This window comes from Flammeovirga sp. SJP92 (assembly GCF_001583495.1).
GTDB lineage: Bacteria > Bacteroidota > Bacteroidia > Cytophagales > Flammeovirgaceae > Flammeovirga.
Genome location: NZ_LQAQ01000090.1, coordinates 1 through 57,671 on the forward strand (window position 1 = coordinate 1; position 57,671 = coordinate 57,671).

The 57,671-nt window shown below is 33.5% G+C and carries 42 protein-coding genes (1 of these 42 running past the window's edge); 16 read left to right on the forward strand and 26 right to left on the reverse strand.

What is annotated here, in order from left to right:
• Positions 1-119: 119 nt before the first annotated feature.
• From AVL50_RS18920 to AVL50_RS18945, 6 genes are all read right to left on the reverse strand, one after another.
• Complete coding sequence (locus tag AVL50_RS18920) at positions 120-359, reverse strand: hypothetical protein (protein WP_062618053.1); 240 nt, start codon at positions 357-359, stop codon at positions 120-122.
• Positions 331-1,116, reverse strand: coding sequence for a hypothetical protein (locus AVL50_RS18925; protein WP_062618054.1), 786 nt, complete (start codon positions 1,114-1,116; stop codon positions 331-333). Before AVL50_RS18925 ends, AVL50_RS18920 begins: the two co-directional genes overlap by 29 nt.
• 11 nt (positions 1,117-1,127) lie before the next feature.
• Positions 1,128-1,655 carry an RNA polymerase sigma factor gene (locus AVL50_RS18930; protein WP_062618055.1) on the reverse strand — a complete coding sequence of 176 codons (528 nt, stop codon included), beginning with the start codon at positions 1,653-1,655 and terminating at the stop codon, positions 1,128-1,130.
• Between the two features lie 73 nt (positions 1,656-1,728).
• On the reverse strand, positions 1,729-2,148 hold the full coding sequence (locus AVL50_RS18935; RefSeq protein WP_062618056.1) for a Fur family transcriptional regulator: 420 nt from the start codon (positions 2,146-2,148) through the stop codon (positions 1,729-1,731).
• Positions 2,149-2,306: 158 nt separating this feature from the next.
• A complete protein-coding gene (locus AVL50_RS18940) occupies positions 2,307-2,936 on the reverse strand; it encodes a hypothetical protein (RefSeq protein ID WP_062618057.1) in 630 nt (209 codons plus the stop codon).
• A 185-nt stretch (positions 2,937-3,121) separates the two neighbouring features.
• Positions 3,122-4,066: an MlaD family protein gene (locus AVL50_RS18945; RefSeq protein ID WP_062618058.1), complete on the reverse strand. Its 945-nt coding sequence runs from the start codon at positions 4,064-4,066 to the stop codon at positions 3,122-3,124.
• Positions 4,067-4,286: 220 nt separating this feature from the next.
• Here AVL50_RS18945 and AVL50_RS18950 point away from each other — a divergent pair, with 220 nt between their 5' ends.
• The gene (locus tag AVL50_RS18950; protein WP_157491444.1) at positions 4,287-7,331 is read left to right on the forward strand and encodes a putative LPS assembly protein LptD; all 3,045 of its coding nucleotides are present in this window, start codon (positions 4,287-4,289) and stop codon (positions 7,329-7,331) included.
• Positions 7,332-7,390: 59 nt separating this feature from the next.
• Positions 7,391-7,909, forward strand: coding sequence for a thioesterase family protein (locus tag AVL50_RS18955; RefSeq protein ID WP_062618060.1), 519 nt, complete (start codon positions 7,391-7,393; stop codon positions 7,907-7,909).
• Positions 7,910-7,912: 3 nt separating this feature from the next.
• On the opposite strand, the gene AVL50_RS18960 is transcribed toward AVL50_RS18955, so the two are convergent.
• The 3 genes from AVL50_RS18960 to AVL50_RS18970 all read right to left on the reverse strand — a co-directional run bounded on the left by AVL50_RS18960 (position 7,913) and on the right by AVL50_RS18970 (position 12,341).
• Positions 7,913-8,632, reverse strand: a complete 720-nt coding sequence (locus AVL50_RS18960; protein WP_062618061.1) for a response regulator transcription factor — start codon at positions 8,630-8,632, stop codon at positions 7,913-7,915.
• Between the two features lie 72 nt (positions 8,633-8,704).
• The gene (locus AVL50_RS18965) at positions 8,705-11,392 is read right to left on the reverse strand and encodes a CHAT domain-containing tetratricopeptide repeat protein (protein ID WP_062618062.1); all 2,688 of its coding nucleotides are present in this window, start codon (positions 11,390-11,392) and stop codon (positions 8,705-8,707) included.
• A 4-nt stretch (positions 11,393-11,396) separates the two neighbouring features.
• Complete coding sequence (locus AVL50_RS18970; protein WP_062618063.1) at positions 11,397-12,341, reverse strand: hypothetical protein; 945 nt, start codon at positions 12,339-12,341, stop codon at positions 11,397-11,399.
• Positions 12,342-12,446: 105 nt separating this feature from the next.
• Here AVL50_RS18970 and AVL50_RS18975 point away from each other — a divergent pair, with 105 nt between their 5' ends.
• Together AVL50_RS18975 and AVL50_RS18980 are read left to right on the forward strand one after the other, a co-directional pair.
• Positions 12,447-14,222, forward strand: a complete 1,776-nt coding sequence (locus tag AVL50_RS18975; protein WP_172826883.1) for a glycoside hydrolase family 3 protein — start codon at positions 12,447-12,449, stop codon at positions 14,220-14,222.
• The gene (locus AVL50_RS18980) at positions 14,203-15,468 is read left to right on the forward strand and encodes an exo-beta-N-acetylmuramidase NamZ domain-containing protein (protein ID WP_253764306.1); all 1,266 of its coding nucleotides are present in this window, start codon (positions 14,203-14,205) and stop codon (positions 15,466-15,468) included. Before AVL50_RS18975 ends, AVL50_RS18980 begins: the two co-directional genes overlap by 20 nt.
• A 136-nt stretch (positions 15,469-15,604) precedes the next feature.
• Here AVL50_RS18980 and AVL50_RS18985 read toward each other — a convergent pair whose 3' ends face one another.
• Positions 15,605-15,841 carry a VF530 family DNA-binding protein gene (locus tag AVL50_RS18985; protein ID WP_062618065.1) on the reverse strand — a complete coding sequence of 79 codons (237 nt, stop codon included), beginning with the start codon at positions 15,839-15,841 and terminating at the stop codon, positions 15,605-15,607.
• 104 nt (positions 15,842-15,945) lie between these two features.
• On the opposite strand from AVL50_RS18985, the gene AVL50_RS18990 reads away from it, so the two are divergent.
• On the forward strand, positions 15,946-16,320 hold the full coding sequence (locus tag AVL50_RS18990) for a VOC family protein (RefSeq protein WP_062618066.1): 375 nt from the start codon (positions 15,946-15,948) through the stop codon (positions 16,318-16,320).
• 189 nt (positions 16,321-16,509) lie between these two features.
• Here AVL50_RS18990 and AVL50_RS18995 read toward each other — a convergent pair whose 3' ends face one another.
• From AVL50_RS18995 to AVL50_RS19010, 4 genes are all read right to left on the reverse strand, one after another.
• Positions 16,510-17,376, reverse strand: a complete 867-nt coding sequence (locus AVL50_RS18995) for a hypothetical protein (RefSeq protein WP_062618067.1) — start codon at positions 17,374-17,376, stop codon at positions 16,510-16,512.
• Positions 17,377-17,644: 268 nt separating this feature from the next.
• The gene (locus AVL50_RS19000) at positions 17,645-19,015 is read right to left on the reverse strand and encodes a histidine-type phosphatase (protein ID WP_062618068.1); all 1,371 of its coding nucleotides are present in this window, start codon (positions 19,013-19,015) and stop codon (positions 17,645-17,647) included.
• Between the two features lie 601 nt (positions 19,016-19,616).
• Positions 19,617-20,168 (reverse strand): outer membrane beta-barrel protein, encoded by a 552-nt coding sequence (locus tag AVL50_RS19005; RefSeq protein ID WP_062618069.1) that lies wholly within the window; start codon positions 20,166-20,168, stop codon positions 19,617-19,619.
• Between the two features lie 154 nt (positions 20,169-20,322).
• Positions 20,323-20,922: a hypothetical protein gene (locus tag AVL50_RS19010; protein ID WP_062618070.1), complete on the reverse strand. Its 600-nt coding sequence runs from the start codon at positions 20,920-20,922 to the stop codon at positions 20,323-20,325.
• 289 nt (positions 20,923-21,211) lie between these two features.
• Between AVL50_RS19010 and AVL50_RS19015 the strand changes: the two genes are divergently transcribed.
• Positions 21,212-21,640, forward strand: coding sequence for a very short patch repair endonuclease (locus AVL50_RS19015; RefSeq protein ID WP_062618071.1), 429 nt, complete (start codon positions 21,212-21,214; stop codon positions 21,638-21,640).
• A gap of 180 nt (positions 21,641-21,820) precedes the next feature.
• A complete protein-coding gene (locus tag AVL50_RS19020) occupies positions 21,821-22,174 on the forward strand; it encodes a hypothetical protein (RefSeq protein WP_062618072.1) in 354 nt (117 codons plus the stop codon).
• Positions 22,175-22,177: 3 nt separating this feature from the next.
• Here the strand turns inward: AVL50_RS19020 and AVL50_RS19025 are convergent, their stop codons facing one another.
• Positions 22,178-23,323 (reverse strand): cysteine desulfurase family protein, encoded by a 1,146-nt coding sequence (locus AVL50_RS19025; RefSeq protein WP_062618073.1) that lies wholly within the window; start codon positions 23,321-23,323, stop codon positions 22,178-22,180.
• A gap of 101 nt (positions 23,324-23,424) precedes the next feature.
• Here AVL50_RS19025 and AVL50_RS19030 point away from each other — a divergent pair, with 101 nt between their 5' ends.
• From AVL50_RS19030 to AVL50_RS19040, 3 genes are read left to right on the forward strand one after another with little or no spacing between them, the layout of a single operon-like run.
• Positions 23,425-24,285, forward strand: coding sequence for a DUF4007 family protein (locus tag AVL50_RS19030; RefSeq protein ID WP_062618074.1), 861 nt, complete (start codon positions 23,425-23,427; stop codon positions 24,283-24,285).
• Entirely contained in the window at positions 24,275-27,526 is a 3,252-nt protein-coding gene (locus tag AVL50_RS19035; protein ID WP_062618075.1) for a hypothetical protein, read from the forward strand. Before AVL50_RS19030 ends, AVL50_RS19035 begins: the two co-directional genes overlap by 11 nt.
• Positions 27,519-28,694 (forward strand): phosphoadenosine phosphosulfate reductase family protein, encoded by a 1,176-nt coding sequence (locus AVL50_RS19040; protein WP_062618076.1) that lies wholly within the window; start codon positions 27,519-27,521, stop codon positions 28,692-28,694. Before AVL50_RS19035 ends, AVL50_RS19040 begins: the two co-directional genes overlap by 8 nt.
• Before the next feature lie 32 nt (positions 28,695-28,726).
• Here the strand turns inward: AVL50_RS19040 and AVL50_RS19045 are convergent, their stop codons facing one another.
• The 6 genes from AVL50_RS19045 to AVL50_RS19070 all read right to left on the reverse strand — a co-directional run bounded on the left by AVL50_RS19045 (position 28,727) and on the right by AVL50_RS19070 (position 43,031).
• Positions 28,727-31,282: a DUF262 domain-containing protein gene (locus AVL50_RS19045; RefSeq protein ID WP_062618077.1), complete on the reverse strand. Its 2,556-nt coding sequence runs from the start codon at positions 31,280-31,282 to the stop codon at positions 28,727-28,729.
• Between the two features lie 4 nt (positions 31,283-31,286).
• Positions 31,287-36,518 carry a type IV secretion system DNA-binding domain-containing protein gene (locus tag AVL50_RS19050; protein WP_062618078.1) on the reverse strand — a complete coding sequence of 1,744 codons (5,232 nt, stop codon included), beginning with the start codon at positions 36,516-36,518 and terminating at the stop codon, positions 31,287-31,289.
• An 8-nt stretch (positions 36,519-36,526) separates the two neighbouring features.
• Positions 36,527-38,032: a DNA phosphorothioation-dependent restriction protein DptG gene (dptG, locus tag AVL50_RS19055; RefSeq protein ID WP_062618079.1), complete on the reverse strand. Its 1,506-nt coding sequence runs from the start codon at positions 38,030-38,032 to the stop codon at positions 36,527-36,529.
• 2 nt (positions 38,033-38,034) lie between these two features.
• Positions 38,035-39,807 carry a DNA phosphorothioation-dependent restriction protein DptF gene (gene dptF / locus AVL50_RS19060; protein WP_062618080.1) on the reverse strand — a complete coding sequence of 591 codons (1,773 nt, stop codon included), beginning with the start codon at positions 39,805-39,807 and terminating at the stop codon, positions 38,035-38,037.
• A gap of 210 nt (positions 39,808-40,017) precedes the next feature.
• On the reverse strand, positions 40,018-41,178 hold the full coding sequence (locus AVL50_RS19065) for a hypothetical protein (protein ID WP_062618081.1): 1,161 nt from the start codon (positions 41,176-41,178) through the stop codon (positions 40,018-40,020).
• Positions 41,179-41,477: 299 nt separating this feature from the next.
• A complete protein-coding gene (locus tag AVL50_RS19070) occupies positions 41,478-43,031 on the reverse strand; it encodes a BCCT family transporter (protein ID WP_062618082.1) in 1,554 nt (517 codons plus the stop codon).
• Positions 43,032-43,656: 625 nt separating this feature from the next.
• On the opposite strand from AVL50_RS19070, the gene AVL50_RS19075 reads away from it, so the two are divergent.
• The 6 genes from AVL50_RS19075 to AVL50_RS19100 all read left to right on the forward strand — a co-directional run bounded on the left by AVL50_RS19075 (position 43,657) and on the right by AVL50_RS19100 (position 49,416).
• Positions 43,657-44,826, forward strand: a complete 1,170-nt coding sequence (locus AVL50_RS19075) for a glycosyltransferase family 4 protein (RefSeq protein ID WP_062618083.1) — start codon at positions 43,657-43,659, stop codon at positions 44,824-44,826.
• Positions 44,820-45,740: a hypothetical protein gene (locus AVL50_RS19080; RefSeq protein ID WP_062618084.1), complete on the forward strand. Its 921-nt coding sequence runs from the start codon at positions 44,820-44,822 to the stop codon at positions 45,738-45,740. The genes AVL50_RS19075 and AVL50_RS19080 overlap by 7 nt, the downstream gene beginning before the upstream one ends.
• A gap of 2 nt (positions 45,741-45,742) precedes the next feature.
• Positions 45,743-46,099 carry a hypothetical protein gene (locus AVL50_RS19085; protein ID WP_062618085.1) on the forward strand — a complete coding sequence of 119 codons (357 nt, stop codon included), beginning with the start codon at positions 45,743-45,745 and terminating at the stop codon, positions 46,097-46,099.
• Positions 46,100-46,102: 3 nt separating this feature from the next.
• Positions 46,103-47,209 carry a glycosyltransferase family 4 protein gene (locus AVL50_RS19090; RefSeq protein WP_062618086.1) on the forward strand — a complete coding sequence of 369 codons (1,107 nt, stop codon included), beginning with the start codon at positions 46,103-46,105 and terminating at the stop codon, positions 47,207-47,209.
• Positions 47,206-48,042, forward strand: coding sequence for a hypothetical protein (locus AVL50_RS19095; protein ID WP_062618087.1), 837 nt, complete (start codon positions 47,206-47,208; stop codon positions 48,040-48,042). Before AVL50_RS19090 ends, AVL50_RS19095 begins: the two co-directional genes overlap by 4 nt.
• Positions 48,043-48,207: 165 nt before the next feature.
• Positions 48,208-49,416 (forward strand): hypothetical protein, encoded by a 1,209-nt coding sequence (locus AVL50_RS19100; RefSeq protein WP_157491445.1) that lies wholly within the window; start codon positions 48,208-48,210, stop codon positions 49,414-49,416.
• A gap of 112 nt (positions 49,417-49,528) precedes the next feature.
• Here AVL50_RS19100 and AVL50_RS19105 read toward each other — a convergent pair whose 3' ends face one another.
• The 5 genes from AVL50_RS19105 to AVL50_RS19125 all read right to left on the reverse strand — a co-directional run.
• A complete protein-coding gene (locus AVL50_RS19105) occupies positions 49,529-51,001 on the reverse strand; it encodes a membrane dipeptidase (RefSeq protein ID WP_062618089.1) in 1,473 nt (490 codons plus the stop codon).
• Positions 51,002-51,297: 296 nt separating this feature from the next.
• The gene (locus tag AVL50_RS19110; protein ID WP_063850799.1) at positions 51,298-52,785 is read right to left on the reverse strand and encodes a membrane dipeptidase; all 1,488 of its coding nucleotides are present in this window, start codon (positions 52,783-52,785) and stop codon (positions 51,298-51,300) included.
• A 386-nt stretch (positions 52,786-53,171) separates the two neighbouring features.
• Positions 53,172-54,071: an alkaline phosphatase D family protein gene (locus tag AVL50_RS19115; RefSeq protein ID WP_062618091.1), complete on the reverse strand. Its 900-nt coding sequence runs from the start codon at positions 54,069-54,071 to the stop codon at positions 53,172-53,174.
• 254 nt (positions 54,072-54,325) lie between these two features.
• The gene (locus AVL50_RS19120) at positions 54,326-56,650 is read right to left on the reverse strand and encodes a caspase family protein (RefSeq protein ID WP_062618092.1); all 2,325 of its coding nucleotides are present in this window, start codon (positions 56,648-56,650) and stop codon (positions 54,326-54,328) included.
• A protein-coding gene (locus AVL50_RS19125; protein ID WP_062618093.1) for a hypothetical protein crosses the window boundary here: on the reverse strand, positions 56,650-57,671 show its end. 1,312 nt of this gene lie beyond the right edge of the window; 1,022 of the gene's 2,334 nt are visible here — the last part of the coding sequence; its start codon lies beyond the right edge, outside the window — the gene reads right to left on this strand; its stop codon occupies positions 56,650-56,652. Before AVL50_RS19125 ends, AVL50_RS19120 begins: the two co-directional genes overlap by 1 nt.

Below are 57,671 nucleotides of genomic sequence, written 5' to 3' on the forward strand. Positions count from 1 at the left end.
TACTGTCACCTGTTACATCATCTTGACCTGTGGAAGTTTCCAATATCACATCCCCAAACTTATTTTCTATGGTGATAAGAGATGTCTTGTCAATTTTACTAAAAGTTTCTTTAGTTACTTTACTTTCTGTGCCATGCTTGTACTGTCACCTTTACTGTTACATCATCTTGACCTGTGGAAGTTTCCAATATCACATCCCCAAACTTATTTTCTATGGTGATAAGAGATGTCTTGTCAATTTTACTAAAAGTTTCTTTAGTTACTTTCTCTTGCAGATTAGGATGCTGTGCAAACCCAATTGAAGTGAAAATAAAGAATAAGAAAATTGTGTTATATATTATATTGTTTTTTGTCTTCATGATTCCTCTCTGGTTTTGTAGAGTTGATAATAATTTCCATTTGTTTGTTAAGTAGCTCGATTTGAAGCTCAAGGTTGATCACCATTTGTTTTCTTACAATTTCTGGTTCAGCACTTTCCGAAGCTTCTCTTTTCAATGCTTTGTAATTCTTTTGTAAGTGTTTTAACTGTACATTAAAATCGTCGAGCAGTTTGATGTCTTCAAAGTTCAAAGCATTGATCTGCATTTTCTTATTAGAAATAAGAGACATGTAGTAATCTTCTGCTTGTTCCCATTCTTCATTTTGAGGTTGAGTCGGAATAGTATTCTTTCCGGTATTGAAATTACTATTGCCAAACCATCCGATGCCTACACCAATGATCAATATCGCAGCAACTGACAGCCATTGTCTGCTAAATAATAGTTTTACTTCTTTTGTGTTTGTTGGTGTTTCTTTCTTTTGGTCCTCTTCATCCAATGCATTTTCGATTTTATCCCAAAGGCCTTTGGGAGCATCAAATTTATCAAAAGATGAATTTTCAATCACATCATCAATGCTGTGCTCATGAATAGGCTCGTCTTGCAGTTCTTTTTCAATCCTCGACCAAACTTGGTCAGAGGGTTGGTGATGTTCTTTTATATCGGATCTTAAACGCACTACTTCTCTTTCAAGGTTGTCGTTTAAAATTTCTTCAAATCTTTGATTACATCCATTAGAGGGGGTTAAAACATCTAACTTTCCTCTATTTTCTAGGATGAATTTTTCAATTTTATCCATGGTAAGAGAATTTAGAGTGATACTTTTAAAATATCTTTCAGTTTCTTTTTAGCTCTGCTGTATTGTGATTTGGACGCAGATTCACTGATATTCAAAATTTGAGATATTTCCTTATGGTCATATCCTTCTAACAAATACAAAGAAAAAACAATACGATAACCGTCAGGTAAGAGTTGAATAGCTTCTCGAATTCTATCAATATTCATGATCAGATCAATGTCTTGGTCTCCGTCATTATCCTCTCTGTCTGGGATGCGGCCTTCTTCCATTTCAACAAGTTCAAGACGTCTCTTTTTTACATGGTTTATGGAGTGGTTGACGACAATCCTTTTTAGCCAAGAGCCAAATGATGAAGTACCTTTGAATTGATCTAGATTTCTAAAAGCACTAAGGAAGGCCTCTTGTAGTATGTCTTCCGCTTCTTCAAGGTTATTGATGATGCGGACACATATGTTATACATTGCTTTTGAATATTGCTGATAGAGTTCAAATTGAGCTTTTCTATCACCCTCTTTGCATCTTTCTATTATCGCTGTCATAAGTTTTTCTTTGTTTACCTTAAAGACAGCGTAAGATACCTAGGGTTGCATGAAGAATTAAAAAAATAGTTTACTAATTACAATTTTTGCACGTTCCTAGTATTAAGTAGTTGGTTTCTTTTGCAGTGTATCCGTTTGGAAGTTGCATAGGAGTAATTTGCAAGTCATCCATACATTCAGTGTTGCCACATACTTGGCATTTGAAGTGTACGTGATCATGACTATGATGTGTACTTGAGCAATGATCGGTATTGCACATCGCATATTTTACAATAGAGTTTTCATCAATCACTCTATGGAGAATACCTTTTTCTATAAATGTTTTTAGAGTACGGTAAATTGTTGCACGGTCACACAGTCCTGTCAATTTTTCCTCAATAATATTTTCGCTCAATGCAATTTTACTATCCATGAAAATATTGATAATACTAATTCTTCCGTTCGTTCTACGAAGTTTATAATCGTTTAAAATATCTATCGCTTCTGTACTCATAGTACAAAATTAATTTATAGATGAATAAATACATATTCTCACTCTGAAAATTTTGTTATTAATGAGCTTTAATAACAAAAAAAGCCTTACAACCAATAAGATAAAGGTGTAAGGCTTTCTTTTTTATTATCTGAAAAGTACAATTAGAGTACCTTAATTTAGTCGATTAACGAACCAGACCTAACAACGAAAGATTCGCAGAATGCATTAAAGATAGGTACATTGTCGATTTCTAGCGCTGCACCAATTTCTTTAATTTTCTCCAATTCTACTTCCGTGATAGCTCTTTCATTAAGTAAATCATCATCTTCTTCCATAAATAAGAAAGAGATAAACTTCACAAAGATGAAAGGAGCGTTCAAGATATCTCTCTTAAGGTCACCAGTCAATGATTCAGGGTTCTTCAACGTTTCCAATACAACATTATTCTCTTTTAGAGAAGAGTGCATCGTTAGTTTGATCAACTTGTAAAAACGATTCTCCCACTCAGAGAAGTTGTACGAAAGGTATTTTAATGCAGGAGCAAGAGGGTCATTTTTTTGGAAGAAACTTCTTCTTGAAAGCTTACGGGCTTTTCTTCTTAAAGTAATTTCTTCGTAATGACTTACACTGCCGTTGGCTAAAGCAATACCAATAGATGGAGTGATTAAAATGATGGAAATGAAATCATCATCACTTAGATCCATAAATGCAGGGTCCACTTTTAAGAAATCCTTCTTAAGGGTTTGCATTTCATTAAAAAAGTCTGCGTCTCTTACGAGCGTAATTAACTCACTACCTGTAATCATTTATCTATAGTTTAATTTTATTGTAAGTACTCAAGTATTAAAAGTAAAAGATGTTCTGTTTCTAATTATTTAAGTACTACGCTAAAAAATGCATGAATGTTCTTGTAAAAGTTTAGTGAAGCATGTAATCACAAAAACAATAATAAGAATTAATATGAACTACTCAAGTTTTTGGTCTTGATAATTTATTTTTTCTTCTCCTTTGGTGCTTTGTCTTTTTTACCAAAAACAGAGAAGTGAACATATCTCTTAGGGTGTGCTTGGAAATCGATAAATAATGAATCCAAGTCAGCCATTGTTCTCACCATTTGATCATGAAGTTCTCTTTCTGTAAGAAGAGCACCCACTGTTCCATTTGGATCGTTTACGTTTTGCAAAGTAGTGTTTGCAGAAGCCAGTAATTGTTGAGCTTCTTTTACGGTTTGAGCCAATGGTGCGTCGTTTAATGAATCAGCTAGGTGATCCATTTTAGCTAAAATAGGTTCCAGTTTCTTAGATGCAGCAGCAAATTCACCAGACATCACTTGTAAGTTGGCAAGCGTCTTGTCTAAACCGCCATTATCTACCTTCGTCATAATTGACTTAGCAGACATCAATGTAGAATCAGCAGTTACACCTGCTACTCTAAATTGTGACATCATGAGTTTGGCAGAATCAAGAGTACCTTCCAAACTGGCAAAAAGTGGATCCATTTTTTCAACAATAGCGGCCACCATACCATTTTCTACACCACCAGCAATTGTGCTTTCTGGAGTAGCAAGTTCTCCAGTGCCGTCACTTCTTAGGATAATTTGTTTGTCGCCTAACATCCCTTTGTCGGCAATGACAGCAACAGTGTTTTTGTAAATTTTAATATCATCGTTAATATCCAATGACACTTTTACCATATTATTTTGGTTTTGTAATAGCTCCATGCTAGAGACTCTTCCAACTATGTAGCCGTTTATGGTGACATTATTAGAGACTTGTAGGTCTGCGGCACTTGGGTATTCGACATAAAAAGTATTTTGATCTGAAAAAATGTCTATCCCTTTTAGGAAGTTATAGCCGAAGTAAAGCACGAAGGCCGAGATAGTTGCAAAAATACCTACTTTCACTTCGTGTGAAAATTCAACTTTGATTGTGGACACAATTATAATATTTGATTTGAAATCTTATTTGTTCTAATGTAGCTTGCAGCTTAATTATGACATCTCAAATTTATCAAAGAATATCATTTATTCTATATTTCTTTCCATTTTTGATAATGAAGACTCGAAATAATACCTTAAATTTGTCAAATATGACTTTCGAAATGTCATCTGATACATGATCCGTACTTTGTTCAAAAAAATAGATATACTTAATTTTTTGCAAAACCTATTGTTTGGTCTAGTTGGTGCTTTATTTTTTATGATGTTTAGCTCATCGGAAGCAAAAGCTAGCAAATATGCCTTGGAATTGGAAGATGAGGCATATTTTAGAATTTATAATGATACTGCCAAAAGTAGGCAGGCAGCGAGAGAGTTGGCAAATACATTGAATTTGCTTAATGCTGGTGCTAAGAATGAGCTTATATCCAATTATGCAATTGCGATGAAAGCTTTTGCGGATTCAGTCCTTTTTAGAGGTGACAGAGATCTTCAACAAGTACGTGAAGACTTAGCAGAACCAGAGATTGTTGAAAGAATCAATCAACTGAATTCCGCCTTAAAATCCACCGATCCTGAAGATTGGGAAGAAGCGAAAACTTCTGGTGTTTTTGAGGATTTGGACGAAGTAATTTATAATTTCAGTGATCATGAGCTTCCTCCCGAGGACATGATTGAAATATTGGATCTTTGGAAAAAGGAAGGAGATGATGCTATTGCGGGCACTGAAGATGCCTTTGATTTTCCTGTAGAATACACCTCCGATTCCTCCAATTTTGTAATGCGAACCCAAACCATGTACATGGTAGGGAATGCTGAGGTGGAGTTTGGTGAACAGAAACTGAATGCAGGTGATATTCAAATGAACTTTGTGACCCACATTGTAAAAGCCCAAGGTATCCCAGATTCCACAGGTAAAATTGTAGAAAAACCAATTTTCAAAGACGGAGAAAGTACTTTCAATGCCAACGAAATGATCTATAATTATGAAACGCAAAAAGGTCTGATCAAGGGTATTGTGACAGAAGAAAGTGATGGTATTATTACTTCGCAGATTGTCAAAAAAACAGCCGGTCCAGAGATGTATATGGGAGACAACGTTTATACTACTTGTCGATTAGAACATCCACACTTTGGTTTCCGAACGAAAAAATTAAAAGTAGTACCAGAGAAAAATGTAGTTTCAGGTCCATTCTTAGTAGAGCTAAATGAATCCCCACTTCCATTGGGATTTTTCTTTGGCCTTTTCCCTGCAACCACTGATAATACTTCAGGTTTTGTAATGCCTACTTATGGTGAATCTACAGATAGAGGTTTTTACTTAAGAGATGGTGGTGTGTTCTTGGCACTGACAGACTATTTTAACTTAACTGTTTTAGGTACGGCCTATACTTTAGGTGGTTGGGGTTTGAATGTATCTTCTCAATACCGTAAAAGATATGCATTCAGTGGTAATACAAGGTTCTCATTTGTCAATAACTTGTTCCAAGAAAATGATGGTTCCATCACAGTTAGACAAGATTACCAAATCCAGTGGTCACACTCCCAAGAAAGTAAAAAGAACTCTAGATTCTCGGCCAACATTAATATCGCTAACTCAGATTATAACAGAAATAACTCTCAGAATGCGAACGACTTCTTACAGTCATCAATGAACTCATCGGTAAGTTACAGTAATAACTTTACGATTGGTAATGTAAACTTGTCAACAACAGCACAAACGCGTTACCAGCAAAACGTACAGACAGGTGAAGCTTCTTTAACTCCTGAAGCCAGTTTTAACGTGGCACGTACAAGACCTTTTAAATCTTTATTCAAAAAGTCTAATGCCATTTCAGAGATTGGTTTTACTTATAATATGAGAGCATCAGGATCTGTGACGAACAAACCAGGGCAGGGTAGTTTACCTTTTGATGTGATTGGAGCGGAAGAAGATCCTTCGGATGGATTAGATGATTCTGGAAGATACCCTGATTTATTGACCAACTTTGGTGATTATACAGATCAATTCCGATGGGGTATTACACATGATCTTCCTGTGTCAACACAGATGAAAGTGTTGAAATACTTTACACTTTCTCCAAGTTTTAGCTATAAAGAATACTGGCACCCTTTCAAATATGATTATACATTTATCGAAGAGGAAAATGCGGTATTAGTTGATACAACAAACGAATTAACGAGATACCAAGAATATAGTACAGCTGTTGGTTTTAACACCAACATGTTCATGTTCTACAATATGAAAGGAGGATCAGTAATTCGTCATACCATTCAGCCTAACGTTTCCATGAGTTTTAGACCTGATTTTGGTGATCCCACTTTTGATTACTATCAAACGGTGCAGACATCAAACACAGATGAAACAGGCCGTGAAATGTTTAGATCAGAAGGTGGTTTAGTCGGTAAGCCTTCTTCAGGCAGAAGTAGTAATTTAAGTTTCTCCATCAACAACATATTGGAACTCAAATCCGGTAAAAAGGATGAGGAAACTGGGAAGGCCAAAAAGACAATGCTTTTGAATAACTTGCAGATATCTTCTGGATATGATTTTGAAAGAGATTCATTGAATTGGTCTGATATCAATGCAGGTTTTAGAACGACTTTATTTAAAAAGGTAGATGTGTCAGTACAGTCACGTTGGAACCCTTACAAATATGAGGTCATTTCAACTGCTTATGATGAAGAAAAAAAGAAAGAGGTAGTAACAAGCCAATATAAATCTAGAAACCTTCTTTGGGATACAGATGGTAAAATTGCGGACCTGAGTAGTGTGACGGTTTCATTAGGAACAAGATTAGCCCCTAAAGGAGCAAAGAAAAAACAAGAAGAGAAGCTGGATGAATTACAGCCAAGAAACGAGATGGAACGTCAAATGCTTGAGCAGATGAGAAGAAATCCAGACTTGTATCTTGATTTTGATATTCCATGGTCATTATCCTTAAACTATAACCTCAACTACAGTAAAACCGGAGAAGCTGAACCTGTCGTAACTCAGACATTCACTTTCTCGGGGGATGTGTCTTTGACACCAAAATGGAAATTTGCTTTTAGATCAGGTTTTGACTTTAAAGAAGCGGCGTTCTCTTATACTTCTTTCGACATTACAAGAGATTTACACTGTTGGCAATTGACTGCCAATTGGATTCCTTTTGGACCAAGACAGTCTTATAATATTACAATTGCTGTGAAAGCGGCCATGTTGCAGGACTTGAAGTGGGAGAGACGTAACTCATGGATTGACCGTAACGATAGATTTCAATAAGATAGGGTAAGCTAGAAACAAATAAATAGTTTCTAGCCTACTCAAAATCACTTAATAATATGCCTTTTTATCACGACCTTCAGAAAAGTTATCCTAAGGAAACAGAGTCAAGAGTAATTATCCGTTTTCAAGACTGTGACCCTTTCAGACACCTTAATAACTCTAAATATTTTGATTATTTCTTCAATGCTAGAGAAGATAGAGTACCACAATTATATGGCTATAACACCGCCGACATTTATAAAGAATTTGGTACGGGTTGGGTGATCTTTAATCATCAAATCTCTTATTTGAGACCTGCTGCAGTTGGAGAATGGGTTAGAGTAAAATCAAGCATTATTCATGTAGATCACAATTCCATTGTAGTGGAATATTATATGATGAACGATGCAAAGACACAGCTTAAAACGGTTCTTTGGTCTAAAATGAGATATATTGATGCCAATACCGGTAAGAGTACAGATCACCAAGAAGAAGTTTTTGAGTATTTAGATACCATCAGAAATAAAGATGTTGATATTACTCAAACTACTTTTGAAGAAAGAATCACTCAATTAAAAGAAAAGATAACCGGCTAGTCATTAGACTGCCGGTCTTGTGGTTGAAATCGCGTAAGATATTTCTTTGGTAATTTTATCCAAATCGGATGCACTTGTTTTAAGATGCGATAGGATTTCTTTATTATAATTCGTGTCTTGTTCATTAAAAAGCTCCAACAATCCCATTATTCTGCAAAGCGGTCCTCTAACCTTATGCGAATTAATATGGCAATATTTCTCAATAGCCTCATTCTGACTTCGTAGCATTGCTTTTACAGTCTCCAATTCATTGCTCACCTCATATTCAGTACTATTGGTTGAGACTACATCTAAACTATGGTTGATGTTTTGCATAAACATCATTATTTCTCTTTTTAATACATCAATTCTATTGACTCTAGCATTAATACTGCTGATCAATTCATCATGTGTAAAAGGTTTAGTCAAGTAATCATCCGCCATTAAATCCATTCCTCTTCTGATATCCTGTTTATCACTTTTTGCAGAAAGGAAGATAAATGGAATGCCTACAGCCAAAGGGTTTTTTCTGAGCTCTTTTAGAAAAATGTATCCGTTCATTTTAGGCATCATAACATCACAAAGTATAATATCTGGCATTTTATACTCAATAATGTCAAGTGCTTCAAGTCCACTCTGTGCTGCTAATACATTAAAATCATTAATCTCAAGTAAGTCGATAATACTGTCTAATAGATTTTTCTCATCATCAATTACTAATACTGTAGTATCATTGTTATTCATAAACGTTGTACTGTTTTCGGGTAAAAACACTCATAGTCAATTCCAACAACACTACAGTATGTTCAGAAGTTCCTAATGATGACCAATTAATGTAAAAGGAGCCCAATAATATGGACTGAAGTAAAGACCATCTTGGATAAGTTTAATTTTTGCTTTTTGTAGAGAGGTTGAAATAGACTCTCCATCAGTAATGCCACTATAAAAATGCTTCATTAAAAGTGCTGTGGAGTTATCATTAATATTCCATAGCGAAACGATTGAGTTTTTAGCTCCGGCATATTTCAAGGCTCTTGACAAACCAATTAAGCCTTCTCCTTTACTCAGCTTACCCATCCCTGTCTGACATGCAGATAACGTAACTAGATTTACGTCTAAGTCAAGGTTGTAAATATCTGCCGCATAAAGTAGCCCTTCTTGCCCTTTTTCATCCAATAAGTAGATAAAAGACTGATTTGGATGCTCAGAATCAACGAAACCATGAGTGGCAAAATGCAGATAATTGTAGGTGTTGACACTGTCACTTTTCAAGATACTTTTTCGAGCATTTGTATAGGTGAAATTCTCAGCATTCCATCCTTTTGTCTTAAACAAAGCACCAATTTCATTGACTTCAGAAAGTGTTCCGTATAAGCTATTCAACACTTCATGTCCTGAACTGTCTGTGAAAGTAACAGGGGCCCAGCTGGCAAAACTTGGAGTAGATGCTTCTTCTTGTGTATTAGTAAAAGCCAATGTAGCGGAGAAGTTATAATTGACGGCGTACTTGTTGACCAGGAATGGATACTTGTTAAATGGAAGGCTTTTATCGGTGACCTCATCCGTAAGAAGAAGGTCCATAGGGATGTTATTAATTTGTCCATCCAACAGGAATGTAATCTTTGATATTTTCTCTGGGAAAGTAAATGGAAATAGAATAGGAGATAAGTAATTGGTAGACATGATGATGATTTCATCAAAGTTGAATTTCAAACCTGTCTCTAAACTTATGATCTCATCTTTAACATTATCATCAAAAACTTCAGTAAATATTCTAATACTTCCTTTTGTGATAACGAAAATGTATAAAAGTTCTTCTTTTTCTGCAATAAAATAACTGATCAAAGCTTCATTACTGCCAATACTCTCTTGAATTTCACTGTATGTAATATTTTCCTGCTTGTATTTTAATTCATAATACTTAGGATATTCTTTTTCTAAAGCATTGACATGTACTTTCAATTCATTTTGAGTTTTGAATAGTTCTTCTTCTAATCGTTGAATTTCTGAAGGGTTGCAATTCAAAATCTGTTGCTCTAGAGAATTCACTTTTTCGAGCAACAAGTTTTCTTTTTCTAAAAGAGAAGAAGGAATGCCTGAAAATGACTTGGCATTGGTTTCTTGGATCGATTCCAAAAGGGTTGCCGCCTTGCTCCATTCTACAAAATTGAAAGCTTCCTTTACCCATTTGTCTGTATTGATAGAGGCTTTTGACAATGCCAAACATAAAGTAATACCACTTGAATAAATATCATTAGTAATGGCACTGAGGCGAATTTTGTCTGCTTTGCTTCTTTGTGTGGTTCTTACATTCTGAATGGTATGATGTGCAATCTTTAATCCCTCTACACCCACAATTAAGTCGCTCCTTTTAAGTGTTTTCGTATAATGCAGTTTCTCAAGCGCTTCAGCTTTTTTCTGTAACACAACAATATTGATAAAAGGACTGATAAAATCATCTCCTAGAGGTTGACTTCTTATGCTGGGATCATTAAAATTTGTGTTGTTGGCTATCAAAGCCTCCTGATATAATCTTAATGCTTCTTTAGTATTGCCTGCATCAAAGTTTATTTGTCCTTTCTTAAGGAATATATTGGCAATTTCTGGGTGTTTTGCCCCAAAAATGGATTGATATTGAGAAAGGGCCAAATCATAAAACTCAACTGCCAAATCAGGTTGACTGCTTTTGAGATAAGCTTCTGCCATGTTGACATAAGCAAAAGCTACATTGGGGTGATTACTTCCATAGGTTTTTTCCCAAATGTTCGCCGCTTTTTCAAAAGAAGCGATTGCCTTGTCTAAGAAAAAGTTTTTCTGAAAGATGATTCCAATATTGATGTAAATCGAAGCCATGCTAGGATGATCTTCATTGGGGTATACTTCATTATACACTTTAAGAGCTTCTTCATAGTGATATTGTGCTTTGAAGGACTCTGTAGAACTGTATACCAACCCTAAATTTAGATTGATATTCGCTGCTCCAATTTTATCATTGGCATTTTCATTCAATAGCAATGCTTGTTTTAAATAATCTGTAGCATCATCAAGTGCTCCTAATTGCCAATAAGCAATGCCTGTCAAAGAGAAGTTTTCAATTTTCAAAGTGTTTAATAAAGCGGTATTTTTAAACCGAGTTGAAAGCATTTCACCTTCTTCCAATACCTTAATGGCCTCATTAGGGTATCCTTGATTTTGGTATAGAAAGCCTTTTGCATTAAGAATTTCGATATAGGTCATTGATTTTTTCTCAATGTTATCATCAAGAATCTGAAATGCCTTTGTGTAAAGTCCCAGCTGACCATAATTCTTTCCTAGCCAGGCTTTTTTTCTATTCAATATTTTTTTTGATGATGAAGAAGGGATTTTCTGAAGTAAAATAATAGACTTATCGAAGTTGCCGTATTCGTAATAAGTAATGGCACTATCCAGCCAAATATTTTGACCCAATAAAGTGACAGGAAGTAGAAGTAAGTATATAGTATAAAAAAGTAGTTTTTTGTTCATTGTCTTAGAATTGATGTTTTAATAGTAGGTTAAATACGTAATCTCTAGCTAAACCATCAGGGTTGAAAGGACGTTGTTCTGCAGCATAAGCGGCAACGGCTCCCATACTAAAATGAGGAGTGAAATTATAACTGCCCTCTATAAGCACATTTAATGCAAGCCCAAGAGAACGTTCAAACTCATAATTCCCATTATTAAGGCTCTCCACATAAGCATTTTCTAATTTATAAATTCCTAGTACAGAAGGTGCGACTGTCCATTTTGAAGTTCTTAAAGTATACTTCAAACGGGCAGATACGTCTGATTTACGGTCTAGGTGACGAGTGGCCGGGTACCAGTTCTGCATCCATTTGTAATTAGGTTGTTCCGCCCAATAATCCGGGTCGTACTCATGCTTAGTGGCAGTATTAAGCGGGTGTTGGTATCCTACAGAAAGGTGCCATGCTTTGGAAGAAACGGCAATACCAATGAGTGCATCATAAGTACCTAGTGAAGTATTGAAGTACATTGGCAGAGGCAAACCGTTGAGAGTAGCATCAGCATCTGATGTCGGAATCTTGGCACCAATCACCGTTGATACTTGCCATTTGTCTGTTTGAAGAAGGGCGTAACTATACGCCAAAGTAATATCACCAATACCGCTTGTGGTGGTGAGTGGGCTCTCCTTCATAGCGTAGTTTGTTTTGATCTGAAAACTATTTCTCCTGTTAAGGTGATAGTTGATCGCTACGCCAATACCTTGGTCGGTATGATTGTCTTTATAGATTTGAGTATAAAGTAGGTAATCAATCGTAAATTTATTTTCAAAATACGAAAGGTTTTCACCGTCATTTTCGGGGTTCAGTGCTCCAGTAGTACAGATGCCTGCATCACTGCAACCTTGTGCAAAAATTAGGTTATGGTGAAATAATAGAAGAGCGGAAATAATCGCAAAAAAATTCTTTGTCATCAATGAAAAGAAAGTAAATAAACAATGTTTTTTGATAAGAGAGTTATTAATTTAGTGTTTTGAGCTAACAGAAAAACACTTATTCCGTAATATATGCCTAATTTCTTGAAATCAATATTTTTTTTAAAGGTCTTTATTGTCATCAGTACAATAACGTTGGCCCAAGAAAAGCGTTATCCTGCTTTTTTTAATGCTTCAATGGATGATTTACATTGGGTAGACTCAGTTTGGAGTTCTTTGAGCGAGGATGAAAAAATTGCACAATTATTTATTGTGCCTCACTACACTTCCAACAGTTATAGTGAGGTGGAAGATCTTGTAGAAAAATACAACGTGGGCGGTGTTATCTTCTTTAAAGGAAGGGCAGAAACGCAAATCAATGCCATCAACAAATTGAATAAAGTAGCCAAAACACCTTTGGTGTATACCTTGGATGCTGAATGGGGATTAGGCATGCGTTTACCAAAAGATGGAATTTCTTATCCTTATGCCATGACTTTGGGTGCAATTGAAAATGACTCGTTGATATATGAAATGGGTGTCCAGATGGCGGAACAATTAAAAAGAGTGGGAGTGAGTGTTAGTTACGGCCCTGTGGTGGATTTGAATAATAATCCACTGAACCCAGTCATCAATTACAGGTCTTTTGGAGAGAACAAAGAAAAAGTAGCTTCAAAAGCCATTCAATATATGCATGGTCTGCAATCTCAGAATGTTTTAGCCGTAGGAAAGCACTTCCCCGGACATGGAGATACTAGTGTAGATTCCCACAAAGATTTGCCAGTAATTCCTCATGATGTTGCTCGTTTGGATTCCATGGAATTGTATCCTTATAAAAAACTGATTGAAGCAGGAGTAGGAGGCGTAATGACTGCACATTTGAGCGTGCCAGTATGGGATGAACAGCCTTCTTCATTATCTCCCAAAATCATTACTGAAATACTGAGAGATTCTTTAGCATTTAACGGGTTGGTTTTTACAGATGGTATTTTGATGAATGCCATTACAAAACGATTCAAGAACTATGGTAAGGCAGATGCAAAAGCCTTGGTGGCAGGGAATGATGTAGTGGAGTTTACCAATCATATTGGAGATGCAATTGATGCCGTAAAAGATGAGATTGAAGCAGGAAATATCACTTGGGAATCCATTGACGATAAAGGATGGAGAGTTCTTTTGATGAAAAAGTGGGCAGGTTTACATCAGCCTCAATCCATTTCGACTAAAAATCTTCATGCTGATCTTCATCCCAAAAAAGCTGGAAAGCTCATTCAAAATATTGCCGATGAAGCTGTGACGTTATTACAATATGAAGGAGGGCTTCCTTTGGAAAAGGGCAACGGTAAAGTGGCTATTGTTAATGTTGGCTCAAAGAATTATACCGAAGTTGAAAAAGCATTAAAAGAGCAAGGGTTGGAAGTGGAGTCATTCTTCCTTTCTAAAAGAGCTTCTACAACTGAAGTGAATGCATTAATCAAAAAGCTGAAAAAGTTTGATACGGTCATTAGTCAACTTTCTGGATTTTATATGACACAGGGAGCAAAGGACATTGCCGTAGAATTAGAAAAAGGGAAGGCTTCCCCAGCTATGAGATACCCTTATAAAATTACTTATACTCAAATCAAATATATAGAGCAAGCACGTTCACTGCCACAACACTTTACAGTGGTCTTGGGTAACGCGTACGTACTTCGTTCATTTCAAGGTATAGAAAAACAAAACAGTGTGATTCTTACTTATCAAAATTCAAAAGCACTTCGAAAAGCAGTGGGCAAGTTGATTGTGGGTAAAATTCAGCCGAAAGGAACTTTGCCGGTCACTATTGATAAGAGATATAAGGAAGGAATATCTTTTAAATCTTTTGAAAACCCAAATATTTAGTTCATTACAATTTGTATTAGTACTTAATACTGAAAAAATCACAGCAATGTATAAAGATATTTTAATCCCGTTTCTATTCATCTTGAATTTTGCTTGTACAGCAGAAACGAAGACTACTGCAATCAAAGAAGAGAAAGAAACGGTTCCTGAAATCGTAGTTGGTGCTGAACAGACTGAAGCTTATTTACCATTTTTAAAAGATAAAAAAGTGGGAGTTTTGGTCAATCAAACTTCTATTATAAAAGGACAGCATTTGGTGGATTCTTTGGTGGCTTTAGGAGTCAATATTCAAATGATTTTTGCACCTGAACATGGCTTTAGAGGAAATGAAGATGCGGGCGCCCATGTGGATGACGATATAGATCCTTCTACAGGAATAAAAATATTCTCCATTTATGGGAAAAATAAACGCCCATCTCCTGAACTATTGCAACAGGTGGACCTTGTGATTTTTGATATTCAAGATGTGGGTTGTCGTTTTTATACTTACATCAGTTCAATGCACTATATGATGGAAGCATGTGCTGAGGCAGGGAAAGAAATGCTGGTCTTGGACCGTCCAAATCCTAACGGGATGTATGTTGATGGCCCTGTTTTAGATCTGAAGTTCAAGTCATTTGTTGGGATGCACCAAATTCCAATTCTACATGGACTGACAGTAGGAGAGCTAGCACAAATGATTAATGGTGAACAATGGCTGAGAAATAAAACGAAGTGTGAATTGAAAGTGATTCCAGTCAAACATTATGATCACTCTATGCCTTTTAGTTTGCCAGTAAAACCATCTCCTAATTTGCCGAATGATCAGTCCATTTTACTCTATCCCTCTCTTTGCTTTTTTGAGGCTACTCCGGTTAGTATTGGCAGAGGAACTTCTTTTCCTTTTCAGGTGATTGGTTATCCGAATCAAAAATTAGGAGGATTTGAATTTACACCGAAAGCTACTCCTGGCGCCGCTTCAAATCCAGTTTTAAAAGATCAATTATGTTATGGAGAGGATTTAAGAACCATGGGAAAAGGTGGATTACAGCTTTCTTATATCATTAATTGGAATGAGAAATTTAAAGCTGAAGAAGGAAAAACGGTCATCTCCAAGAACAAATGGATGGACCTTCTATGTGGAACAGATCAAGTTAGATTGGCCCTGAATGAAGGGAAAACCGAAGCTGAAATAAAAGCTGTCTGGAAAGAGAAATTAGACGATTATAAATTAATGCGAAAGAAATATTTACTTTACAAGGATTAGTACATTAATTATGATCAACTTTAAATCAACATTTTTAACGGCTCAATACATGAAATTCTTAACGCTTTTCCCTTCAACACCAACGGGAGCTGAACCCAACTAATTGAGTAAAAAGATTGATCTGTAAGTTCAGGTATTAGCTTTGTTTACTCCTCTTTTCAAGATACAGTTGTTCAACTTTCTCTCTAGCCCAAGGAGTTCTTCTCAAAAACTTCAAGCTTGATTTAACGGATGGGTTGTTGTAAAAGCAATTGATTTGAATTCTATTGTAAAGTTGTTCCCAACCATAATAGTCCACTAAATATTCTACTATGTCATAAAGTTTTACACCATGCAAAGGGTTATTAGGCTGATCTTGTTTTGTATTTTCCATTTTGCAAATGTAAAAAATTAATATGGAGTAGTTATTATTTCATTACTCATTGTTGATAAGAGCATGTTTGAAATATCTCTTTTTATAAAAATAAACTAATTGATATGAACTTAAATCAAATTACTGTTCCCACTTTAGACGTGAGAAAGGCCATCACATTTTATCAGAAACTGGGCTTAAAGCTAATTGTACATACCTCAGATGACTATGCTAGATTTGAGTGCGAAAATGGAGCCTCTTTCTCATTACATCTCGTAGATCAACTTCCACAGGGTAACGGTATTTATGTCTATTTTGAATGTGAAAACCTAGACGAAAGAGTAAAGGAATTACTTGCTCAAGGTATTGAGTTTGAGATGATGCCCACAGATCAGACATGGCTTTGGAGAGAAGCCCGCTTGAAGGACTTGGATGGAAATCAGATCATCTTGTTTTTTGCCGGTGAGAACCGTTTGAATCCGCCTTGGAAATTAAAATAATTCATAGCTTTCTAAATGAATTGTATATTTCAAACTGACTGTTTTTAATACATTCTATAATAAGTACTGTGACAAAAGAAATGGGAACTTTTTTACGTTCAAAATGCCACTTTCTTTTGTCACAGTACTTCGGAAGAAATCATTGCGTGGATGTTATATCGCAACATCCACGCGAATCATCAAAGGTTCCTAAAAAATAACCACACCAGCCCCTAAAGCAAATCCATTAAACCCAACATCCACAATCTTGGTGTTTTGGTACCCTGCTTTCAAGTAAAAGTTTCGAAGGTATACCTTTAGGTCAAGATGAATCTCTTGGAATTTAATATCCTCATCAAAGGTGCCGAAGTGCCATGTGAAATATAAACTAACAGGTTTTGCAATAAACAACTCTGTTCCAACATTGTAATTATGCCCCGTATATGCATCATCAAGTGATAGTGTGGAAAGACCGATTCCTAACCAAATATTCACGGCTTCTTCATTAACAAGATGGTAAGTGGCATTGAGGTGATACATATTCATTTTTTCTTTGGTATCATCTATTTCTTCCCTCAATAAGTTTCCTCTAAGGTTGAAACTGAATTTAGGACCCAAATTGAGTTGTGCCATACCATTAAAGCCTTTAATAGTTTCTGATTCAGTATAATAATTACCTTCGAGGATGAAAGTGGTGTGAGCAGAATATTCAAAACTTCGAACTGTATTTCCGGCATAGCCATCAGCAAAAGGGTATTTCAGTAGCTTCAAAGGAGGCTTTATTTGATCATGAAGCTGGGGATTTCTATAAGAAGAAGAGTCATAACCTGTATTTATAGTTGTTTCTGAAGGTACTACTCTTCCAGTATTCGCGAGGCTTGAGTTTTGTCTTGTCGCCGCCCTTCTTAAAATTTCAAACACAGCTTCGCCAGCCTTATTATTGAGTTCGTTGTCACTTACTTTTTCATAAGGTCTTTCTTTTTTTTGTTTTACACTTTTCTTTGCTTTTTGAATTTTACTTTGGGCATAAAGAGGAGTGCTGATAATGAAGAAGAAGAGAATGATACTGAGTTTCATAGAGTATAAATTTTTAGTTTTCTCTATGACATATGAAATTTAAAATCAGACTCTTAAGAAATTGTAAAAAAAGAATTGAAATGTGAAAATAGGTTTTTCGGTGAAAGGGTTAGTGGTTATCGTGTTGTAAACTGAGTTGTTTTTCAGGTTGTTAAGATCAAGCTTTTAAGATTGGTCACCTAATAGGTTTTGATGTGTGAATGGGTATGAAACGTCGAAAGCCCACGGCAAAAGCCGTGAGCATCGAACTAAAATATATCAAACTATTTTAAAAGTGTGATACGATTTCTTTATAATTTGTATCACTAATTTGGAATGGTTTTACTAGTGATTCAACATATTGTACATAATCCTCTAAAGCATACAGCCCCTCTTTATTACTTTTAATCGGTAGTGTTGCAGGGATTTCATTAAACCTAATCTGAATAAATTGTTTCTCTTTTTTCTCTAATAACATCCAAGTAATATTGGTGGCCATCATGGCATAATCACTCGCTGACCAATCAATGTGCAATACATTGTTTGATTTTTTATTGGCATTATTAAGATTTAAGTAAACCAACAAAGGAAGTGTAGTTTCAGCATGTGCAAAATTAAAATAACCTTGATAATCCAGTTTGTTTTCTGATGCCAGCTTCAATTGATTGGTTAGGTCCATCAACAAACCAATGGAATTAGAATAGGAGGTGTTACGCTTTGGAAACCCTGGGCCTTTTTCATAAAACGTCTCAATGTCGCCTACCTTTGCTAAAAGCTTTGTTTGCTCATGTGTGAAAATCATAAAATCAGGGCGTTGATTTTCAGGAATAGCAAATGATATTTTAAAGCATTCGTAAAGTGCCAAAACAATATCCATCTGAGAACTTATAGCTTTTTCATCATTGCCATTTAAGTAAAAGACGTCATCGTTTTCAAATTGTTCTAGAAATTCCTTTTTGAAATATCGAGGCAGAACACTTGTTGCTATTTTACGGTACTGATCCGAATTAACAATATCATTGATTTGATTCAGCCAAGCAGCGGAATCTTTATAAGCTTTGTATTTTGGAGTGATTTTATGGAAGCGAAGCAGGGGGTCATTTCCTTTTTCAAAATCATATTTTTCCCAATTATCCTGTACACCTTCTGCTTTTAAACCTCTAATGAAAGAAGCTCTAGAGTTTTGAGCACGCGATTTATAAGTGGCATTTCCTACCAATTTATTGGAAGATTTGAAGAATGCACTGTCCAATTGATACAACCTTTTTGCCATATCAAAATGCTCTTGACGGCCTAGTTGTGTAAGTCTTCCATAACGACCAAACTGCAACATAGTCAGCTCCTTAACTTCTTCTAAAAGTTTTTGACCTGCTTCCGTTAATTGTTGTTTATGATTGGCGTCATTCATCAAATTGAACAAAGCAATATCCTCATTGGGACTGCTCATAAACCTAGAGCCATGTCTTGCTACATGAGCAATAAAAGATAAATTATAGTCTTCCGGTAATTCAACATTCTCAATTGGTGTAATGTAGTTTTGTTTAGATCCTAGGTGCCATTTTACTTCTACCACCCTGGAGGAGTTTTCAACTTTCTGACAAGCTATTGGGGAGAATAAAACTAGAATGACAAGAAAAGTTGATTTTAGATATTTAATCATTACTGTAAGGTAGATTTTAATTAGTGACACAAAAATGTAACATTGATATTACTAATGCATCATTCTAATGTTAGTTTATAGTTAATAAGTCTTTAGGAATCAGTTTAATCCTTGATATGTTAAATAATTATTGTGAAAACTATCGTTTTTTGTTTCTAACTCTCTATTTATCAATTGAAATTGGGTGATTTGCTGTTGGTTGTAAGTGTTAAAATTACAGTATTACCTATTGATTTCTTTATCCAAGAGCAGAAAAGACCTCCTTTTATTCGCCCTATGTTTTTGTGTTTGAATAAAGACCACAATGAAGTAATAAAAACGAGCTCATATGTACAAGTTGTAAGTGCTAGCGTGTACATGTTGCAAGTGCTAGCATGTATATTTTGTAAGTGCTAGCGTGTACATGTTGTAAGTACTAGCATGTACAAGTTGCGAGTGCTAACTTGTATAATGAGTTCAGATACTTACGACTTTTGCAATTTAATAGTATTAGCTAAAGGATGAAAAGTACATTTTGAATCGTATAAACAAAAAAGCCCATCTCAGAAAAAGAGATGGGTTTTAAAAAAGCAATTAATTTATGCAAACTATATTCAGCCGATCAGTTCTTTCCACCACCAAAGTGGATAGCAGTTCCTAAGCTCAACGTCGAAATGTTATTGCTTCCTTGCAGATTCAGAGATTCCCATTCCATACGGATTTCAAATGTATCTCCGAGCAAAACACCCGCACCTAGTCCCCACATAAAAGAAGTATCTTTTTCCAGACTGCTGATTTCTGGATATCTATTGTCATATTGGCCAAAAAAGGCACCTGCTTTAGCAAAACCAAATACTGGCCCAATATGAATTGTTCCTTTAGCAGCAACATCCCAACCAGTAATCGAAGTTTCATAAGGGACATCATTGGCAACAGTAGAAGCTGTGCCCACACTTCTATAACCACCCTCAATACCAAGGAATTTATTCCCTAAACCACCGTAGACTTTCCAGCTTCCAGTGTTGTCGTCTACCTTAAAACTGTTGCCATTTATATCATTTAAATTTTGGTTGATAAAAGAGTTACCTCCTGAGGCTCCCACATAAAACTGTGCTTGAGCATTCACAGAGAAAAATAATAATGTACCTAGTAAAAAGAATAAATGCTTTTTCATGAATTAATATGATTTAAATTAAAAATTATAACCTCTTTAACGGTGATGTCGAGAGGAGTTTTATATAAAATTCAACTGTAAAACATAAAAATCTGACTATTGTGATAGTCAATTAGTAGTTGATACATTAAGCAATAAATTACCTTTCATGTTGTCATTGGGTGAATAAAGCAATCTCTTCAATTTGACGTGACAGTACTTCTTGTTTTTCAGTGATCAATACAAAAATGGTTTGTCCATTCGTATTCAATCCAATAATTCGTTCCTGTTTTTCCTTTATATCATCAATAATACGTTGGATTTGGTCTAAAGCATTTTCATCGATATTGATCTCCTTCACTCTGTCTTTAATAAATATATTTTTGATAATGGTTTTGTACATCACTTCTACTTCCTTCATCCTATCATGAGTGGCAGTTGGCATTTCTTTATCCAATCTTAATGCAGTAGTTTCCAACTGATCATTATGATACAGCTGAATCAATGACTGTCTATGGATATTAAAGTAATTAAAAAGCTGACACCTTCTAACTTTTGTCAGTTCCTCCAAACGTTTCAACTCTTCACGGACTTGCCCCAATTGCTTATACAGTTCTTCCGTTTCCGAGATCATTAACTGTCCCTTTTCCACCTTTGCAATTGAATACCCATTGAGCTTTAATAAATGCTTTAACTGAGGCGTATTTAGCACACCGTTAAAAGTATAGCGTGCACGTTCAAGAATTTTTCTCTCATTTAACTTTGAAATTGACATGATATGCTGTTTAAGTAGTTCGCTTAAACACTACAATTCATCATTGACATAGGATTCAGCATCAAAATACATTGATTTTCAGATAGGGGATATGAATACGTTGAAGCAAAATGTATGAATCTTTGTGCAGTGAGAATAAGCTTAGTTTTTGAAAAAATTAATTCCATTGATACAATCAATGTACAGTAAGATTAGCTGTTTTTTGGGAAAATGTCAAACTAAATTGTGATTTTGTTGAGAAAAAGCAATTCATGCAGTAATATTAATGTACTCCTAACATCAATAAAATATGGACACCCTCAACGAATCCCAACGCTCCTACAACATGTCTCAAATCAAGTCAAAGGACACCAAACCCGAGATGATTTTGAGAAAGTTTTTACATGCAGAAGGGATTCGTTTTCGGTTACATGGAAAAAGTAAAGGAGAGAAGTTGCCTGGAACACCAGATATCATTCTTCCAAAATATAAAACCGTGATCAATGTAAATGGATGCTTTTGGCACGGACATCAAGATTGCAAGTACTTTCGATTACCGAAGAGTAGGGTAGATTATTGGGAATGGAAAATTAGTAGAAATCGAGCAAACGATATATTGAATAAACACAAACTCATAGAAATGGGCTGGAATGTGATTACGATTTGGGAGTGTGAGATTAAGGAGAAAAGGGAGGAAACGTTTGATAATATTTTGTCTGTTCTTTATAGTATTAGGTAACAAACGTTCTTTCCCTAAAATTATTGATTAATAATTTTGGTTATGTCGATAATAGTCTGTTGATTTAAATTTAAAGCTTAACGAGTTTTACCTAAAATAAGTTGATTAAAACGATATTCTCCGTTTTAGAGAATAAGTATTTAAGAACTCAAAAATTAATAACCTTATCTAAGAATTGCTATGGGATTTTTTAGCTGGATCACTCAAGACACAAAAAGAAGTGTAGCCAATGTACACTCTTCAAAAGAAACATTTCCAGTTTATTTGTTGGATGATAAAGGAAATATTTGGAAAGAAAATCATTATAACGGTTATGGTGATTTTCGAGGAAAGGACTATTTTGAATTGTTGGCTGAAATGAACGGCTTTACTGAGCAAGATGCAGTAGAGAAAAATTGTGAACTCAGAGATCTTGGTATTTTTATTAAAGGGGAAAATATCAAATATCCAAATATCGTAGAAAACATTCTTCTCTGGAAATGGAAAAATGAAGAACCCAAGAGTTGTTATGATCAAGGGTTCTTTTATGATTAGTATTTAACCCTTTAAGTTTTTGATGAAGCTACTAATTTCAGTAGTGGCTTTTAATAGTTCTTCTTTTGTATTAAAAATAGAATAAGAAAATCTTAGGCTTGAAAATGCATCGTCATTATTTAAGTTCATAGCTTTTAATACATGAGAAGGTTCAATAATTTCTGCCGTACAAGCTGAACCAGAACTAAAAGCGATAGAATTTTCGAATTTTCTTAATAGAAGGTTGCCATCAATTCCTTTAAAGTTAACGTTTGAAATATTTGGAAGCCTTTGTGTATTTGCACAGTTTATCGAAGCACATTCTAGTTGTAATAAATTACTTTCAAATTCTTTTTGAAAAGTGGTTAAGACCTTAATATTCTGTTCTAGGTTTTGATGTGATAACTCACACGCTTTTCCTAACCCTATGATGTTGGAGATATTGTAGGTGCCTGATCTGAATGAGTTTTGTTGCTGACCACCATGGATTTGAGGACTGATTTTTATATCTTTTTTAAAAAGAAGACCACCAACACCTTGGGGACCATGAATTTTATGTCCAGAGAAGGTTAGTATATCTATATTACTATCATTTAAAGTAATGTGATATTTACCTACTGCTTGTGTTGCGTCAGTCATAAATAATGTATTTCTTTCATGACATATTTTAGCAATTTCATTAATTGGTTGAAGCACTCCTGTTTCATTGTTTGCAAACATGATGCTTACTAGAATAGTTTCATCTGTTATAGCATTTTCAAGGTCTTTTAAACTAATTAGTCCATTTGAATCAACATCTAAATAGGTGATCTCGGCTCCAATATCTTCTAGAAACTCACAAGTATCCAAAACTGCTTTATGTTCAGTTTTACAAGTAATAATATGTGAGCCCTTTTCGTAATTACTTTGAAAAACACCTTTTATGGCTAAGTTTATTGATTCTGTTGCACCTGATGTGAAAATGGTATGGTATTGATCAGAACAGAATAAGGATTCAACTTGTTTGATGGAATGATTTAATTTATTCTTTAGATTTTTACCATATATATGTGTACTTGATGCATTACCAATATGATGTTTGTATGTATCATTTATAACTTCTAAAACTTCCTTATGTATTGGAGCGGATGCAGCACTGTCTAAATAAATCATAATGTTATTTGAACGCATGTATATTACGTCCTTCTTTTTTATTTTTGCAACAAAATACAATATGCATTTCTGCGAATATAATCGTATTTTTGGTGTTTGTCATTAAGAAAAATCACAAGATGAAATATAAATTTAGTGGTCATGAAACTTTTGCCTGTAGAGCACTATGGCTAAAGAAGGGAATTGACTATGTATTACAAGAAAAAGCTTTTAACTCAGAGGAGTCGATTATTGATTTGGGTGTGGGTAAAAATATGGTTACATCCATTAGTTTCTGGTTAAAAGCTTTTGGCTTAATGACTGAAGACAATAAACTAACAGAGATAGGTAGAAGTATTTTTTCTGAGGATGGTTTTGATCCATATATAGAAGATATTGGAACTTTATGGCTGTTACAATATTTAATTGTAAAACAAGAGTTTGCTTCTATTTATCCAATATTATTTATTGATTATAGAAAGGAAAAGAAAGAGTTTACCATAGATTCTTTAAAAGAGTATCTAGAGCTAAGGCTTGAAAAAGATCAATTTACTTTGAATCCTAAATCTTTGGAGAAAGATATTCGAGTTTGTTTTAAAAATTATCTTGTAGAAAAAAGTAGTAAAACGAATATCGAAGAAGAGTATTCTAACGTTTTATTAGATCTTGAATTAATATATAAAATCCCAAGAACCGAAAATGGTATTTCTTTTTACCAGTTAAATATTACAGATGGTAAAAGAGTCCCTAAATTAATTTTTCTTTATTGCTTATTAGACTTTATTGGAGAGGAGAGAGCAATCAATATGGAAAGTATTGAAAAACTTTTAGGTGGAGCTTTTGCAATAACAAAAACTGGAATTTTTCAGATAATAAATGAGTTGACTGAACTTCATCCTGACAAACTTGTTTATACTGAAGATGGAGGTTTGAAGCAATTACAGTTAAAAGAAGATTTAGACAAAGATGCTATCCTTAGGGAGTATTACAATGGAAAATAACACAATTCAAAACAACTTTAATGTATCTACAAATATCTTAAGAGATACAGATGTTGATATCAAATATATTGTTACTCCTAATGCAAAAAGTATTTTTGATAGGATTATACAGAACTATACATCAGGTGTAAAATCATTTAATATAATTGGGTCTTATGGTACAGGTAAATCTACATTTGCTTGGGCTTTTGAAAAGAACCTCTCCAATCAAATTAATTTCTTTGGTGATCAATTAAGTTCTTTGCCGGTTGATAGTTTTGAATTTATCAAATTTGTAGGGGAGTCGACTTCTTTTAAAAAATCTTTTATTCAGTTTTTGGAATTAGCAGACGATGCAACGGATAAAGATATTTTTGATGCTTTGCGTAAAGTTTATGCTAAGACCAAGAAGAATAACCAAGGACTAATTATTTTAGTTGATGAGTTTGGCAAATATCTTGAATATGCTGCTAGCCATAATGCAAGTGAGGAATTATATTTTATTCAACAAGTAGCTGAGTTTTGTAATACTCGTACTAGAAATACAATGTTTATTACAACATTGCATCAGAATTTTTCTAGCTATGCATCGGGTCTTACTTTAGAACAGAAGCAAGAGTGGGATAAAGTTAAAGGAAGAATAAAAGAGCTTGTTTTCAATGAGCCAATTGAACAACTTTTATTTTTATCAGCCCATAGGTTAAAAGAACGTTTTACAGGTGATGAAGGAAAAATAAATCAGATTACTGATTTATTGAGTGAACATAAAGTCACCGATAAGAATGATAAAATAAACAGAGAGCTTGTAAAAGATATATTTCCTCTAGATTATTTTTCAGCTGAGATTTTAGTAAAATCACTTCAACGTTATGGTCAAAATGAAAGGTCTTTATTTACATTTTTAGATGTAGATGATTCTAATAGTATCTATCGTTTCCCATCTTTTGATGTGCCGTTTTATAATTTAAGTAATGTCTATGATTATTTGGCAGACCATTATGAAACAGCTCTATGGACAAAATCTAACCCAAATTTAACAAAATGGAATATTCTAAAATATGCCTTAGAAAAGGTAGAAAGTAGAGTAAACCAAGAATATGTCAAGGATGCATTGAGTTTTGTAAAGGTAATTGGACTGATTAACATTTTCATGCATCAAGGGGGAAATGCAAATTATGATTTCTTAAAAGAGTATGCAGAACTTTCTTTAGGAATCACAAACGCTGATCAGATCCTTCAAGAATTAGAAAAGAAACATATTATTAGATATGTGAACTATGCAACAAGATATGTTTTTGTTGATGGTACAGACATTGATATTGAGCAAGAATTATTGAATGCTTCTCAAGAAGTCGATCAGATTGAAGATGTAGTTTCTAGGATCAAAGAGTACTTCACATTTACTTTTTCTTTTGCAAAAAAGGCTCAATACGAAACAGGTACACCACGAATATTTGAGTATGTAATTTCTAAAAAAGTTGAATCAAGTTTAGTTGCTGAGGGAGAAATTGATGGTTTTATCAATTTAGTTTTCAATAAAGATCTAAATGAAAAGCAACTTATAAATGAAAGCAAAATAAATCAATCTAATACTGTATTTGTTTGGTTCAAAGATACAATTGAGATACTGAACACATTATATGAGTTAGATAAACTAAAATATCTGAAAAGAAAGCATTCGGATGATACCGTTGCAGTAAGAGAATTAGATGACCGTTCTGTTGTAGAGCTACAAAAGTTAAACTTCCAAGTAAAGGAGGGCTTATATGATACTTCTAAAACAGATTGGTACTACAATGGAGCTAAAAAAGATATTAATTCATTAAGACAAGCTAATATCTTACTTTCAGAGGTAATTAGTGAGATTTATCCAAATACACCAGTCTTAAGAAATGATTTATTCAATAAACATAAAATTAGTGGTGCAATTGCTACTGCAAGAATAAAATTTATTGATGCTTTTATAGAAAATCAAGGCAAAGAATTATTAGGTTTTCCTAAAGATAAATTCCCTCCAGAGAAATCAATTTTTATGTCTTTACTTCATAATACTGGAATGTATAATAATGTAAAACATATCGTTGAAGCTCCTAAAAAAGACTCACCTTTAGCGGGTGTTTGGAGTTACTCAAATGAGTTCTTAGAAGATGCAAAATTAGAGCGATTACCACTTACTGATTTCATCGAGAGGTTGAAAAAGAAACCTTATAAGTTGAAGCAAGGTTTTATTGATTTTTGGTTGCCTGTTTTCTTGGTATTGAATAAAGATAAGTATGCTTTCTTCAATGAAGGAGGATATGTTCCGGTAGTTGATAGAAGGCTTCTTGACTTAGTTTATAAAGATCCCAAGAAATATTTTATTAAGGCTTTTGATTTTTCAGGAGACAGACTCGAAGTGTTTAATCTTTATAGAGGTATTATTAATTCAGGTGAGATTGATAATAATCCTACAGGAGAGTTGATGATCAACACTTTTGTTCCTTTAATACAGCTTTATAGAAAACTTCCAGATATTACTAGGAATACAAAGAATTTATCTCCAAAAACAATCAATTTTAGAAATGCTATTTCTAATGCGAAAGATCCTGAATCAGCATTGTTTATTACTATTCCGGAGGCTTTTGGATTTGATGCGAATACGTTAATTCAAGAAGGAAAAGGAGAAGAGTTTGTAGAAGCAGTAACTGCATCTATTAATGAATTAATTAGCTTTGAGAAGGTACAGTTAAAAGTCTTTGAGGAAAAACTTTTATCAACACTAGGTTATAAAAATATTCAGTACCCACAATATAGAGAGTTGTTTGAAAACAGATATTCTAGTATTGATGTACAAAAAATCAAGAAGGATAACAGGCTTCACAATTTTTATAAATACGGAACTCAATCTTTAGATTTTGCTCAAGATTATTTGTCTAGGTTGATGGGCTTATTATTGGGTAAAAATATTAAATCAGCAACTGATGTTGATTTAAGTAATTTACCTTCTTTATTAACTAAAATAATCAGAAAACTAGATCAGTTAGTCGTAGTTCATGAATCATTAGATACTGCTTCAAATAATGAGGAAATTTATAATGTGATGATTACGAGGGAGGATGGCTCAAGTGAGAATGAAAATATTATCATCTCTACTTCACAAAGCCAAGAATTAGAGGAAAACCGTAATGAGATTAAATCTATTATTGATAAATCTAATTTATCCCCTAAATTACGTAAAGCTCTATTAGCTCAACTTTTAAATGAAACTTTGAATAATGAGTAATGTAAGACACTTATTAGGAATATCGGGTGGAAAGGATAGTGCAGCATTAGCAATATACCTTAATAAGCTTTATCCTAACTTAGAAATGCAATATTATACTTGTGATACAGGCAGGGAATTACAAGAAACATATAAATTGATAGACCAACTTCAAATCGAGTTGAATAAAGATATTCTTCAATTAGATTCGATTGATTTATCAAACCAGAACTTAGAAAGTGCTTTTGATTATTTCTTAGCTCAATACGGAGGGTTATTGCCTGCTCAAAATATGAGATGGTGTACAAAAAAAATGAAGCTAGATCCATTTGAAAACTGGATTGGTGACGTACCTACTATCTCTTATGTTGGTATCAGAGGTGATGAAGATCGTGAGGGTTATATTTCTACAAAACCAAATATTCAATCTATTTTTCCTTTTAGAAAAAATATTTGGAGTGAGGATGTAATAAAAAGAGTTCTTGATGCTAAAAATGAAGCACAAATTTTAGAGTACTATCCTAAGTATCTTGAAGGTGTTAAGTTAGAGAAAGCGGTAAAGACTTTTAAAAAGAAATTGAATTTCGCTTTTTCAAAGAAACAAAAGGTTGAAGCTCTTTTAAATATTGATATCAAAGCATTTAATAAAGTAGTTTTTGATTATTTAAAGACAACAGAGCTTCCTGTTGGACAATTGGATGAATTTCCTTTGGTTGAGAATGATGAAATTCTTGTAAGAAATGATATTTTCCAATTGATAGAGGAAAGTGCTGTTGATTTGCCTGGTTATTATAAACCTCTAGACTATGAGGTTGATGGAGAAAAAGGTAAATACTTCAGAAGTAGATCAGGATGTTTCTTCTGTTTCTATCAACAAAAAATTGAGTGGGTATGGTTATTAGAAAATCATCCCAAACTATTTGAAAAGGCAAAATCTTACGAGAAAGAAGGTTACTCTTGGATTGAAGGAGAAACACTTGATGATCTAGCAAAACCTGAAAGGGTAGAGGCGATAAAAAGAGAACACCTTAAACGTAAAAAAAGAGCTTATGAAAAGCTCTATAAAAGTACAGATTGGCAAGACGCTGTACTTGGGGAAGATAACAAGCGTAGCACAACATCTAACGCTAGTTGGTTAGATGAGCTTTCTGATGCAGAAGGCGATGGTTGTGCTAGTTGTTTTATATAAAATTTAGCCTCAGATAATGAGGCTAAATTTTTCTATTTTATTTTATCACTTAGGCATTTAGTTGTGTTAAGTGTAGAAGTACTATAATCTTCTGAATTGTTAAAAACGCTCAACGAATTAATAAATATATCTTTAGATTTTAGAATCTTTATTTTCTCTTTACTAAGTTCTCCAACTTCTATAAAGTTATTTCCATTTTTATTTTTTTTACCAATCAAATATTCTAAGTCTAAATTATCAAAAGTAAATGATTGAGTTATATCCATATTGTCTTTACCTTCAATTGGAATTTTAAGTAATCTATCTTTGCCTTTACCGGTTAAAGAGATTTTTTCATAATCAACCTTAAATTTATTTTTCTTAAAAAAGATATCTAAGTTGTGTTTTACAATTTTACGATTTAAAAATAATTGACTATCCCATAAATATGAGATTTTTTTGAAAAATTCTTGGTTACCTGCTTTTCCATTATGCAGTTTCTTTAAAATTGTTAGGTTACCAGGAAAACCCTTTAATGATTTATTTTTACTTTGAGGGTATATATGCTCTACTTGTGGTTCTAATTCCCCTTCATCACAAATAATATTAAAATCTGGTTTTAGTTTATTGAAGTCATTATCGTTATTAAATCTAAGGAAACCTTCGTGTAATATACTAATTATACGTCCAAGTTCACCTCTAGAATAAAAGTCGATATCACTATCGATGAAAGCTCTTTCGATTTTAGAATCTTGGTCATCTTTTAGTTCAAAACATTCTTTAATTTTACTTTCTAACTCGTAAAAATTATCCTTTGCACTAAGAAGTTCTTCGAATTTTGGAACTAAACCTTTTGTGTTTTCAGTTACAGTATACCTAACTAAATAAAATAATAAACTATTGATTAAAGATAGTCTGCCTTCAAAATTAACATTATCATTACTTAAATTAATAATACGAACTAATACAGGATATAAAGTTTTATTTTTTCTAGCATATCTACTTAATACATGAAGTGATGCTGAATAATTTGAGCTTATAATACCATCGTTTATTGAATTGATATTTTCAAGAAACTCGTTAAACTCTTCAATGAATTTGATAGGGTCGTCATCAAGGTTCTTTATTACCTTTTGATAGGACCTATATAAGTCTGCTTTAGAATATTTCTTAAGATGAAATGATAAGAAAAATTTAATAGCATCATCAGTTTTAAAGTTTAATAACTGATTTTTCTTTATCAAATCAATCTGAAACTGATTAATCTGATCATCTATATCCTTACCTTTTAATAATAAGTCACTATTAATGATGTCAATTACATTTAAACCTTGTCCAGTACTATTAATACTTTTGAAAGCAGATAAGGCGGAATCTATAGCTGTATTCCTATCACTTGAAGTAATTTTAACACTTGAAAATTGACAGTTTTCTAATCCTTTTTTAATAGCATCAATAAAATAATCATCATATGAGTAATCATTAATATTTTCTTCTATGAAATTTTCATCATTTTCAAGATTATCAGGATGTTTGATGAAATATTCTTTATAAGTGTTATGTTTATGTGCTATATTATTAAGAATAATATTTAAATTATTTTTAATAGTATAGAAAGGATCTTTCTTATTTGTTTTGAAGAATTTAAGAGTTTTTTCTTCGTCAAACACGATGAAAAACTGAAGAATACGATATAAGAATTTTGAATCATTAAACTTAGCGATATTTCGGTCTGATGGTGTTTTGTTTGAATTGAAGTACTCTTTTTTACAATTTATCAGTGATTCATTGAATGCCTGTTCAATTTCTGAATTACATAAATTATCAAAGAACTCATCTTCTAAAATATTTTTTTTGTAAATTTTATTTGCCTTACACAAGAAAATACAATTTACAAGTGAGAATATTTTTTTCTCCTCGATAGAAGAATTAGATTTTTTTATTAATTCAATATTATCTAAAAAAGTAGAATTTACATCACTTGATTTGTCAAAATTAGATGAAATATCATTAAAGGTTTTTTCATCTAGTTTTGAATGTTTAGATAGATTATTATACTCTTCGTCCTTCGATAATATTTTTAAAATGTTAAAAATATATTCTGGAGTTATTTCTTTATATGATAAAACATCTTTTCGGAGAAGTCTATTTACCTTGAAACTATTGCTATCATTTTTGATGGAACTTAAATAAACATTTTCTGTTTTATCTAGATTTAGATTCTTGTATTTATCAAGGTTTAATAGTCTTATTTTTTCTTTTTTGATGCTAAAATGACTAGAGTTAAATAACTGTTCTAATATATAAAATAAAAGAAAAGTAGAGATACTTCTTTGCTGACCATCTATTATTTCGACTCGTTTATTATTAGTCTCAATAACAACCATTGAGTTAAAAAAATGGCTATTACTGTAATTGTTCCCTTCAACTACATTGAAAATATCATTAATGAAGTCTTGTAAAACCTCATCATTCCATTCGTATTTTCTTTGAAACTTTGGGATTTCTACATTTGTCTCATTATAAATTTTTCTTAAATCATATAAGTTTTTTACCTCATTTTGTATTTGAGGTGTATTTGCTTCACTAATTGAGTTTATTAATTTCATGTTATTAATTGTTATTCCACTCCCAAAATGCCTTATCTCTAATTTTAATTGGTGCACTTCCAGCATTATTTACAATACTGTAATGCTTTTCTAATCCTTTAATAACACCAATTAATTCATCTCTATCATTACGACTTGGCAGGTCGAAAAGTGATGATACTTCTTTGTCTTTTATTTCGTTTACTCTATGTATAATCCAAGTAAGGATATAGTTTGAATATTCATTGTCACCTGTTGAGAAGTGATTTAAGAATTGAGTAGATAAGATTGTTCCTACTCCATATTCTCTACCTTCTTTTAATATTTTTCTAAGTGATTCGAAGTTTTTACTTAGGAAGTTGTCCGCTTCGTCCACCAAGATCATCTTATTTAGTTGCCTGAAATTGCCATCAATTTTACTATGTCCTGCATTTTGCATTTGAGAGTAAAATTGGTCCAAAGTTATTGCAACTACTAAATTTTGAATTTGAGGACTATATCCACTTAAATTAATTACTGTTACTCCATCAATTAAATCAAAAAGTGGCGTAGCGCTTCTTCCATTTGGCTCAAATATCTCATAATCATAAAGCTCTTTAAGTGCTGCATTCAAACTGTCTTGTGCGAAGTCTTCATGCTCTTCAAAGATTCTATAAACATCATGTAGAGTTGGTGATGGTTTTTCCCAAGTGTCTCTTCGATGTTTGATAATGCCTTTATTTTCATAAGCTTGCATAAGAAGCTCTTTCAGGAAACTTCTTTGTTTATTGCCTAAGTTATATGCAGTAGAAATAGTATTTTCAAGAGCACTTGCAGTATGCAATGGTAACATTGGTTTTGTTGAGCTACCAACAGCTAAAGCTAATGGATTGTATGGCAAATGATATAATTCATAAACTTTGGCATCAGTAGGTTTTACAAAATCATCTTTGATGTAATCACCTTTATAATCAAAAATCAAAATGCCAATTTTCTTACCATCAACATTTGTTGAAGCATTTTGAGTTAACTGATAAATTAATGATTTTGTGAATTGTGTTTTACCTGTTCCCATTGTACCGATGATACCAGTATTGGTATGCATTACCTTATCAGTAGAAGTAGGATACCAATGAAGTTCTTCCTTAGAATTTCCTTTTGATCCAAAAAGAATTTGCATAGGTTGATTCTTTTCAAATGTTTCAGGATCCTCATTAACAGTAGAAGTAGTTTCATTTGTTACTGTTTCTATTGAAGAAGGAATATTTTGAATGTTTTCAACTTTTGGTTCTTCTGGAGAATAGGCTTTACGTAATAAGTTACAATGAACAGGACAGTCTCCTTCATCATCGTGATACCTTTCGATAAGGTTTTCCATAGATGTCTTTAAGTCGTTTAATCCATCCGTTTCTAGTAATTCAATCACTAAAGCTTCATCAACTAATTTTATCGATCTAGCTTGGAACGATTCATTTGCTTTAAAAGATAAAACTGAGTATCTGCCAGTAAATTCTTTAATATTATTACTGACTTTAAAATCATCATTATATAGTTTACCTTTTAATTCATGGAGTTTTTTCCATCGCTCTTTATAATCTTCCCATACATTATAAAGGCGAAGTTTATCAGATGCTGTAATGATTTGCTTCGCAAAGAAGTTTCTGAAAACTTTATTTTTAAAACAATCACCACTTAAAACTTCCTCAAAGAAGTCAGCAGTTTTAGCACCCTGTTTTTGAGCTTTATTTTCTTGGTTGGTTTTTCCAATTTTGACTTCAACTGGATGGAAATATAATTCAATGCCTTCTTCAGTTTCTTCGACACCGACCATCAGTAAGTCATCGCTATAAACTCCTGTTTTACCATGGCTTTTAACTGACATCAAACTATTTTGAGGCAGAGCCACGCTTCCTGAAACTCTCAATATTTCTTCCAATGACATTGGCACCCATGTAATGTTTGGGTGATCAAGTATTGCCATCATTTCTTTTACTGCACTGAGAACACTGATTTTTTCCTTATCCATTTGGAACCTCTGGTTGTGTGCAGCAATTTTTAATAACCAATCACCATTTATGGCATTAAACATATTGATAATTGGAATCGTGTCCTCTTCAGTAACCTCAAGATTGTTATTCTTTAAGTAGTTCAAGATTACATCTCTATACTGTTCCCATTTTTTGGTAACAGTAATAGCATCATAACCACTATTAGAAGTATAAAGGTCGCTATAGTGTATGATCACCACATCTTTATCATCTTTAAAGAAAGAAAGGTCTACTTTAGGATCAATAAAAGTAGTCCACTGCGAGCTTTTATAAATCTTTTCTAATTCACCTTTTACTTCTTTATTGATCGTAAGTGCAATTGTTTTATTGAACTCTAATTTATTAGGGCTATTTAAAACATTAGCTACTTGATTATAGCTTGTACTTAATTGAGCTATACTACTATTTTTAGGTTCTTTTTTAGTGCCATAGCTAGACCAATATGCTCCTCCGTCATAAGCGGTAGCAGTTTCTGATAAAACTCCCCCTAAGCTCAAACCACTATCCATTTTATCCATTTCGTTGTGAGCATAGCTTACATCGCTGTTGTTCCCTTCGTCATGTATAAATTGATAAAATGAGATGTGGGCATATTCATATTCATCACTTTTCTTTTTAGTAAAGAAGTTGACCTTATTATGATAGAGCTTTAAAAGCTCATAAGGATCTATTATCTTCTGAGATGAAGAGAGGTCTATACCAAAAACGCTTTTTATTTGCTCTGGATCATCATATTTTGAAAGTTGCTCGAACTTAGTAATATATTCATCCGATCCATAAATAGTGAAATCAATAGGGGAGATATCTTCTATCGATTTCTTTCTCTTTGAAAGCAAGAAATTAAAATACCTAAATATACCTTGTAAAACCTCTGAACAGTCTCCTTGATTGATCAAATTAATTTTAATAGGAGCATTTGCATCTAAGAACAGGAAAGAAAAGTGATCTGTAAACTCAACAATTTTCTCTTGTAAGAGTTTTGGGACAAAACGATTTGATGCTTTTTGACCTTCTGTATCTTCTTTTACATAGTGATTCCATAAAATAGAATCTTCATTTTCAATGACATGATAATAAGTATTTTTCTTTCCTCTTAAGTATGGAAGTAAATTGTCACTGTTAAGCTTTGAAATAATTTCTTTAGGAAGTTCACTATCAATATTTTCAATTAGTAATAATTGGTAGGCAACGTTGATAGGGTGTAAGGAAGTAAATTTTATAAACTTCTCTCGGTCTTCACTAATGATAGTTCCAACCTTCAAAAGGTTCTCTTCTTCTTGTCTTAGTTCATCTCCTTCATTAATCTTATCAAGAGCTTCTTGGATAACTTTTAAATACTCTTGATAAAGACTTTTTAAATCATCTTCAATGATAGTAAGTGAAGGAAGTAAATACTTGTCTTTTTTGGACTTTCCATTAAAATATTTGATGATATTTTGGTAAGCACTTTTTACTTCTTCAGCAACATTCAAATCAGTTGCAGTCAAGGTTTTTCCATCTAATGCTTCATGATAAGATAGGTATCCTGAATTGTGACCATCTTTATCAATGAATATTTTAAACTCTTGCGTAAGTTGCTTTTTAAGTTTTTCCGAAGGGTAGTATTTATGTAAATTATGCTCTAAACTTTGAACTAATTTATCTTTTGATTTATCAAATCGTTCTGTATAAAAGAAGGGTACTTTAGTTTGTAGCTTTGTGTTAATTACATTCGAAGCGGTGATTACCTTAGGCTTCAAGTCAGCTAAAACTAATAAGTAACTTAATTGAGCATTACCAAGTTCTATATCAAATTGCAGTTTACCTGTATCAGAATGTGTTTCGTCACCATGAGTTAGATATAATGTCTCGTTGTCTTCAAGAATATATTTTTGATTGGAGACAATTACATCTTTTCTTTCTCTTTGATGGTTAGGGTTGAATACAATATCGCTATCAGTCGATATTTCTAGAGAAGTCTTGCTTATCTTTAGGGTACTAATTTGATCTTCAATAACCTCTTGCTCAAATGGAAGAATAGCAAATTTGAAAACATGTTTTATTGTTTTTCCATTTTCAACCTCAATATATTCTACCTTATTTCCAACAAGTGCTTGACTAGCATCTTCAAGGTCAATATCAATGATTAAGCTCTTTTCTGTAGGGTTAACTTTCGCTTTTAAAACATCTGCTCTGTCTTGTTTTACGAATTTTTGATTTGGTTTTTTATCAAAATGTAATTCGTATTTGATGTTTTTATGATGATCTGGGTTAAAAATGAAGATATTTCTAGTTCGCTGTTTTACTTTAGTTGTTCCATCCTCAATATCTCTACATTTTAGGAGATCAAGAGTGGAATTTCTTTCATTTGGTTTAAACTGAATTCCTTCAATATTCTTTCTACTTTCTTCAGATTTGATTACCTCTTCAAAAGTAACTTCTTGCCAGTTATCTTTATTTTTTAATTTCTTTTGCCCTGATTCATCAAACTTTTTTTCAACTACGGTTTCGATATTTCCGTATTGATGCCCATTACGAATTTCAGTGAAAACTTTTTGATTCTCTTTAATTCTTTTGTCAATCTCTTTCTCATTTACTTTTCCTTTAATGATTGATTTATCTTTAAAGAGACCTAGTTTAGGATAATCTGTATCTGAGATTTGTCCTTTTTCTAAAATTTCAAGGTATATGCCATAATCAAAAATGGATCTGCTAATATCAGCATTTTCTTTATCTTGATTTTTAAGTAACTCAGATAAGATCTTCTTTTCATACTTTGTTATTGAAGATATTAAGCTTTTGTTTTCAGAAACTGAGTCTTCAATTCTTTCTTTTACACTTTCAAGGCTTAAAGGATAACCTTTTGAAGCAATATTAGCAGCACCTCCAATAATACTATCTAGTTGAGTATTATGGATGAAAAGAATTGAAAGACCATTAAAACTGTCTTCTTGAGACTTAATATAGTTTCTAAGTGCAGTAAGGTAATCTTCATTTACTCTGTTTATATTAGCTGCAATTAATAGAGAAGCAGACTCAAATTTTAATATAAAACTTTCAAAATCTCCATAATTGAAATCACTATAAATAGAGTGAGTATTCGCTTTTTCTTTTAGTGCTTGATATAAACCAGAAACATCTTCAGTCATTTCAAACTGAGCTTGGTAAGATTGTCCGGTTGTAAGAGTGAATTGCTTAAAATATTCAACAATTCCTTCTGCTAAATAATTATATATATTTGACGTAGTCATTAGAAATTCTATTTATTAAGTTTTTGAATATATTGAGCATCACCACTATCACTTTTCTTCTCTAGAAGGTTAATTTCCTCATATAGTTTGATGATTTCAGTTTTTGATTCTTGATCAAAACGTAAGCCTCTTAATTCAAATTCTTCCCATAGTTCTTTAAGAAGTATTTTTTCGTTTGATCCTACTGCAAGGTTTGTTATCAGTAATAATAAACTTTTATCAACGCTTAAAGAGAATCCTAGCTGTCCTCTTCTCTTAGAATAATTTACTTTACAAAATTCAGTAAACCATCCTTTATATGATTTAAAAGCGGAGTTTCTAGGGCTGTTCTGAAATTGGAATAAAATATACCTGTAAAGTTTAATGATGTTATTGTATATATTATCTTCAGTAAGATCATCTATATTTACCTCTGACCATTTTTTTGAGAGTTTTCCTTCGTCAACATAGTTGTTTTTATATTTATCAAGGATTTCTAATATTGAAGTATTCAAGATGTTTTTCTCAACTTCTCCTAATGTTTCAACTTCTCTTTTTATATCTTGGTATACTTTATTTTCATCATTTGACCATTCAATCGTATTTAGGAACTCCAATGTATTTGCATGAGCAAAAATAGTTTCAATGTTCTTGTCAAGAAGTTTCCAACCATTTGTTATGCCCAATCTGCTTTTTGATATTTTTTCCCATTTGAGTGTGAAAAATATTTGGGGAATTGTATCATGTTCTTGATCAAAGAAGAACTGATTTAATTCTATTGCAAGTTGAGATACAAATTGGAAGAAGTAGAATTTTAGGAGTATATGAATATTATCAATAAAGTAAATCTCATCTTCAGAAAGTAAGGTTATATCTTTAATAAAAAGAGAGCGAATCTTCTGAGTTAATTCACCTTCATAATACCCTCCTAATTTTTTATTTTTTGTAGAGGATTTTCCCTCTTCAACGTTCTCTTGAATTGTCTCTAAAACTAGGCGGTAAAGTAAGTTTTCATTATCAGGGGTATCAGTTTTGGCAATGATCTTTTTTAGTTCCTCATTATCACCTAGAAGAACACCCACTACATAATTTGAAATATCCTTTAGTTTAGCGTTTTCTTTTACAAAGTTTAAATATCGTAATACTTTATAGTCAAACTTAAAAATATCACCATTGTCCTCAAATAATAATCGCTCAATATTATCTATCAAGATATCAATATGATCTTGAAAGTCATCTCGTTCCTTGATTGCAGTTAAAATACTATCTTTTTCAAGTTTTACTTTAGAAGCTTGAGGTAAATTTTCTGCAGTTCTAATTAAGTTGCCTACTACACCATTAAAGGTATCTAGATCTATTTTACTGTCATTTAAACCCGCCGCATCAGTTGCAAAGGGAAAAGCTTTGATGAGCCTTCCTTTACAATGTTGAAACTTACCTGTAAGATCGTAAATACCATTTTCGTCTTTCTCAATCTGTCCTTTACTAAAGGACTTTTTAAATTCTTCGTAATTAATAGAATATTTTGAACTCATCCTTAGTCTTCTTTAGTAAATTCGTAACCCAATCCTACAGTATAACTTAGCTTGTAGCGATCTTTTGATTTACCAGAGGTTTGTTGGAAAGTAAGATCCATCATTCTTCCGGCATCTCTTGATATTTGTTGGATAAATACATCAAAACTCAGATGTCTTTGCTTATCTTCCCTATTAGGTCTATAACCATTTCCAATCTTATAGAGTAACTCAAAAAGATTGTAATCAATTGTGGTTTCAAAGACTTCATCTCTGTTTGCATTAAATCCAAGTTTTAGAGATAGTGCAAATCGATGCAATTCTCCATCGGCTTCTAAATAACCATTTTTTACTAACTGAGGTATGATTTTAAGCTCTTGACTTACTTTATATTCATTTTGCTTCTTACCGATCTCGATATTAATCTGAGTCTTATTAGTCGAAGTCCCATTCCAGTTGTAGATGCCATTTATGATATTCTTGATGATATTTTTAAACCTAGAACTTTTAGGATTCACATAACTATAGTAAAGCATAATAATATAATCAGTAACTACTTGATTAGATTCCCAGTCTCTAAAATAATTAAGTCGGGTAAAGAGTCGAATGATAGCTCTTGTTTCTTTATCGGCTAATTTTTCGGAATTTTTATTAATTAACTCAAGAACGAATTCAGGTAATTCCAGGTTTTTATTATTGTAAACAGACTCTATTTGTTCTTTGTTACTCAACTTAAAAATATGTTGATCTAATTCAGAGTTTCTATTTCTACAAGGGTCAAAATACTTAATTGACTTAAAAATAAATGATTCCTCATCATTAAAAATCAAGAAAGGTGTTAGACTTGAAATATATGTTCTAATGTCATAACCCTTAATTGTATTAGCGATTTGATTCTTATTTTTAGAGGCTAAATTATTAGGGACAATAAGAAGATAAATAAAGTTCAATAACTGTCGGACAGATACAATTAGTTTATCACTAATAATTGCACTCAAAATTATTTTAGTAATTAAATCTTGAGTTTTTTCATCTGATATAAAAAGGTAATTATAATATATAGGGTCTCTATATTTATTTTCGTTGTTTTCATAATCGTCTTTAAAAGCTTGATAGAAAGGGTTATCATCACTTTTAGAAGTAATCTTATGCAGTAACTTTGAAATAACTTTAGATTTTATTTCATCAGGATTTTCTCTAATTGAGAATAACTGATAATCTGCTAGGTTTATATATTGAAAGGGAGAACTGTCAGGTATATTAACCTCTTCAAAAGAACTATTTAAGAGATTAAATTCATCAACAAATTTTTGAAGTTTGCTGTATTTTTTGTTTTCCTGATAATCTTCAAGAAAATTAGTAAGCGTACCTAAGTTAATAGCTAAAATAGCTTTACTTTTTTCTCTTTCTGTATCATTTAGAGCTTCATCAGTAAACCCTTCCAGAAATTCATCAAGTTCTTGTTTCCAAGATTTATCTACACTCTGACTCTCAGTTGCATCATTCTTTATTTTAAAAACCTTCATTTCTTCAGGATAAAGCTCATGAAGGCGAGCTAATAAATGTGATTTACCATCTCCAACATTTCCTGAAATTAGGATTAGTTGAGACAGAGGTGAATGATAACTTTTTAAGGTTAATTTCGTCAACACATCTTCCACGAACCTTGTTACGTGTAAGTACTTCTTTATTGGGTCGTATTCTAAAGAATTTTTAGTACCATCAACAACGGCCTCTTTAGAAGAGATTGATAAAGTGTCTAAATGATTTTTAAAGCTTTTATCTAATTTTGGCATGAAAATATCCTTTTTTGGCTAAGATGAAGTAAATATAGAGCTACAAATGGATAATATTTTCATACTTAAAATAATTTATCACGAAATTTGATGATGAATTGCAATTGTTAACATTATACACTATGAGGTGATGTGAGTTATGTTAGTAGTAATTGCAAAGTTTGTTATTTAGAATTGGTGATAACAAGAAAATCTACCTTTATACATCTTTTAATAATAAAACCCAAAGTTGATATTAAATCGCATATGCCAGTCTGCATCTTCGGTACCGTAAGCTAATGCGGTATTGAAATTTGGATCTATCCAAGGTTGGTTCTTGCCAAGAGCACCATCAACGTAAATGTACATTAAACCTGCGGTAATTAAACAGCCTGTTACATTTTGGTAGGAATCATAAAAGGAGGCTTCTGTTTTGTCTACAATGCCGAAATCATTGTAAAATTCAAGAGAGGAAATCGGTCCCCATTCTACAGGTTGAGTAAAGCTGAGGCCGAGTGTATAGGTAGAAGCTTCTGATGCTACAAGGTAGGGGGCACCGTAAGCGGTTAATGCCACTACATCTGTTCTTTCTCCATCGGGAGCATTAGGTGATTTTTTGTAGTGGGAAGCTTGTGCTTTCAGGTTCCATTTTTTGTAATTCACCTCATAGTGAAATGCGACGGCATAATGATTACCTGTGCTTTTGGTATCTAAATTATAAAGTCCCCCAAATAAACCTGAAAGTCCTATGGAGTGCGTGAAGTCCTCACGTCCTAACTTCCGAAGGATTTTAGCATTGAGCTGATTGACTTCTTTATTTCTATATTGCAGAGTACCGTCTCCATTTTCATCCATTGATCCTACGTCATAGGCATAACGACTGTTGGAAATGTCTGAGTTTCCTCCAAAATCAAGCTCTTCAGCATTTTTGAAGAAAGCGAAATTGTAGGTCCATCGTTCATCGTCATGCGTGAATTTTAAACCCATATCATGATCATCTTCTAGCCCTACATAATAGTTGATGCTGAAAAACCAGTTGTGAGAGTTGTAGGTTGTGATGCCAAATGGAACTTGAGTCAGACCTAATTGCATTTGATCTTTCTCAGAAAAGTCATAATCAAACCAGCCTTGTTTAACAAAAATTCCCCCAAAACCTTGAGAATAGAAACGGACTTCTGCATCCAAGCCGATACCTTTATATGAAGCTGTAGGTTTGATGGCAAACATATCATAGCCAAACTCACCTCCTGTATTTTGGTGAGTCTCTTTCCAAGTTGAATTATTATAGTTGAAACGAAGAACACCTCCAACATTTACTTCAGGTTTATCTTGTGCACTGATGGAGATAGAAATTGAAAAGAGTAATATAATAAATGAGTAGAGAGATTTCATCTGAACAGTTTTTGTGATGTGTGAGGAGAGATTGATAAGTACTAGGACAAAAGTAATAGGATGTTTCGTGCACCATAGTTAAAACTATGGGCAAGTGATATTCCAACCTTTTCAAGACTGAAGTCTTGAAGGTTAGTAACGTAAGCAACACTTTATTGTTGTTGGAGTCAATATCACCAGCCTATGACTTCAGTCATGGTGCACGAAATTATTGATCCATTTTTTGCCTTAGAACTTAAAACAAAAAGAGTTGAAAATGTCAGCTTACTTTTGGAATAAGCTGACATTTTGGGGTAGCATTATTTTTTCTTTTGATAATGCTCGTTATAATAATCAGAAAGTGCTTTGTAAAAACTAAAACACATAATGATAATGATGATAGAGAACGGTAGTCCTGTCAAAACAGAGGCAGTTTGTAATGCCGTCAATCCACCGCCCATTAATAAAACACCTGCAATAAGTCCTTCCATAGATGCCCAGAAGATTTTTTGTCCCACAGGTGCATCGTGTCTTCCTCCAGAGGTTAAAGTGTCCACCACAAATGACCCTGAATCAGAAGAAGTAACAAAGAAACTGGTTACCAAAATAACGGTCAGAATAGAAGCGAAAGTGGTGAAAGGATATTGTTCCAATAGGAAATAAATGGCAGTGGCCACGTTTTGATTGACAGCCTCAGTGATGGAATGATTCCCGATCAATTCTTGATATAAAGCACTTCCTCCAAATACACTCAACCAAAGAAAAGTCAACAAAGAAGGTACAATCAGCACGCCTAAAACAAATTCTTTGATGGTTCTTCCTTTTGAGATCCTTGCAATGAAAATACCGACAAATGGCGACCATGAAATCCACCATGCCCAGTAGAAGACGGTCCATGAGTTTTGCCAGTTTTTGTCTGTGCCTACTCCTTTGTATGAATTGGTCCAGAAGCTGAGTTCAAAGAATTCATAGACATAATAGCCTAAGTTCTGTACGAATGATTTTAAAATAAATAAAGTAGGTCCCACCAAAAGAACCATTAGCATTAGTCCAAGCGCTAAACGCATATTCCATTCGCTCAACATCCTAATTCCCTTGTCCAGTCCTAGAACTAAAGATAAAGTGGCAAAGAGTGTGATGATGGCAATAAGGATCAATTCCACTGTGTTAGTGGTGGGGATATCAAATAAGTAATTTAAACCTGCATTGACTTGCGATACGCCAAATCCCAACGAGGTGGCCAGTCCAAATAGAGTGGCAATGACAGCAATGATATCAATAATGTCTCCTATGGGGCCGTATATCTTTTTGCCTAATAATGGGAAAAAGATAGAACGTACAGTTAATGGAAGTTTTAAGTTGAATGTAAAAAAGGCTAAGGCCAGTCCAACCACAGCATATAATGCCCAAGCATGTACACCCCAATGCAGGAAAGTGATTCCCATGGCTTTTTCAGCGGCTACTGCAGCATCCCCGCCCTCTTTCAAAAAGGGGTTGCCATTGAAATGAAATACAGGTTCTGCAACAGACCAAAAGAGTAAGCCAATACCCATGCCGGCACTGAAAAGCATGGCAAACCAAGCTGTTTGAGAAAACTCTGGTTCAGCTTCTTTTCCTCCAATTTTCACTTTTCCGTATTTGCTGAAACCTAAATAAATAGCATAAAATAATAAGCTATTGACTAATAAGATAAATAGCCATCCTACATTATTGGCTACTGTTGTTTGTGTGTTTTTGAACCATTCTTCCATAGGTTCACCGATCACCAAAGTGCTGATCACAAGGGTAGAGATGATAAGTATGGACGTGATGGAAACGGTGGCATTTGCTTTAATGCCCCAAATGGTTTTTTGATCACTTCTTAGGTGACTCATAAAGGTTCTTCTTTTTTTAATGCTAAAAGCTGAGATGCTTTTATGATAGAATGAGACTACTCAACCTCAGGGAGAGAAAGTAGCGGCCTTTTTATCGGTGATAATGTAATACAAGCAAAATCATATATTATTCGTCCAAAAATAGAACGAACAATACCCCATAATATCTAATCAATTGTTTTAAAAATAGGAATAATAGTATCAAAAATGAAGATTATGAGACTTTATTAAGAAATAACTGGAATGAGTGTAGTTAATTATTGAGATAATCTATTTCTGCCTTCTTTCTTGATTTTAATAATTTCTAGTTTAGGGGACGTTGTGGAAGGTAAAGCTAGAATTCAATATGGTCGGTAAAGGCGTTGTGATACATCACCCCTTCAGTATAGTAGACTATTGCAAATGATTTCTCTTTTGATTTGTAATCAGCATGACGAAGTATAACGTGATCTTTATGGTTAGTTTTATTGAAAAAATAAATTAGAATTAACTATGATTTATTTTTGACTTAGTACTTAGAAAGAAGATCTGTGAATAAAGATTAATTTGAAATTTCCTGTTTTATGAATACAGTACACAATACTTTTTTTTATTAAATTGAATCGAATTTTTTAATGTAGCTGACTTGAAACAACATCGTGCCTTATATTGTGCCTTTGACTTATTCCCGACAAGCAAAGGAGCTTCAACTCATATTACTCATTTTGCGAATGCATTGTTTGATGCCTTTGGTGGCGGTATGCTTTTCACTTTAGGAAATCATGGCTATTTAGAGGAAGAATGGGAGGGGAATGTGCAGATCAAACGTTTTCAAAGGCAAATTCCAAATTTCTTAGATCGAACTAAGCTTTATGGACAAGCACTTTATCAAGAAATCCAAAAAATGCCAGAACTGGAGATCGTGCATTTCAGAGATATTTGGTCTGCTCAACCGATATTGAAGGCAAAAAGGCATTATAAAACGGTCTTTGAAGTCAATAGTTTTCCATCGGTGGAATTGCCTTATCGCTATCCCTCATTATCAAAAGAGACTTTAGAAAAGGTCAAATTGATAGAAAAATATTGCTTGGAGCAAAGTGATGTGATCGTAGTTCCTTCGGAGTTAATTCAACAGCGGATTGTTCAGAATTATGGTATTGATACAAATAAAATTTCATTAATACCTAATGGTGCTACAATTTGTGAGGCTAGATTTCCAAAACCGTTGGAGGAGGATTATATTATTTATTTTGGTGCAGTCCAAAGGTGGCAGGGTGTTGATGTTTTAATCAAAAGTATGCCTTACCTTTTAAAAATGAAACTTGATCTAAAGTTGGTGATCTGTAGTTCTACCCGTCCTAGAGATTCAAAATTACTCCGAAAGTTAGTGAATCGTTTGGGACTGCAAGAGAATATAATTTGGTATTACCAATTAAATAAGGTAAGTCTATCACAAATGTTACAGCATGCTTTGATTTCTGTAGCACCTTTAAAAGAAGATGCAAGAAACATTGATCAAGGGTGTTCTCCATTGAAAATTTTAGAATCCATGGCACATCAGGTACCCATTATCGCTTCTGATTTACAGGTGACTAGGGAAATAATACAGGCGGGAAAAGAGGGGCTCTTAGTGCAACCTGAACGTCCAACTGAACTATCAAGGGCCATTTACTTATTACTTTCTGACCCATCAAAACAGGAAGAGTTAGTGCAAAATGCGTATCGAAAAATACAATCTCAATATACTTGGGGTATTCAAATAAAAAAACTACAAAACGTCTATTATCAACTAATTGAAGAAGAAATTATATGCTAAAATTAAAGCAGTATCCGTTAAGGACGGATTATTATGAGGTGAAAAAGGAATTTGGAAATCATAATGCAATAAAGCGTGAATGCAATGAGAAAGATCTTCAACTGATCGATGATTGTAAAATTGAAGGTCGTTTTTCCCTGGAGGAATTATACTATATGATTAATAGATCTTCCCTTTACAATTTGATGGTGCAAGGTAAAAGAGAAAATATAACTGCTTATGGAAGCATTACTAGTATTGTTTTAGTAATACTCCTCTTTGTCTTTGGGATGAATGGTGAAGAAGGAATTGCGTTTATTTTGGGTGTGACAGTAGTTTTCATCTTTGTCGGTATTATCATTGCCCGAGGGATCTATAATCATTCTGATTTTGATATGAATAATCAAGAGATCTTAAAAGGGATGATTTATGCCTTACTTCAGGATTTTGGCCCTAAGCATAAAGTGAACATCAATCTAGATTGTACTCCTGTAAGAGAGAGAAGGAGAATTGTTGATACTTATAAAAAAGGGACTAGAAATGTTAAAGTTTACAAGAAGATACTTTTCACATTGAAATTTACAATTGGAGACCACACTAAGGTTTTCCTTCAAGATGATCATTTTTTAAGAGAACAAAATTGGACGAAACGAAGTGCATCCGGCAAGTCGAAAGCAAAGAGTAAATCCAATACAGTAGACCGTATTATTTATAAAATTCTTTTTGATGGTCAATATTATGATGCAACTGCTACTGCACAAAAGAATAATTTCTTTACGCTGAAAGAAGGTATGTGGGAACATAAGAACAAATTAAAAATTCAGACAGCAGGAAAGGCTCCTGGTGCAAAAGTAACTCCATCCGATACCAAAGGAGAGTTGGATAAATTCCTTGGGTTTTTACAACAACCATTTTTACAGATTAAAAAGAAATAATCATGAATAACTGCGAACAAAAACTAGGAATTTTCACCTTGAAAAAATGTGAGAAGAGAGCAAAACATCAATGTGAAGAGTGTGGTAAACGCTTTTGTAGTGATCACTTTACAGAACATAACCTTTGCAAATCCTGTTATAGTAATAGTTTAGGAGAGCATGATATGTATAGAAGTAATCACTGGTATTGGTATGTGCATAACAGAAGGTATACCGAATATGAGGAAAGCGATTTAGAAATGGTCACTTATACTGAGTTAATGTCTGATGAAGTAGAGATGGTCAGTGAGGAATTTGAACAAGAGGATTTTGAGGCTGAAGATTTCAATGAGGCTGATGTTTCATTTTATGATAGCTAGACCATGAAAAAATTACTTTGGCTTACAGAAAACTATCCTCCTCAACAAGGAGGAATGTCTGAGTCATGTGACCGTATTGTAGAAGGTTTGAAAGGTAAGGGTTTTGAAGTTCACATCATTCATTTTTATAGAAAAGGGAAGCCATTTAAGACCTTGACCAAACAGCAAGGATCTTACACCTATATTCCAGTTACACATTCCAAAGCACATACACTTCACCTTTCGGCTACCTATTTAGAAAATAATTTTGAAGGAAAAGTTGATGCTATAATGGGGTGGGGTGGTAACCTTGTAAAAGAAGGAATTTATGTCATTCATAAACTTTTGAGTGTTCCTTATTATTTTTGTTTTAGAGGGAATGATTTTGATGTCTCTTTATTCAATGCAAGAGATGCTTTTAATTTAGAAAGGCTTATTCTAAATGCTTCAGCTGTTTTTACGAATAGCCGTGATAAAATCAAAAGAATGGATAAGGTCTTTGATTATAAAAAGGCCTACTTTACCCCTAACAGTATTGACCTGAATTTATGGAGGAAAACTCCTCAAGAAATAGATCAAGCCAATGCGTTTAGAAAAATGCATCAAGGAAAAATCATCATTGGCTTATTTGGTTTTATCAAAGAGAAAAAAGGCTTTACTTTCTTTTTAAATGCTTTGAAGCGATCATTTGTAGCTGATCAATTTCTTTTTCTTTTTACAGGAGAGGTCACGGCCTCTGATCAGGCATTGATTGATGAAGTGGGTGTAGCGTATCTTGAATTAGAGAATGTAAGTCGCTATGAGTTGATTCCTTATTATTTGTATTGTGACTGGCTGACAATTCCTTCTTTTTATGAAGGAATGCCAAATGTATTATTAGAAGCTGGAGGTTTAGAAATACCAGTTTTGGCAAGTGCTGTGGATGGTATGAAAGATGTGATCGAAGACGGTGAAAATGGCCTACTTTTCGAAAACCTCAATGAAGAAGAATGTGCATTAAAATTGAAGCAGATTGCAAAGATGGAGGATAAGCAAAGAATGGAATTAGGGCAACATCTTTATACTGATATCAAAGAAAATTATACTTTGGATAATGAACTGGAATCATTTGTTGGAATTTTATCGGTATGAAGTTATTTTATGTTTTAGGAGGAGGATTAGGGCACTTAACGCGTGTGAAAAGGTTATTGAGAACGCTTCGTATCGAAAAGGATTTTATGATCTTCTCAACTTCTTGGGCTACAAAAGTGTTTCCAGCCGATCAGTGTATCATTATCAATCCTAAAACGTATCAAAATAAAAAGGACCTGTTTCATTTTTTATTGACCCAAATAAAGCAATATTCAGTAACAGATCTGTTTATAGACACTTTTCCTTTGGGGCTTTTCAAAGAGTTGGAGCTGGAGGTAATTCCTTCCCAATGTCAATTGCATTATATAGCCCGCTATCTGAAATGGGGTGTTTATATGAATCAACCCGTAGTAAAGGAAAGGAGATTTGATCATACTTATATTATTGATTTTATGCATCAAGATCAATTTCATTTTATCAAAAAACACTCTAAGAAGATAAGCCACTTTAAGCTAGAGTCGCGTGAAAAGGTAAAATCAAATAAGAAAGAAGAAGAGTTTTTTCTTATCAATCATTCGGGACCGAAAGAAGAAATTCAAAGCCTAATAAATTTACTTCAAGATCACCCACTCTATACAACTTGTCAGCTTCCCATTTTAATCAATACCCCAACTCATTTTACACTTCCCTTTTCCGAAAGAGTGAAAGTAATCCATCAATATCCTGCTCATTTATTATTTGCTCAAGCGAAATTGATCGTGACAGGTTGTGGTTATAATAGCATGTTGGAAACGTTACCTTATCAAGAAAAACATATTTTTATGCCATTTCAACGAAAATTTGATGATCAATTTGAAAGGGCCAATAGAAGAAAATCACTGAATGCATTGTAAATTATATTAGCACTATAGCGTAAAGTACACAACCATTTTTATTATTGTTATTTTCTTTGTTACTTTCGGTTCTTAATACATTATATATGTTCAAATAAGAAGTGCTAAGGAACTTTTTCTTCAAATTTTTTATAATAACTTGTGCACTTTCAACTACTCTAAGTTATGAAGTACTTCCTACTATTAGCTTTCTCTTTGTTACTGATGAACAATGCTACTTTTGCTCAAAAAGTAAAAAATGAGAAGGTAAAATTCAGCTATTTACAATATCCGTCGAAACCATTTCCTAAAGCGGAAAGAAAATTTAAATTTGAAGCAGAGTCTACTAATCAGGCAGCTGTGGATAAAATGAAAAATGAGCATAAGGCAAAAATTGCTCAAATTGATAAAAAGTATGCTGATGAATTAGCCGCTTTAAAGAAAAGACAAGCCGCTTATGATTCGTCTTCAACAGGCAATAAAATCATTGCCAATTTACTTTTAGGTGATGAAAGGCCTGCTGACAGTTTGGTAAAAAAAGACCCTTATCCAATAGCTCCAGTTTATCCGAAAGTAATTGATGCTTCTGCAAAAGTGCATTCTAATATTATCATCCAGGGCCTTACAGAAACAAATGATGCCAATGCGACAATTAAGTTTACTTTTGGAGGAATGGAGTATACTGCTCCTCACGTTGTTGGAGATTCATTGCACTTGGGGTATGAATATACCATCAAAAACCCAGTAAAAGTAACAGCTACAACTAAAGATGGAAACGTATTGTACGATGGTGTCATCAATAATTCAGAAAGTTACTCTACTTACGTTTTCGGTGATGCTAATGACACAACGAAATTAGAAACACTGTGGGCCAAAGGAAGAGTAAGAGAAATCCAAGGTATGGAGAGTTTCTTATTGAAAGGACATCTTACTAAAGCCAATGAAATCTTGAACGAAAAATTTGGTTATGTTATAAAAGAAAAGAGCTTCAAAGTGTTTATGGGAGCAAGTAAGAAAGGCATTTACCCTGAGCACGCTGAAGCGTATAACAACGCAATTTTGGGTTATCATCTATTAGAAAATGAATCTGATTTTACTCAAGCAAAAGAATATTTAGATTTAGCAATTGCTTCTTGGGAAAAATCACTTGAAGAGAAAAATACAGGTGATAAGAAGGCAAAGATCAATTCAAAAGTAGCAGGAAGTTTACACTTCAATATTTTAGCCGCTTCTTTATTTGCTAGGGATTTCAAAAAAGTAGCTTTCCACTCTGCACAATTGAAAATTTTAGGAGAAGGGAAATATGAAAGACAACTTGCTGCAATTGATGAATTTATCAATGACTATAAAGCAAGATATACTGCTTATGCAAAAGAAGCAGGAGTAACAGAGTAATTTACTTTTCGCCAATAAATCTGGGTTCATGGACTCAGTAACTAAGAAACCTCATTTTACGATTAGTCGTCTTAATGAGGTTTTCTTTTATATTCTTATCACTGAAGACTTTTTACAGCATTTTATTACTGACCTTACTTTTAAGATTTCTCTTTAAAAATTGAAGTGCATTTAAACGAAATATTTTATCAATAGCTGATGTTGCTTCAATCTTATTTTGCTCTTGTAAAGGACAGCTTGGATCCATTAAATACCTTTGCGCGTGAAGAACAAGATTACGATATAAACTTTCTGTTTCTTTGGCCGTCCAAAATCCGCTCAAAGGATTTATAATGCCATCGTAATCACTTCCTATTGCCATATTGTTCCAGACCTCAGGGAGGTTAGCTCGATCCAAAATTTCAACAAAGTGCTGTATCTGATTCCAAAGCAACCTTGATCTGTTTTTGAGCATTCCTCTTCTTGTTAGGCTTTTAGGTACTTTTTTGGTTTCTTTAATCAGTCTTCTTTCATCTAGCTGAAAACAGAATAAACCATTGCTTTTCGCAATTTTTACTATTTCATCATCATAAAAGTTGATCTCTTTTGTTAGAAAATTCCTTCCAATGGGATTGTTATTGATAGGGCTTCTATGGCTTTTTAGACCATTGAGTGCACCATGACTGACAATGATGGGGATATTTTCTTTGGAGTGCCGATCTTCAAGGTATTGATAGTAAGCTTTTCTCGACTTATAGTTCATATGCTTAACATCAACCAGTATTCTATTTCCATTTTTCTGGTCAAGCAGTTTATCAATCACCTCATATCCAAGAGCCGTAATGCCTTTATCCAAACCATAATCTTGATTTGTAATCCAATCTACAAACCCACTTAAAGAGTTGGCATGACCACAGAGTTCATTCCAGAAATGATGGGCTACTGTTGCATATAACACAGTGTGATCCCAGGATTTTAACTTGTCAACATTGGATTTCACTTCTTCAGGATTACACTTGCTGTTCATGGCATTGAGACCTGTATTGAGAGCATGAAGCCCTTCTATGGAAAGAACAATATAAATGGTCTTAATACCATTTTGCGAATGAAGTGCTTTTTCTAGTTCATAATAATCATTGACAATCTTATACCTTACTTTTTTATTTCGGATGTTGACCACCTTGTCATCCATTTCTTTATAAAACTCATACTCCAATTCAAGATCCTTAAAGTAGTTATTATGATCTTGTATAAAGCCAATTCTCCTCTTTCCAACACCCATGGCTAAACTTCCAATGGTATCAGTGATCAACCCTTTCTTAAAACGGTTGTTTAAAAAACCTTTCTCAATGGGATACATGGAGGCACTGATCACATGAACATTTCCTTCTGCCAATGTCATAAGATCAGTCTGAGTAAACTTTGTAAGCGTAGAGATAAGGTTCAATATCTTCTTGAAGATGTTAGGCTTGATTTGATGAAAAATACTATTGTTTTTCTTATAGTTTTGGTTATTTCTTCCAGTAATTCTATTGTCATTAAAGCTATTTCCCAAGGGTTTGAGAGCCGGATGACAATGGAAGTCAATGAAAAATTTTGGGTTCATAAATGGTAATCTGTCTTGAATAGGTTACTTAAATAGATAGAGTTTTTGGAGCTGGTATCACACAGACATAATTAATTTGATTGAATTATGATTGTGTTTTCCTTAAATACAGAATTAGGTTTTTAGATTTCTATATTTAATTGATATTCAGGTGTTTTAATATACGAAATTTATCATGAAAAAGAGAGTAGTTGAATGAATATCTCACCAAAAAAATGAAGGATAAAAAAATAGTGCTAACGTATCTTTTTTGATAACTACGCTAACACTATTTCTCGCAATTAATAGTGGATGATTTAGACTAATAGAGTTTCATCAAATCGTTTTTTGTCTGCAGTTGAAAAATTCAGTTTCATAAAACGCAAAGCATTAGATCTGAAAATTTTATCTATTGCCTTAGAAGGAGCAATTCTATTTACTTCTTTTAGATTACAAAGATCAGAATTGAGATAATCGGAAGCATGCTGTGTTAAATATTCAGCTAAACTTTCATATTCTTCTCCTGTCCAAAAACCATTCAAAGGATTCACTACTCCATCAAAATCACTACCAATTCCCATATTATCCCACACATTTGAATATCCATTTGTGTCTAGTATTTCTACAAAATGTTGAATTTGCTTCCAAAGTAATTGAGACTGATTGAATTTCATTTTATGTTTAGTCAGTCCCTTTTTGATGTTTTTGGGGCTGTCTATCAAACGTCTTTCATCGAGTTGGAAACAGAAAATACCTCCACTTTCTACAATCTTTAGAATCTCATCGTCATAAAAATTAATTTCTTCAGCGAGGAACTGACTTCCAGTGTAGTTATCATTGATAGGTTCTTCATGACTTCTTAATCCATTTAAAGCACCATGACTTACAATTAAAGGTATGTTTTCCTCAGCATAGTTGGTTGACAAGTGACGATAATATGCTTTTCTAGATATGTTATTCATGTGCTTGATGTCAATCAGCGTTCTTCTATTGCTAGAATTGTCCAATAATTTATCAATGACTTTGTAACCAATAGGAGTGATGGAAGCTGTTAAACCGTATTCCTGATTTGTACCCCAGCCCACAATTCCGCTTAGTGAGGGAGCATGACCGCACAGTTCGTTCCAAAAATGATGTGCTAACGTGACAAAGAAGATAGGGTGATCCCAGTTTTTGATTTTATCTAAATTACTCAAAACTTCAGCTTCATCACATTTGCTATCTTCTCCATAGAGTCCGGTATTTAAAGCATGCATTCCTTCAATAGATAAAACGATATAAATCGTAATAAGATCTTTTTGCTCTTGCTCAATATTTTGAAGTTCATGATATCCATGGACAATTTTGTACTTTACCTTCTTGCCATGAATATCTACAGTCTGATTATCTAGTTGCTTATAGAAATTATACTCCATCTCTATATCCGCAAAATAGTCATGGTGTTCCTGCACATTATCGATCCTTTTTTTACCAATTCCCATGGCTAAATTTGATAATGCATCTGAGACAATGCCGGTACCTAGCTTATTGATCACAAAGCCTTTCTCCATAGCATATAATGAAGCACTGATGACATGTACATCACCTTCTGCAAGAGTTTGTAAATCCGTTTGTGTGAATTTAGTCATGGTGGTGACGATATTGAACAGCTTGCTAAGTGGGTTCGGCTTTTTCTTGTGGTATAGGCTGTTGTTGTGTCTGTGATTTGTGCTATTTTTACCAGTTGAATTGGAGTTGTTAAAACTTTTACCGAGCGGTTTTAACGCAGGGTGACAATGTAAGTCAATGTAGTATTTTGTATTCATGTTAGTGGTTATGTTATTTTCGGTGGAGTTTTTATCTGAAAAAATGATCTATTAAAAATCATAAAAAATACGCTTATTTTAAAGTGTATTATGATTCATTATTTATATAATACAAAAATAGTGATCGTAAAAATTGTTGCTTGTTGATAGTATATACTGATGTCGTTGTTTATTAATATTAAAAATAACGGTGTGGTAAATTGATCTTAGATACTGTGAGATGATACAAAGTCTTTAATTAAGGGAAAGTTAAGAATGAATATTGTTTTTCTTAGGTTTGGAATAAGTACTGGAAAATGATTCATTTTAATTCAGCATATTATGTTCAGTAAAAAAGGGATTAGACCTCATCCAAAGTTTAAAGACAATACAGTGTGCAACTTAATTTATGACTTGATAGGAAAGTGTTTACTCAAGTATTTGTTTGAACGTTCAGTAAGTGGGTAATCGATTCCATTTTTATTATGAAAAGTAACAGATGGCTCAGAAGTGCCAAACAGTTCTAAACTACACCAATTATGTTGTTGTTTCCATCCGAAAATATTGATAGATAAACCAGAGGAAATCAACTGAACTGGAGTTTTTAAAGCGTTGTTGTTTATTTCCATTGGAGGAATAAATGCATTTTTATGAATATCTCCAGCAATAAAAAATACGTTTTCTTTTTGTTGTAATAAGGATGTTAACCTTTTGAAATCTTTGGGATATTTCTCCCAGTTTTCACCGCCTTCAGTGAGTGTGAGACCTCCACAAATAATGGTGTAATTAAGAGAGTGATTAAGTTTTTTTTCAAGGAAGTTGAATTGATTTTCACTGATCAGGTGATGTTTGCTTGATTCTGAACGATTGTCTAGAAAAATAACTCTTGCTAGGGGGGTGTCGAAAGAGTAATAGACATGCGGGCGGTTAGTGGAACAGTCTAGGTATTTGTGAAAAAGCTTTCGAGCGACTTCTGTTTTTTGAGTGCCTACACTTTCACCTTTGGCGTTGTTCCAGGCAAAATCATGATCATCCCAAGTGGCATATAAACCATTTTTTTCTCTCATGTCTTTAATGAGTTGCTGAAAGGCTTCACACCCAAATTGCTTCCTATATTTCCGATCCATTATTTTTTCAAACTTTTTGACACTATACAATCTTTGCCAAATTGTTGTAATACCATAATCCATATAAATGGTATCTCCGAGTAGAAATAAGTAGTCTGGATCATAATTGCTGATTTGATTCCATGTGGATTGGACTTTATCTTGATTAAAATTGAAGCAGGAGGTAAATGCGATTTTCATGATATCTTAATTAGTTTGAGGTTAGAGCTCTGACAGTTTATGACGATTCTAATGTCAATCGAAGTTTACTGTTTGGGGCTATAGTCTTGAAATTGTAGTGTAGTAAAGTAACAATCTTAAGTTAAAACTAATTATTGATATATCACAGACTTGTCGTTAGGTATTACATAAAGTCAGAATAAAAAAGCCTTAAGCTATTTTAATCAATAACTTGAGGCTTCTGAAATTACAATTTAACCATTTGATTGGAGTGATTAAGGATTCTTGAGGTTAAAGACAAATTCACCTCCTTCATGACCTACATTCTTTAATGGTTTCCCTTGAGGTTCCTGCATTGTGTTGCTCATCACAGATTGTCTTACATAAAGTGCCAAACTTGAAATGGTTAATTTCTCATTGGGATTGTTGACTAAATATTTTGTAAGGTACAAGTTGAATGGACTGTGTTCGCCTGCATTTCCATCAGAAACTTCAGTGAGACCACCAGAAGATAATCCCCATCTTGATTTAAATGATTCCACTCTGTCAGCGTACATCATACCTCTTGAAGTACTCGCAAACATAGAACCTGAAAAACAAGCGTCGGAAATTAATAATGTATGTTTGGTTTTCAATGCCTTGATGTATTTCAAAATAGTGCCATTTGGTAGGTACTGTGACATATCATCCTGGGTCATAGCCGCATTTACAGGTACCCAATAACCTTCCTCAGTAAATTCATCATAATAGCCATGTCCAGAATAATAAATTAAAACTTTATCCTCTTCACCTACTTTGGTCGCTAACTCTCTCACTAACTTATTGATTTCAGATTTGTTGACTTGCTCATTGTAAAGCTCATAAACATTTTCAGATTCATAATGGTAATGTTCCAATAGGACATTCTTAAAGTTTTGAGCATCATTGACAGCATTCGCTAGGGGAGTCCAGCTTGTATAATTGTTACAAGCAATTAAGACTAAGTAATTTGTTCCTTTTTGAACTGTTTTAGCGACTACAGCACCTGTGTCATCAGAACCGGATTGATCCAAGCTTAACATGAATTCCTGCATGTCAGAGCGGTTTTTGAGCGAATCTTGTACCATTACTCTAAACTTATTCTGTGGTGCTTTGATGGCTTTAAAACCTCTTGATACCGCATTTGGTTTAGCATAGCTAACTTCAATTTCAACATCTAAACCATCGCCAGGTTCAATGTTTTTCAACTTCACCGATCTGTCAAAGTTTAAACCTGGTACTGACATTGAAGCCAGAAGTTTTACAGTGGGAGCAAATGAAGTGCCTTTTCCCCAATTTTCAACGCGAAGTTTGATTTTTCCAGAACCCCCTTTTGAAAGTGTGGTTACTCCTCCATCATAAACAAATTGAAGGTCAGACATAATCAATTCAGCAGGAAGAAGTTCTTCTGCATTTTTTTTCACTTCTGACACAGCAACTGAAGGTGTTGCAGGAGCTGTTGGAGTTACAGGAACTGCAGTAGCGGAATTTTTTGCATTTCCATCTTTATCTGATGGCTCAGAAGTTTCTGTCTTATTTGAGTTTGGTTGAGTGGTAGTGGATGCAATTGAAGGAGTGGATACAATTCCACCAACTTGCGGGGTTCCCATGTTAATCTCTCTTGCTTGAGGAGTTCCCATGTTAATCTCTCTTGCTTGAGGAGTTGTATTCCCGTCATTGAAAGAAACAACACTATTATCATCTTGTTTTGCAGTAGCCATTGTCTCCATCATATTCTGTATATGATCGATCAGTACTAAAGTAGTCTGCAAAAACTCAAATGCATCTGTCGCATGTTTGTCGCCTGAAGCGGCTTTGTCAATAAAAGGTTTTGCTTTTTTCAGCAAATCTATAGCCTGTTGATTTAACGACCCACTTTGAGTTTCAAATTCAGAAAGGCTTAGATCATTCAATCTATTGATCTCACCAACTGCTTTGTTATAATAAATCGTGCCAATATTGTAGTTGGCGTCCAAGTGATTTGGATCCTTTTCAAGTGCTTTATTGTACATTTCTAAAGCACCGTCAATATTTTCATTCTGCTGATAAATTACCCCAAGAGTATAAGGGAATTCTGCATTTTCAACAATTGGAACCAATTCTTCTAATAGCTTTGTAGCATCTTCAATTCTATTTTGCTCAAAATACATTGCTAATAAAGGACCTCCATAGATTTCAGCATTATTAGGATACATCCTGATTGCTTCTTTCAGTTTATTTTCTGTCATGTTTTCCTCATTACTGAGGGATGCTTGAAACATGATCTCAGTATATTCATGAAAAGAAGGGGAGGTATATTTGAAAACGGAATTGAACTCACCTTTTAATTTCTCAAAAGTAGCATTGTCATTTGCATATGCAGCTGCTAAAGCCCCTTCTAAATAGGCAATGGAATCAGTCGGCAAAGTTTCTTTTGCTTTTAAATAATCTTTCAAAGCATTTCCAAACTCGTCCAGTTCATACCAATCACGAGCATTTTTCATATGCTTTTCCCAAACTTCCTCAACAGTTTGTGCTTGAGTATTAAAAGCGCAAAAGATAAAGAGTAGAAGTAGCGAATAATATTTTACAGTGCTTTTCATTATTGAACGTTCTTTTCAACAACTTTTAGATTGTTAATTTTTAGAGTGATAAGCATTATATCACTTTCACTATAGTCTTGATAATTTCGATAGGGCCCTTTGACACCAATCAAGTTTAAAGTATTATCATAATCGGTGAGAGCAAAGATGGTTTGATATGGCTGACTTGCAGATAAAACAGTACCATTGACTGGTGTTCCGTAATAATCTAGTTTTAAAATACCTGTATTAAACTCACCAAAATTACCTTGCTGTCCATTTAATACTTTCGATCCATCAATATTGGATAATTTATTGATATTGGCCACCACCAAATATTCATTAGGTAATGCTATGATCTCATTGACCATACCTTGCATCATCAAATTTGTATTCCATAAAATCTCCCCATCTACTTTAATATTCTGAATATTTAAAGTGTCATAGGCGTTGATGTTGTTTTTTGATCTTCCTTTATATGCAACCAAATAACTTTTCTGTTCCTGCATGTATTGGAACACACGAGGGTATTTATCACTGAACAAAGACATTTCTCTTAGAAGCTTTCCTGATTTCTGTTCAAAGATCAATACCTTATTATTGAGTGTCATTTGATTTTCACCCTTTTTTACTCCTTGAACAGTGACCATCAAGTGAAGTGAACCACCTTTAAGATTGATATAAGGAATGTCAATAGTTGGTAAGCCTTGATATTCTCCTTTTTTATAAGGATATCTTGTAATCCAACTGATTTCATTAGCTGAGTCAAGATCTGCAACAAATACCTCTAACGACTTATCGTCTTTAATTGTACCAACTAATAATTTATGATCATCTTTACTTGGACGCACATGAAGAGTATTAATTCTTCTGACTAAAAATTCATTAGTCTCATGAATAGGTTCTAAGCTAATTGAATCTTTTTGATAAGTCACAAAATCAGCTGAATCCGCTTGACTTGAAGAGAAGTAATTCACTATGATTTCTTTTAGTAACTTCTCAGCATTTTGTTGTTGTGTACTGATGAATTTCTTTTCCGTAG

Bases quoted from the DNA above. Each gene is read 5' to 3' on its own strand.
- AVL50_RS18920 (WP_062618053.1), bottom strand. From the start codon at position 359: ATGAAGACAAAAAACAATATAATATATAACACAATTTTCTTATTCTTT.
- AVL50_RS18925 (WP_062618054.1), bottom strand. From the start codon at position 1,116: ATGGATAAAATTGAAAAATTCATCCTAGAAAATAGAGGAAAGTTAGAT.
- AVL50_RS18930 (WP_062618055.1), bottom strand. From the start codon at position 1,655: ATGACAGCGATAATAGAAAGATGCAAAGAGGGTGATAGAAAAGCTCAA.
- AVL50_RS18935 (WP_062618056.1), bottom strand. From the start codon at position 2,148: ATGAGTACAGAAGCGATAGATATTTTAAACGATTATAAACTTCGTAGA.
- AVL50_RS18940 (WP_062618057.1), bottom strand. From the start codon at position 2,936: ATGATTACAGGTAGTGAGTTAATTACGCTCGTAAGAGACGCAGACTTT.
- AVL50_RS18955 (WP_062618060.1), top strand. From the start codon at position 7,391: ATGCCTTTTTATCACGACCTTCAGAAAAGTTATCCTAAGGAAACAGAG.
- AVL50_RS18960 (WP_062618061.1), bottom strand. From the start codon at position 8,632: ATGAATAACAATGATACTACAGTATTAGTAATTGATGATGAGAAAAAT.
- AVL50_RS18965 (WP_062618062.1), bottom strand. From the start codon at position 11,392: ATGAACAAAAAACTACTTTTTTATACTATATACTTACTTCTACTTCCT.
- AVL50_RS18970 (WP_062618063.1), bottom strand. From the start codon at position 12,341: ATGACAAAGAATTTTTTTGCGATTATTTCCGCTCTTCTATTATTTCAC.
- AVL50_RS18985 (WP_062618065.1), bottom strand. From the start codon at position 15,841: ATGGAAAATACAAAACAAGATCAGCCTAATAACCCTTTGCATGGTGTA.
- AVL50_RS18990 (WP_062618066.1), top strand. From the start codon at position 15,946: ATGAACTTAAATCAAATTACTGTTCCCACTTTAGACGTGAGAAAGGCC.
- AVL50_RS18995 (WP_062618067.1), bottom strand. From the start codon at position 17,376: ATGAAACTCAGTATCATTCTCTTCTTCTTCATTATCAGCACTCCTCTT.
- AVL50_RS19000 (WP_062618068.1), bottom strand. From the start codon at position 19,015: ATGATTAAATATCTAAAATCAACTTTTCTTGTCATTCTAGTTTTATTC.
- AVL50_RS19005 (WP_062618069.1), bottom strand. From the start codon at position 20,168: ATGAAAAAGCATTTATTCTTTTTACTAGGTACATTATTATTTTTCTCT.
- AVL50_RS19010 (WP_062618070.1), bottom strand. From the start codon at position 20,922: ATGTCAATTTCAAAGTTAAATGAGAGAAAAATTCTTGAACGTGCACGC.
- AVL50_RS19015 (WP_062618071.1), top strand. From the start codon at position 21,212: ATGGACACCCTCAACGAATCCCAACGCTCCTACAACATGTCTCAAATC.
- AVL50_RS19020 (WP_062618072.1), top strand. From the start codon at position 21,821: ATGGGATTTTTTAGCTGGATCACTCAAGACACAAAAAGAAGTGTAGCC.
- AVL50_RS19025 (WP_062618073.1), bottom strand. From the start codon at position 23,323: ATGCGTTCAAATAACATTATGATTTATTTAGACAGTGCTGCATCCGCT.
- AVL50_RS19030 (WP_062618074.1), top strand. From the start codon at position 23,425: ATGAAATATAAATTTAGTGGTCATGAAACTTTTGCCTGTAGAGCACTA.
- AVL50_RS19035 (WP_062618075.1), top strand. From the start codon at position 24,275: ATGGAAAATAACACAATTCAAAACAACTTTAATGTATCTACAAATATC.
- AVL50_RS19040 (WP_062618076.1), top strand. From the start codon at position 27,519: ATGAGTAATGTAAGACACTTATTAGGAATATCGGGTGGAAAGGATAGT.
- AVL50_RS19045 (WP_062618077.1), bottom strand. From the start codon at position 31,282: ATGAAATTAATAAACTCAATTAGTGAAGCAAATACACCTCAAATACAA.
- AVL50_RS19050 (WP_062618078.1), bottom strand. From the start codon at position 36,518: ATGACTACGTCAAATATATATAATTATTTAGCAGAAGGAATTGTTGAA.
- dptG (WP_062618079.1), bottom strand. From the start codon at position 38,032: ATGAGTTCAAAATATTCTATTAATTACGAAGAATTTAAAAAGTCCTTT.
- dptF (WP_062618080.1), bottom strand. From the start codon at position 39,807: ATGCCAAAATTAGATAAAAGCTTTAAAAATCATTTAGACACTTTATCA.
- AVL50_RS19065 (WP_062618081.1), bottom strand. From the start codon at position 41,178: ATGAAATCTCTCTACTCATTTATTATATTACTCTTTTCAATTTCTATC.
- AVL50_RS19070 (WP_062618082.1), bottom strand. From the start codon at position 43,031: ATGAGTCACCTAAGAAGTGATCAAAAAACCATTTGGGGCATTAAAGCA.
- AVL50_RS19080 (WP_062618084.1), top strand. From the start codon at position 44,820: ATGCTAAAATTAAAGCAGTATCCGTTAAGGACGGATTATTATGAGGTG.
- AVL50_RS19085 (WP_062618085.1), top strand. From the start codon at position 45,743: ATGAATAACTGCGAACAAAAACTAGGAATTTTCACCTTGAAAAAATGT.
- AVL50_RS19090 (WP_062618086.1), top strand. From the start codon at position 46,103: ATGAAAAAATTACTTTGGCTTACAGAAAACTATCCTCCTCAACAAGGA.
- AVL50_RS19095 (WP_062618087.1), top strand. From the start codon at position 47,206: ATGAAGTTATTTTATGTTTTAGGAGGAGGATTAGGGCACTTAACGCGT.
- AVL50_RS19100 (WP_157491445.1), top strand. From the start codon at position 48,208: ATGAAGTACTTCCTACTATTAGCTTTCTCTTTGTTACTGATGAACAAT.
- AVL50_RS19105 (WP_062618089.1), bottom strand. From the start codon at position 51,001: ATGAACCCAAAATTTTTCATTGACTTCCATTGTCATCCGGCTCTCAAA.
- AVL50_RS19110 (WP_063850799.1), bottom strand. From the start codon at position 52,785: ATGAATACAAAATACTACATTGACTTACATTGTCACCCTGCGTTAAAA.
- AVL50_RS19115 (WP_062618091.1), bottom strand. From the start codon at position 54,071: ATGAAAATCGCATTTACCTCCTGCTTCAATTTTAATCAAGATAAAGTC.
- AVL50_RS19120 (WP_062618092.1), bottom strand. From the start codon at position 56,650: ATGAAAAGCACTGTAAAATATTATTCGCTACTTCTACTCTTTATCTTT.